Source organism: Kitasatospora sp. NPDC004289 (genome assembly GCF_053602875.1).
In genome coordinates, this window is sequence record NZ_JBSGEL010000025.1 from 1 (window position 1) to 56215 (window position 56215).

A 56215-nucleotide genomic window follows, 5' to 3' on the forward strand; every position below is an offset into this window, starting at 1 on the left:
TCCCAAGCCGTCATCATCACCACCGACAAGGACGGCCGCTCCCACGCCTGGAACGCCGTCAACCACAACGGCACCATCACCTACATCGACGCCCAAACCGGCCGCCGAAGCCCCCAACCCCTCCACAACGGCGACAACGGCGTCTTCGCCATCCCCCTCGACCCCAACCGCACCCCCACCACCCCCGACCACCACACCACCGACCCCACCCACAACCCCGACCACGACCGCACCGCCCCCGAAGAAGCCGCCGGCACAGCTGCCAACAGTGCGGTGGACGAGGACAAACGCAAGCGGGACGCGTTGGTCAAGCGTGCGAACGAGGAACCCGGCTTCTTCAAGGAGCACTATCGGAAGAACGGCTATCGCCGGGATTCCGAGGAGGAGGTCGACGGTGTACGGCTGCCCCAGCTCAAGCCCGATCCGGACAACCCCGGTAAGTGGACGGCTGACACCGTCGAGGCGCTGAAGTCGACTTACATGTACCGGGGAATGGAAGTCTTCGGCGACCCTTCCACGCTCCTGGACGGCAACGAGACGAAGCTGGACGAGGCGGTCGAGAAGCGGCGCAAGGCACTTGACGATGCCAAGGTCGCTCGAGAGAACCTCAAGGCAGCCGACGCTGCTGCGAAGGCCGACCCGAGCCCGGAGAACCTGCAGGCTCTGGAGGACGCTGAGAACGCCCGGTCCGCGACCATCGCGGAGACTACGGACAAGGGCGAGGAGCTCGGGGAGTCGGCCGCGATGCTCCACGCCATTCCCGACAACTTCCCGGGCGCCGAGCCGGCAGGCGTCTGGGGGAAGGGGAACAATCGTTTCGACCAGGTCTGGAAGTTGCCGGACGGCAGCTACGTGGTGGTGGAGGCAAAGGCACCTACGGGGAAGATCGGCGACAGGGCCTCGCTCGAGGATTCGCCCTCGAAGGGGCGGCAGGTGGAGCAAGGGCACCCGGACTACTTCGACGCAATTCTTGCCCAGATGGACAAGCGTGCAACAGCTGAGCCGGAGAACGCCGAGTTGGCCGAGGACCTACGTGATGCCTGGGCGCAGAAGAAGGTGATCTACGTGGCGGTCTGGGCTCAGGTCGACAAGGAGAAGTCCGAGGACGACGACGGCAACACCTTGGAAAGTCACAACTACGGTGGCTATAGGATGAAGCGCTTCAATATCGACACCCGGGACGCTGACGGCAACCCCCTTTAGGAGCTGAGCAGATGGCTACGAATGTTGCCCGCCACGAGGTGCCTACCGGCAATGTCGAGCGCGGTCTCGAGGTGCTGGGGCGGTCGTTGGCCCGGGCACTGGCCGTGGTCGATGCGGGGCCCCGGGAGTTGGCGCGGGTCGGGCAGGTTGCACTGACGGTTGCGGAGTCGCGTGGGCTGCTGGACCCGACGGCGCGGCGCCTGGAGACATGGGACGCCTATGTCCTGGCGATGCAGGCGAGGACGGCGCTGTTCGCGGTAGCCGTGTCGGAGGTGTCTCCGGTGGAGTGTCGCTTCGGTGAGGAGACGCGGCTGATCGCCGTGACCGGGCCGCAGAGTGCGGCCGATGCGGGTACGTGGGTGGAGGCGTTCTGGCTGGCTGTCATCTGCCGTGAGCCGGCGCGGCTGGACATGCTGTGTGCGGTGCCGGTCGACGTACTGCGCGCGTCGGGGGCGGTGTACGACGAGTACGTGTACTCCTGGGTCGAGACCTTGCAGGCGTATTGGCGCAAGGAGCCGGTGGTGGTGGAGAAGCTGACCGCGGCCATTGAGGGTACGGACCCCGAGGTGCTGCGGGTCGGCAGGCCGGAGTCGGTGCTGAGCCTGATCTATCCGCCGATGGCTGCGCTGTACCAACTCCTGCGTGGTGACGGGGTGAAGTTCAACGCCGCGCTGACGGAGGCGGTTGAGCTGCACCGTGACTTCTGGTCCCAGGAGGAGGACGACCGGGCGATCACCTCGACGGGATTCGTCGCTCTGGGGCCGTTGGCCGTGGCCTGCATGGCGTATGACGGGGGGATCCCGGTCGAGGTCTCTTCGGAGTACCTGCCGAAGAACCTGCTGGATCGTTCATGGGTCGGCGAGTACCCGACTGCCTGACGGCGCTCGTCTCAGCTGCCGGCAGTTGCCTGTCCGAATCAGGGCTGGGGCATCCCGGTGGAGCCGGAGTACCTGCGGAGTGCACAGGCGCCGCCGTTGACCTGCTGGTGCTCGCGGACCGGCAGGGCGCGTACGCGGTACGGCTGGACACCGCTCTGTTGCGGCGGACGCTGCGCGACACCGCCTGGTCCCGATCGTCGGCGGCACGGACCGGTGCGGCGGCGGCGTTCACCGAACTGCGCGGCCTGCTGGTGGCCGTGGACCGGTCGGCCGTCACGTAAACCACGTCGGAGGGCGTACGTCCAGGTTCGGTCGGAGGTCTGAGAGGGGGCTGGGAACAGGAGGGGTTCGGTGCGGTGTTGGATCAGTAGCTGCGGGGGCACCGACGGTAGTCGGGGTGGTCCGGATGGGCGGGGACCGCAGCGGACATGAGACCAACTGACCCGGGAGTGACCTGAGTTGAACGCCATTGTGAAGCGGCACGGCATTTCCACGGAGCACGTCGAGAGTGGTCTGGCGCTGCTGGGCGAGGACCTGGCGGTGGATCTGGGGAGGCTGCGGCCAGGAGCTTCGCTGGGGCTGGTGAGCGTGCTGGAGACGGCGTTGGTGATGGCCGAGGCCGGGCTGCTGCTGGACCCGGGGGGCGAGCGGGTGGAGAGCCGGGAGGCGTTCCTGACGGCGGCTCAGGCGGCTGCGGCGCTGTTCGCGGTGGCGGGAGTGGAGGAGGGCGCCGTGGAGGCCCGGATCGGCGGGGCCGTGCGGACGGTGGGGGCGGGGGACTCGCGGCGGGAGGCGCACGCGGGGAACTGGCTGAACGCGTTCTGGCTGGCGGCGGTCTGCCGGGAGGGCGGGCTGCTGGACGGGCTGGCGGCGGTGCCGGTGGAGGTGCTGCGCGGGTCCGGTGCGCCGGAGGACGAGTACACCTGGGCGTGGGTGGCGGCCCTGCAGGCGTACCGGCGTCAGGACCAGGGGCTGGCCCAGGAGTTGGCCGCCGCGTTGGAGGCGGCGGAGCCGGCCGCGGTCGTGGACCGGGAGTACCTGATGAAGGTGGTGCGGCCGGCCATGGACCTGTTCGGCCGGTTCGTGGCGCGGGACCAGGCGGGCTTCGACGCGGCGCTGGTGCGGGCCCTGGAGCTGCACCGGGAGTACTGGACGGCGGACGGGGAGCGGGCGGTGACGTCCACCGGGTTCGTGGCGCTGGCTCCGCTGGCGGTGGCCTGTCTGGCGCAGGACGCCGGGATGGCGGTGGACGTGGTGTCGGAGTACCTGCCGGTGGGTCTGGTGACGGGGCGTTAGGGAGCGGGACGGCCGGAGCCGGCGGGCGCGTCCGAGGGCGCCCGCCGGCTCCGGCCGGTGAAGGGGGAAGGGGACTGCGGCGGTTACTGGAGGAACTTGGCGCCCGCCCAGTCGGCGTGGTCGCTGTTGATGCCGTCGCCGCCGTCGGTGACCTTCAGGGTCAGGGTGTTGACGCCGGCGACGTTGACGTCGACCGGCTGGGCCGGGGTGGTCGGGGTGTTGACGGAGGGGCTCTCGTAGAGCTTGACGCCGTCGCCCCAGACCTCGAACTTCAGGGTCGCGTAGGAGCTGACCTCGTCGTCCACGCCGGTGTCGGCCTGGAAGCGGGTGTAGCCGCGGTTGAGGTTGTAGGTGATGGTGCTGTTGGCGTGGGTGCCGATGCCCTTGGGGTAGGTGGTGCCGTTGATCTTCAGCGGGTTGCCGTCGATGCTGCGGTCCTTCTGGACGGTGCCGAAGTCGGCCTGTGCCGAGGCCCAGGCCAGGTCGCTGGCGTTGACCGGGGCCGAGGCCTTGACGGTGAGCTTGGCGCCGGCCCAGTCGGCGTGGTCGCTGTTGATGCCGTCGCCGCCGTCCAGGGCCTTCAGGACCAGGGTGTTGACGCCGGTGACGTCGACGTTCACGCTCTGGGTCTGGTTGTTGGGGCCGAGGGTGTAGGGGCTCTCGTAGAGCTTGACGCCGTCGCCCCAGACCTCGAAGCGGACCGAGCCGGTGGCGGTGATCTCGTCGTCCACGCCGGTGTCGGCCTGGAAGCGGGTGTAGCCGCCGCCCAGGTTGTAGGTGATGGTGCTGTTGGCGTGGGTGCCGATGCCCTTGGGGTAGACGGTGCCCTGGAGCTTGATCGGGGTGCCGTCGATGCTGGTGTCCTTGCGGGGGGTCCCGAAGGAGTTCTGGTAGCTCGCCCAGGCCAGGTCGCTGAGGTTGACCGTCTTGGGGGTCGGGAGCGTGGTGACCGCGGCGGCGTTGCTCGCGGCGGAGACGTTGCCCGTGGTGTCCACGGCCTTGACCGTGAAGGTGTAACCGGTCGAGCCGGCCAGGCCGTTGGCGGTGAAGGTGGTGCCGGTGGTGGTGCCGATCACGCTGCCGTTGCGCAGGACCTGGTAGTTCGTCAGGCCGACGTTGTCGGTGGAGGCGTTCCAGCTCAGGTCGACGCTCGCGTCGGTGAGGTTGGCGGTCGCCAGGCCGGACGGGGTGCTCGGGGCGGTGGTGTCGACGACCGTGCTGCCCGCGGCGGCGGTGACGGTGGCGCCGGCGTTCACCGGGACGCTGACGTAGGAGACGGTCTGGCCGTAGAGCGACTTGGTCTGCGCCGGGTAGGCGGTGCCGTTCACCGAGATGGTGGAGTAGGAGCCGTAGAACTGGGCCTCCCAGTTCACCGTGGAGCCCGCGTTGTTGGTCAGCACCGAGCCGGTGGTGCCGATGTGCTTGAGCTTGAGGTCGCTGTCGCCGACCTTGAGGTGGTCGATCTCCACCCACGGGGTCTCCGAGGTCAGGCGGGAGACGGTGGCGACCTTGTGGTTGGGGGCGTCGGGCTGGACGCCCATCATGCCGTCGACGGTGTTGCTGACGGCGAGGAAGGAGATCTCGGGGTAGGTGTCCTTGTCCTTCATCAGCTTCTTCAGCCAGGACCAGCCCTCGCCGGAGCGGTTGTACTGGTAGTACATCTCCGGCAGGTAGGAGGTCGCCTCGACGTTCAGGCTGTCGTCGTTGGCGGCGATGAAGTCCAGGTAGGCGGAGGTCCGCGGGCCGTAGTCGCCCAGGCCGTTGAGCATCATCAGGAAGCTGGCCTCGTGGCCCCAGCTGCTGTAGCCGGTGCCGTTGGCGTCCTTGCCGCGGACGTAGCGGTTGTTGGCCGAGTCGAACCACTGGCTCTCGAAGTGGTTGCGGACCCGCTGCGCGCGGTTGGCCCAGGTGGTGCTGCCGGCGGTGTCGCCCTTGGCCTTGAGGATCTGCGCGTAGGCGAGCATCGACTGGTACTGGAAGCCCAGCGCGTCGGCGGCCGAGGTCAGGTTCTCGTTGGGGAACTCGAAGAAGGTCGCGGTGTACTCACCGTTCTGCTTCTTCGCCACGGGCTGCTCGGCGGCGGGGTTGGCGTCGTTCCAGGTGACCTGGTGGGAGGCCAGGAACTGGTTCATGGTGGAGTCGTAGTACGCCGACAGGGTCGGGTCGTTGATCCAGGCGGCGTTGCCGGTCCACTGGTACTGCTTGAAGGCCTTGGCCATCAGGTTGAACGGCGAGGGCAGCTCGCGGAAGCCGGTCTGGTCGATGTAGTACATCGCGCCGGTGGGGCTGTGCGCCCACAGCGGCCAGCCGTTCTGGCCCGGGTCGTCGGCGTCGCCCGCGAAGGTCTTGAACATGTTGAGGGTCTCGTTGTCGAGACCGATGACGTGCGCGCCGTCCGACTGGTGCGAGATGTCGCGGTTGTAGTACGACTCGCGGCTGGTGTAGGCACCCCAGTAACCCGGCTGCACGGTCTGGTGGGTGGCGTCGGTCAGCCGCCACCACTCGGGCTCGTGGCCCATCATCGGGTTGCCCTGGTAGAACGCCATGCCGAGCGCGCGGTCGCGGCCCCAGGCGAAGCCGTCGTTCAGCGCGGCGTTGGGGGAGTTGATGGTCAGCGGGCTGGTGGGCGCGCCGACGTAGTTCTGGATGGTGATGCGGTCCACCCGCGGCACGTCGGTGGAGCCGACGGCGGTCAGCTCGATGACGTCGCCGGGCTTGAGGGCGACCTTGCTGCTGGTGCGGGTGTCGATGTTCTTCGGGTCGGTGTAGTCGGTGCCCCAGCGGCCGTTGGCGTTCCAGCTGTCCACCTGGGCCGAGTTGACGGTCAGCCGGTAGCTGACGCCGCCGGCGGTCTTGCCGTTGTAACGGGTGATCAGGTCGTACGTGCCCGCCGCGCCGGCGAAGGTGGACCGGGCCGAGCTGGTCTGGCCGGCCGCGCCGCGGGCGTAGGTGACGGTCTCGACCGGGTTGTTGTACGCGCTGTGGTTCACGGTCTCGGTCGCGAAGTTGGTCAGCGACATGTTCTCGACCTGGAGCACGTACGGACCGGCGGCCGTGTCCGCCGAGGCAGTGGCGGCGGGCAGGGCGGGGAGCGCGATGGTGCCGGCGATCAGGGCGATGGCGGCGGACAGCGCGCGAGGGTGGCGGCGCATGGGCGGTCGGTCCTTTCGGGTGGGGGCGTGCGTGGGGGAGCGGCTGAGGGGCAGCCGTGGGAGCGGCGCGACCGCGCCGTGAGGTCTTGAGGTGTGGGGGTGGGGCGTTGAAAGCCGTTGAACTGTGTCGCCTATTGAGGACTTCGGCGAAGGCCCTGTCAATAGTTGAATCCCGTTCAATCGCAAGGCTTCCATCGACTTCCGGGCCGTCGGCGCTGGTTCGAATGCGTCCGGATCGGCTCGGTACGACTGCCGTTTTCGCAGTTCAGAAGGCTGACCTCGGCCGGCCGTCGGAGCGGGCGGCGGTGCGGCGGGGGCCCGGCGGGGGTGTGGGGGCCTCGGGATCTTGCAGTAGATCAATGACAGAACATCAGAAAGCTTTCACTGCTGTGTTGCATGCCATGGTGAGGCTGAGTAGTGTCCTGCCAAGGCGAACGGCGGCCCGAGGGCTCCGAAGAGCCCGCCGGACCGCCGTCGTCGTCGGCCTCCTGACGGTCGATCAGACGGCCGTCGGGGTGAGGAGTGAGGTGCAACGGCCCGGCGGAGTGCTGGCCGGGTCGGTGGCGCGGAGGAGGTCCGCGATCAGCGGGCGGCGGGGCCGCTCCAGCCCGTCGGCACGTGGCCGAGACGCACCCGCTGCGGGTGGTCGCCGACCGGGACGGAGACGGTGGGGCGTCCGGTGGCGAAGTCGATCGCGGTGACGCGGTCGCTGCCGCTCTCCGAGACCACGCAGGAGCGGCCGTCGCCGCTGACGGTGGCCCAGTACGGCTTGGCGGCCGGGATCAGCGGGCCCTCCTGGAGGGTGGCGCGGTCGAGCACGGTGACGTAGTCGTCCATCGTCCCCGCCACGCACAGGTGGGCGCCGTCGGGGCTGGCCGAGAGGCCGTGGTGACGGGAGTCGTTCACCCAGGTGGTGCGGTCCTCGTTGGTGGCCGGCGACTTGGGCAGCTCCTTGAACCGGGTGATCCGGTCGGCGGCCACGTCGTACTCCACCAGGCCGTTGTAGAAGGAGAGCTGGAAGTAGAGGGTGGAGCCGTCCGGGCTGAAGGCGGCCGGGCGGACGGCGTCGGAGAGGTCGCTGCGTCCGGCCGCGTCCAGCCGCTCGCGCATGTCGATCACCTTGACCGGTGCGTAGGTGTCGGCGTCCACCACGGTGATCCGCCGGTCGCCCTTGGTCCAGTCGAGCCAGGGGGCGTCCAGCGCGGTGGTGACCTCGCCGATCGACATGTTCCACAGTCGGTGGCCGCCGTCGGTGAAGAGGTTCTCGTGCGGCTTGTCGCCGGTGCGGAAGGAGCCGAGCTGGGCGCCGGTGCGGACGTCGAGCACGTGCACCGTGTTCGCGGTGGAGGCGGAGACCGCGACCTTGGTCCCGTCGGGGGAGAGGGCCATGTGGTCGGAGCGGTAACCGGCCACCGGAAAGCGCCAGTTGAGGCGGCCGGTGGCCAGGTCCAGGGAGACCACGTCGGCGAAGCTCGGGCGGGAGACCACCACGGAGGAGCCGTCCGGGGTGGTGTACATGTCGTCGACGAACTGGTCGTGGCCCTCGCCCGGGCCGAGGCGGACGCCGAGGAAGTAGGCCAGCCTGATCGGGTCGCGGTGGATCTCGGCCAGCCGCTGCTCCCTGTCGGGGACGACGTCGATCCGGCCCACCTTGGCGAGGTCTCCGGAGGAGGCCAGCACGTCAGCGGTGCCGTCCCAGTTGTTGCCGACCAGCAGGACTTCGCGCAGGGGCGGCGAACCGGCGGCCGGAGCAGGGGAGTTGAGGGAGGCGGCCAGGGCCAGGGCGGCGGCCAGGGCCAGGGCGGTGCGGGGGATCCGGGGCACGGTCACTCCTGGGGGTGGGGAGGAGGCGCGGGACGTTACCCGACGGTAGGGATGACATGCCCGGGTCGGCAAGACCTCGGATGCGCCGAGTCGGTACGCGAATTGAGTCGAACGGCGCACCAAGACTTGGTCAAGTCCCTATGGTCTGGACCATGTTGATGATTCGTCAGAAGGTCGTGGGTGGACTCACCGCGCTGACCCTGGCCGTCGGCCTCGGCGCCGTGGCCGTCCCCGTGGCCCAAGCCGCGCCGACGGCAGCGAAGTTGGTCTGGAAGGACTGCCCGCCGGAGGCCGGCTGGCCGCCGCACGACCCCCGGATGCTCTGCACCACCGTCACGGTGCCGCTCGACCACCGCAGGCCGAACGGGCGCACCATCGAGATCGCCGTCTCCCGGATCGCCACCGCCAAGCCCGGCCTGCGGCGCGGCGTGCTGCTGCACAACGGCGGCGGCCCCGGCACCCGCAGCCTCCACCTGCCCAGCGCCTACGCGCAGGTCTACCCGCAGGAGGTGCTGGACCGCTACGACCTGATCGGCTTCGACCCGCGCGGCATCGGCCACAGCGCCCCGCTCACCTGCGGCCGCACCGAGGCCGGGCTGCCGACCGAGAAGGTGCTCCCCTTCCCGGCGCCGGACGGCTCGATCGCGCCGAACGTCGCCTTCGGCAAGGCGCTCGCCCGGGACTGCCTGGCCAACGGTGGGGACGTGCTGCCGTACGTCACCACCGCCAACACCGCCCGCGACATGGACCGGATCCGGATCGCGCTCGGCGAGCGGAGGATCTCCTACTTCAGCGGCTCGTACGGCAGTTACCTCGGCACCGTGTACGCGCAGCTCTTCCCGGAGCGCACCGACCGCTTCGTGCTGGACAGCCTGGTCGACCCGGCCCGGATCTGGCACGGCATGTGGTCGCTCTGGGACAGCGGGGCCGAGCTGCGCTTCGGCGACTTCGCCGCCTGGGCGGCGGAGCGCGACGGCGAGCTCGGCCTGGGCGCCACCCCGGCCGAGGTGCGGGCCGGATTCCTGGCGCTGGCCGCGCGGTTGGACCGCACCCCCGGCCATCACCCCGACGCGGGCGAGGTGAACGGCAACCGCTTCCGGATGCTGTACCGGGGCCTGTCCATCCACACCGCGCTCTTCCCGGAGATCGCCGCCTGGTGGCGCTACCTGGACGGGACGGACGCGCAGGCGCCGGCCTGGTACCCGAGGGTGGTGGAGGAGGGGATCCCGGCCGACAACGAGGTGGCCGCGATGCTCGCCGTGGTCTGCGGGGACGTGCGGTGGAACCGCGATCCGGCGTCCTACCAGCGGGAGGTGACGGACCACCGGCAGCGCTACCCGCTGCTCGCCGGGATGGGCGCCAACGTCTTCCCCTGCCTGTGGTGGAACGACCCGGTCGAGCCGCCGGTGCGGATCGCCGACCGGGGGCCGGCGAACATCCTGCTGCTGCAGAACCTGCGCGACCCCTCCACCCCCTACGCCGGTGCGCTCGGGCTGCGCGAGGCGCTGGGCGGGCGGGCCCGGATGGTGACGGTGGACGCGGGCAACCACGGGACGTACGACCCGGAGGCGCCGTCCTGTGCGATCGCCGAGACGCACCGCTTCCTGGTCACCGGGCAGCTCCCCGCCCGCGACCGGTTCTGCCGCCCCGACCCGGTGCCGGCCGGGGCGGGCGGGGCGCCCGGTGCCGCGAAGGCGGGCGGCACGGCGGCGTTGTTCGCGCGCGGAATGATCTGAACGGACGTCAGGTTGTCGGCTCCGTAACCGAGATCACCGGGTGAGGAGCCGACGATGTCCGAGGGAACCCCCGTCCGCCAGCTGCGGCTGGTGGTCACCGCCGCCGACTACGAGGCGGCGCTGCGCTTCTACCGCGACGAGCTGGGGCTGGCCGAGCAGGCGGCGTTCGCCTCGCCGGACGGCCGGGTCACCATCCTGGACGCCGGCCGGGCCACCCTGGAGATCACCGATCCGGGGCACGCGGAGTTCATTGACGAGGTGGAGGTCGGCCGCCGGGTGGCCGGGCACCTGCGGGTGGCCTTCGAGGTGGACGACTCCCCGGCGGTGACGGCGCGGCTGGCGGCGGCGGGTGCCCGGGTGCTGGCCGAGCCGGTCCGCACGCCGTGGAACTCGCTCAACTCGCGCCTGGAGGGCCCGGCCGGGCTGCAGCTGACCCTCTTCACCGAACTCGGGGAGGACGGGACGGTCGCCTGAGGCGGTGTCAGGCCAGCAGCTCGCGCAGGACGGCCGCGTGGCTGCTGTCCAGGTCGCCCTTGGAGGCGGTGAGCAGCACGATCGGCCCGTCGGTGGCCAGGGCGCGCAGCCCGGTCAGCGCCTCCTGGGCCTCCGGTGCTTCCAGCTCGGCGAGGTAGCGCTCGCGGAAGGCGGGGAAGCCGCCGCCCTCGTGGTACCAGCGGCGCAGCTCGGTGGAGGGCGTGAGCGCCTTGGGCCAGGAGTCCAGGGCGGCGTCCTCCTTCCTGATGCCGCGCGGCCAGAGCCGGTCCACCAGGACGCGGGCGCCGTCCTCGGGGCGGTGCGGGTCGTAGACCCGGGCGAGGTGGACGGGGTGACGGGGCATCGGGCTCGCCTTCGCGCTGCGGGACGGGTGTCCGCAGCGTATCCGCGGGCGGCGGCCGAGTCTGGTAGGCGGGGCGCCCGGAGCGGCACGGGCGCCCCGCCGGCCTCGGGAGGGGGAGGCGGGAGAGGTCGGGTGGGCGGGTCAGGCGGTCGCGGCGCGCTCGGCGGCGCTGCGCTCGACGCAGAACTCGTTGCCCTCGATGTCGGCCATGGTGACCCAGCCGGTGCCGTCCGGGCGGCGGTGGTCGGCGACGACGGTGGCACCGATGGTCAGCAGGCGCTCCACCTCCTCGTCGCGGGTGCGGTCCGAGGGCTGGATGTCGAAGTGCAGGCGGTTCTTGACGGTCTTCCCGTCCGGGACGGCGATGAAGAGGATCTCGATGCCGTTCGGGGTGACGAGCAGCGCCTCCGGATCGCCGGGGAGGTCGTCGTCGGCGAGCTTGGAGTCGAGGACCTCGGCCCAGAAGTTGCCGAGGACGTAGGTGTCGGCGCAGTCGACCGTGATGTGGTGCACAAGGGAAGCCATGGCGGTCACTATGGCGGCTGGTCAGGTACGCGTCCACCCGATTTGCGGGCGGTCCCGGGCACCTGACCAGCGCCGACGGCCCGTCAGTTGTCCTTCTCCGCCTTGAGGGCGGCGAGCTCGGCCTCCAGCGAGGCGATCTTCTGCTGGTAGTGGTTCACGGTGGCCCGGACGTTCTCGATCGGGAAGAGCTGTGGGATGTGCTGCGGGCAGTTCCAGTCGTAGGCCTCGACGGAGATCAGCATCGCCCGCTCCGGGTGGGCCCGGTAGCCCTCGGGCTTGAGCCGGGCCACCAGCTCCTGGTCCTCGGAGGCCTCCACCGCACGGGCCCGGCCGTAGATCTTGAGCCGGGTGCTGTTGGCGTAGTCCATCAGGAAGAGGGCGACCTTGTCGTCGTGGTCCATGTTGCCCCGGCTGATGTACTGGCGGTTGCCGCGGAAGTCGGCGAAGGCCAGCGTCCGGTTGTCCAGTACCTGGAGGAAGCCGCGCGGGCCGCCCCGGTGCTGGATGTAGGGCCAGCCGGACTCGCCGACGCTGGACAGGTAGAAGCTGTCCCGGGCGCCGATGAACACCCGCTCGTCCGGGCCGAGCAGGACGGGCCCGGCGGCGGGGCCCGAGGTGCGCGGTCCGTAGGCGCGCAGGCTGCCGTTGCGGCGCTGGTGCTCCTGCACCTTCGGGGAGAAGGCGATCTCGGCGTAGCGGTCGGCCATGGCCGTGTCCTCTCGGGGAGTTCGGGGGAGCCGGGTGGTCAGAGGTGGGGGTCGAGCTCGGCCATCACGGCCGCGGCGGGCATGGCCCCGAGCAGCTCGTGGACCACCTCGCCGCCCTTGAAGAGCTTCATCGCCGGGATCGCCCGGATGTCGAACTCCTCGGCCAGGCCCGGGTTCTCGTCCACGTTGACCTTGACCACCGTCAGCCGGTCGGCGTGCTCGGCGGCGATCCGGTCGAGCACCGGGCCGACCTGGCGGCAGGGGCCGCACCACTCGGCCCAGAAGTCGACCAGCACGGGCTTGTCGCTGCTCAGTACCTGCTCGGCGAAGGTCGCGCCGTTCACGTCGGTGGCCATCGGGCACCCTTCCATCGGTCCGTTCTAACTGCTGTCAGGCTCTACAACGGTTAGTCCGGCCGATCCATTCCCGGACTGAACGGAGTCCGGGGGCGGGTGGGCGCTTACAAGCTTCCTACCTGCCGGGCGGCTAGGGTCGATGACCATGGGACTCGGTGGGGCGTGGCGTCGCCTCGGGCAACGGAAGTGGTGGGCCGCCGGGGCGGCGCTCGTGGTGCTCGCGGGCGGCGGGGCGGCGGTGGCCGCCGTCGGCGGCGACGAGGTGGCGGTCCGTCAGGAGGCGCAGCGGCTGGACATGCCGGAGGCGCCGGGCAGTGCGGAGCGGGTCTCCATCGACACCTCCTTCTTCACCGCGGGCGGCGGCGGGCGGCGCCCCGCGGTGCTGCTGGCGCACGGTTTCGGCGGCTCCAAGGACGGCGTCCGCGAGCAGGCCGAGCGCCTCGCCCGGCAGGGCTACGCCGTGCTCACCTGGTCGGCCCGGGGCTTCGGCGAGTCCACCGGGCGGATCGGCCTGGACGCGCCGGACCGCGAGATCGCCGACGTCGGACGGCTGGTGGACTGGCTGGCCCAGCGCCCCGAGGTCCAGCTCGACGCCCCCGGCGACCCCCGGGTGGGCATCAGCGGCGCCTCCTACGGCGGCGGGGCCGCGCTGCTCGGTGCCGCGTACGACCAGCGGATCGACGCCGTGGCCAGCCAGGTGACCTGGTGGAACCTCAATGAGGCGCTGTTCCCCCAGGCCACAGGTCAGGGTGACGGCGTCTTCAAGAAGCTGTGGGCCGGGATCTTCTTCACCACCGGCTCGGCCGGCGGACTGATGCCGGGTCAGGGCGAGCCGCGGCAGGACGGCCCGGTCGGCTGCGGGAAGTTCTCCGACGAGCTCTGCGCGATGTACGACCGGGTGGCCACCAGCGGGCGGACCGACCCCGAGGCCGTGAAGCTGCTCGACCGCTCCAGTCCGTCCAGCGTGGCCGACAGGCTGAAGGTGCCCACCCTGGTGGTCCAGGGCCAGCAGGACTCGCTCTTCCCGCTCGACCAGGGGGACAAGATCGCCAAGGCGGTGGCCGCCAACGGCGCGCCCGTCGCGGTGGACTGGTTCGCCGGCGGGCACGACGGCGGCACCGAGGGCAGCGAGCGGGTCGAGCAGCGGGTCACCTCCTGGTTCGACCGGTACCTGAAGAAGGACGAGGCCGTCGACACCGGCCCGGCGTTCCGGGTGACCAGGACCGGCGGGCTGGACTCCACCGGCTTCGAGGCGGTGCTGCGCGGCGCGAGCGCCGACGCCTACCCGGGCCTCGGCGGTACCGCCACCCGCACGGTGGAGCTGACGGGCCGTGAGCAGGCCGTGGCCAACCCGCCCGGCGGGGCCCCGCCGAACATCTCCGCACTGCCCGGCATCGGCGGCGCCCTGGGCAGCCTGTCGGCGGCGGCCGGCGGCACCGGCGGCCTCAGCCTGGCGATCGACTTCCCCGGCCAGTACGCCTCCTTCGACTCCGCGCCGCTGGACTCCGCGCTGCGGCTGACCGGCGCGCCCACCGTCCCGGTGCGGGTGCAGGCCGACCGGCCGGACGCGGTGCTGTTCGCCAAGCTCTACGACGTCGGCCCGGACGGCGGCCAGGTGCTGCCGCAGCAGCTGGCCGCGCCGCTGCGGGTCACCGACGCCGCGCAGGGCCGCACCGTGACGGTCCAACTCCCGGCGGTGGAGCACGAGTTCGCGGCCGGCCACCGGCTGCGCCTGGTGCTGGCCAGCAGCGACCTCGGCTACGCCACGCCGATCGAGCCGGCCACCTACCGGATCTCGGCCGCCGGGCCGCTCACCCTGCCGACCGTGGCCGGCCTGCGTACCGAGGCCGCCCCGCTGCCGAACCGGGTCTGGGCGCTGCCACTGATCGCGGTGCTCGCGGCGGTGCTGCTGCTGGTGCCGTACCGGCGGCTGCGCCGCTCCGGCGGGCCCGCGTACGACCCCGCGCTGGCCGGGGTGCCGCTGGTGATCGAAGGCCTGAGCAAGCGCTACCACGGCGCCGCCGACCGGTACGCGGTGCGCGACCTCGGCTTCCGGGTCGAGCGTGGCCAGGTGCTCGGCCTGCTCGGGCCGAACGGCGCGGGCAAGACCACCACGCTGCGGATGCTGATGGGCCTGATCCGCCCCGACGCGGGCGGGATCCGGCTGTTCGGCCACGCCGTCCGGCCGGGCGCCCCGGTGCTCTCCCGGGTCGGTGCCTTCGTCGAGGGCGCGGGCTTCCTGCCGCACCTCACCGGGCGGGCCAACCTGCGGCTGTACTGGCAGGCCACCGGCCGCCCCGAGCAGGACGCCCACCTGGAGGAGGCGCTGGCCATCGCCGACCTGGGCGAGGCGCTGGACCGCGCGGTGCGCACCTACTCCCAGGGCATGCGCCAGCGCCTGGCCATCGCCCAGGCCATGCTCGGCCTGCCGGAGCTGCTGATCCTGGACGAGCCCACCAACGGTCTCGACCCGCCGCAGATCCGCGAGATGCGCGAGGTGATGATCCGGTACGCGGCCGGCGGGCGGACGGTGATCGTCTCCAGCCACCTGCTCTCCGAGGTGGAGCAGAGCTGCACCCACCTGGTGGTGATGGACCGCGGCAAGCTGGTCACCGCCGGGCCGGTGGCGGAGATCGTCGGCGCCGGCGAGCTGCTGTTGGTCTCCACCCCGATGCCCTCCGCCGCGGCCAAGGTGGCCGAACTGCCGGGAGTGGCCTCGGCGGAGGAGGTCGAGCAGGGCGTGCTGGTCCGGCTGGACGGGCTGACGGTGGGTGAACTGGTGGTGGAACTGGTGCGGTTGGGCGTTCCCGTGGAGGGCGTGGGGCCGCACCGGAGGCTGGAGGACGCCTTCCTGGCGCTGATCGGAGGAGGAGCGGCATGACGACCGCGGTGGAGCAGGAGCGCCCGGGCGGCGACGGCGGCGACGGCGGGGCGGGCCGCGAGCAGGCGGCGGGCTACCGGCCCGGCCGCACGCTGCCGCTGCGGGTGGAGGCGGTGCGCCAACTCCGGCGCCGCCGCACCCTGGTGATCGGCGGCGTGCTGGCGGCACTGCCCTTCATCGTGCTGGCCGCCTTCCGGCTGGGCGGCAACGAGCCCGGCCGGGAGGGGCGGACCAGCTTCATCGAGCTGGCCACCGCCTCCGGCCTCAACTTCTCGGTGACGCTGCTCTTCATGGGCACCGGATTCCTGCTGGTGATCCCGGTCGCGGTCTTCTGCGGCGACACGGTGGCCTCCGAGGCCGGCTGGTCCTCGCTGCGCTACCTGCTGGCCGCCCCCGTGCCCCGGATGCGGCTGCTGGCACGGAAGCTGACGGTGGCGCTGGCCTTCTCGGCCGGTGCGGTGCTGCTGCTGCCCCTGGTCGCCCTGCTGGTGGGCACCGCCGCCTACGGCTGGGGCGACCTGCGGCTGCCGACCGGCGCGGTGGTCCCGGCGGGCGAGGCGCTGCCCCGGCTGGCGATCGCCATCGCCTACGTCTTCCTGGCCGAACTGGTCGTCGCCGCGCTGGCGTTCTGGCTCTCCACGGTGACGGACGCCCCGCTCGGCGCGGTCGGCGGGGCGGTCTTCCTCTCCATCATCACCGGCGTGCTGGACGCCGTCACCGCCCTCGGCGGCCTGCGCGCCTGGCTGCCCGCACACTGGCAGTACGCCTGGGCCGACGCGCTCCAGCCGAAGCTGGAGTGGGGCGGCATGCTCCAGGGCGTCTCGCTCTCGCTCTCCTACGCGGTGGTCCTCGTGGCCCTGGCCTTCCGCGGCTTCGCCCGCAAGGACGTGGTGTCCTGACGGCGCGCCCTCACGAGGGCTTCCACAGGCCACGGGCGGCCAGCAGCGGGAGCACGTTCTCACCGACCCAGTAGGCCTCCTCCAGGTGCGGGGCTCCGGAGAGCACGAACTCGTCGACGCCCAGCCGGTGGTACTCCTCGATCAGGTCGGCCACCTCGGCGTGGCTGCCCACCAGGGCGGTGCCCGCCCCGCCGCGCACCAGGCCGATCCCGGCCCAGAGGCCGGGCGAGACCTCCAGCCGCTCGGCCGAGCCGCCGTGCAGCAGCCGCATCCGCCGCTGGCCCTCGGATTCGCTGCGGGCCAGCGCCTCCTGGGTGGCGGCGATCCGGGCCGGGTCCATCCCGGCCAGCAGCCGCCGGGTCTCGGCCCAGGCGGCCTCGGAGTCGTCCCGGCTGATCACGTGCAGCCGGATGCCGAAGCGCGGGCTGCGCCCGTGCCGGGCGGCCGCCGCCCGGACCAGGGCGATCTTCTCGGCCACCATCGCGGGCGGCTCGCCCCAGGTGAGGTAGACGTCCGCGTGCCGGGCGGCCACCTCGACCGCCTCGGGGGAGGAGCCGCCGAAGTAGACCTCCGGCACCGGCTCGGGCAGGCGGGTCAGCTCCGCCCCCTCCACCCGCAGATGGGCGCCGTGGTGGTCCACCCGCTCGCCCCGCCAGAGCCGGCCGGTGATGTCGAGGAACTCACCCGTGCGGGCGTAGCGGCCCGCCTTGTCGAGGAAGTCCCCGTAGGCCCGCTGCTCGGCGGACTCGCCGCCGGTGACCACGTTGAGCAGCAGCCTGCCGCCGGACTGGTTCTGGTAGCTGGTGGCCATCTGGGCGGCCAGGGTCGGGCTGAGCTGGCCCGGGCGGAAGGCCACCAGGTACTTCAGCCGCTCGGTCACCTGGGTCAGCATCGCCGTGGTGAGCCAGGCGTCCTCGCACCAGGCCCCGGTCGGGGTGAGCGCCCCCGTGAAGCCCAACTGCTCGGCGGTGCGGGCGATCTGGCCGAGGTAGGCGATGCTCGGCGGCCGGTCCGTCCCCGCCGTGCCGGGGGTGGAGCCGTGGCCGCCGCCGACCACCTGGCGGCTGTCGCCGGTGGTCGGCAGGAACCAGTGCGCGGTCAGCGTCCCGGGGCTCGGGGGCCCGGAGGTCGGCGCCACCGGGGTCAGCCCCTCGGGTCGGCGGCGAACCCGCCGTAGCCGCCGTCGTGGTGGACCAGCGGCGCGCCGCCGTCGGTGTCGGCCGTCACCACCTCGCCGACCACCAGCAGGTGGTCGCCGACCGGGGTGATCTGCACCGTCCGGGCGGTTAGCCGGGCGGCGGCTCCGGGGAGCAGCGGGGTGCCGTGCGGGCCGGTGTGCCAGCCCGTCCCGGCGAAGCGGTCGATGCCGCTGCGGGCGAAGCGGGTCGCCAACTCCCGCTGCCCGTGCCGCAGGACGTGCACGGTGAAGGCCTCGGCGGCCCGGACGGCCGGTGCCGAGGAGGCGGTGGCGGAGACGTAGAAGGAGACCAGGGCCGGGTCCAGGCTGACCGAGGTGAAGGAGGTGGCGGTGAAGCCGGCCGGTCCGGCGGGGCCGGTGGCGGTGATCACGGTGACCCCGGAGGCGTACTGGCGGAGGGTGGAGCGCAGCAGGTCGGCCGGGGTCGCGGTGGCCGGGCGTTCGTCGGTGGTGGTCATGCCGGGGCTCCTTCGGTGCGCGCGGGCGTCACGGTGGTCAGCTGGGCGGGGAGGTGCGGGCCGCCGCGCAGGCGCTCCAGCCACTGCACCACGGCGGCCGCGACGCTGCGGTGCGGGGCGTCGTTCAGCGCGTCGTGGCGGCCGTCGGTGACCAGCACCAACTCGGCGCCGAGGCGCGCCGCGTGGCGGTGCGCGGTGGCGGGCGGCGAGACCGGGTCGGCCGCGCCGTGCAGCAGCAGGACGGGGACGGCGGGGGCGGCCCGGCCGGCGGCCTGGGTCAGGGCGGCCGGGACGGGCTCGGCGAGTGCGCCGGGGCGGTAGTCGGGGTCGGTGTCGAGCAGGCCGCGGTGGGCGGGGCAGGCCGTTCGGGCGGTCAACTCGTCATTCTGGGGGATGAGTTCCGTGGACGGAAGGCCGACGAGCAGCAGGCCGTCGGGTGCGGCGGCCTCGGCGGAGGCCAGGGCGTGCAGGGCACCGGTGTCCGAGCCGGCCAGCACGACCGGTGCGCCGTCCGGGAGTCGGGAGCGGGCCTCGGTGACCCACGCGGCCAGCTGCCCGGGGGCTTGCGGCAGCGCGGCGACTCGGTAGCCGTCGAAGGCCAGCCGTCGGCCGAACCGGCCGTACACGCCGGGGTGTTCGCCCCGGCCGGGGAGCAGCAGCACGGCGCCCCGGAGCGCCGCCCCGGCGGCCGGCTCCCAGACCACGGCCCCGGTGGGGACGGTGGCGGTGGTCGCGGTCGCGGTGGTGGCGGCAGTGGTGGTCGCGGTGCTCATCGGGCGGCCACCGCGTGCTCCGCGCGGGCCTCGGCCTCGGCCTGCGCCGCCGCCTCACGGGCCTTCAGGGCGTCCCGGCGGGCGACCTCCTGACGGACCAGCGGCAGCAGCTCGCGGCCGTAGTCGACCGCGTCGTCCAGCGGGTCGTAGCCGCGGATCAGCAGGGTGGTGGCGCCGATGTCCACGTAGTCCAGCAGGGCTTGGGCGACGGTCTCCGGGGTGCCGACCAGGGCGGTCGAGTTCCCGGCCGCGCCGGTGGCCGCGGCGGGTGCGGTCCACAGCGCCCGGTCGTGCCGGTCGCCCTTGGCGGCGGCGGCCAGCAGGCGCTGCGAGCCGACGTTCTGCGGGGTGGCGCCGGGGCCGACCGGGAGCACCTGGCGGCGGCCGCCGAAGACGTCGGCGCGCTCCTTGACGGTGGCCAGGATCCCCTCCGCCCGCTCCCAGGCCTCCTCCTCGGTGCGGCCCAGGATCGGCCGGAACGAGACGCTGATGCCCGGGACGTCGGTGCGCCCGGCCGCGACGGCGGCCGCGCGGACCGAGGCGATCTGCTGGGCGGTCTCGGCCAGCGGCTCGCCCCAGAGCGCGAAGGTGTCCGCGTGCTTGCCGCCGACCCGGTAGGCGGCCTCGGAGGAGCCGCCGAAGAACAGCGGGATACCTGACTGCCGGGCGGGCCGGACCTCGGACTTGAAGTCGGCGAAGCGGTAGTACGGGCCCTCGTGGTCGAAGGGCTCCTCCTCGGTCCAGGCGCGGGTGAGCACGGTCAGGTAGTCGTCGGTGCGGGCGTAGCGCTCGTCCTTGGAGAGGTAGTCACCGTCCCGGCGCTGCTCGGCGTCGTGGCCGCCGGTGATGATGTGCACGGCCACCCGGCCGCCGGAGAACTGGTCCAGGGTGGCGAAGGTGCGGGCGGCCACCGTCGGGGCGATGAAGCCGGGGCGGTGGGCGATCAGCAGGCCGAGCCGCTCGGTGTTCGCGGCGGCGTACGCGGCGACCTGGTTGGGGTCCGGGCTGGCGGAGGAGTGGGCGACCAGGATGCGGTCGAAGCCGGCCTCCTCGTGGGCCCGGGCGAACCGACGGGTGTAGTCCGGGTCGACCACCGGGCCGTGGGCCGGGCGGGTCTCCGAGACGTCGTGGGTGGAGATCATGCCGATGAACTCGACGGACATGGCGGACTGCCTTTCGGGGCGGTGGGGCGCTGGGGTGGTCGGAGGGGGCGTCAGAGGGAGGCAGGGAAGGGGCGGAGCAGGGCGGCCCGGCCCCGGGCGAGCAGGACGGTGTCGTCCTGCGGGGTGTGCACCCGGCTGCAGAGCACGTCGCGCAGGTGGCGCTGGAGCGGGTGACGGCGGGTCAGGCCGGGGTTGCCGGTGAGGGCGACGGCGCGCTGCACGGAGTCGACGGCGGCCCGGGTGGCGAGCAGCTTGGCGCCCGGGCCCTCCTCGGCGGCCTGCGGGTCGCCCAGGTCCACCGACTCGGCCAGGGCGGTCACCAGCCGCTCCGCTCCGGTGAGTTCGACCTCGATGGTGCCGAGTTCGGTCTGGAACCGGGGGAGGGTGGCGAGCGGGGCGCCGAGGGCGGTCGGGGTGCGCTCGTGCAGGAAGCCGGTGAGCCAGGACTGCGCGGCCCGGGCCACGCCCAGGTAGAGGGCGGCCAGGCCGAGCGAGTTCCAGGCGCCGCCGAGGGCGTCCCGGCCGCCCGCCGGGTCGGGGACGGTCAGCCGGGCGGTGTGGTCGAGCGGGACGCGCACCGCGTCGAACAGCAGGTCGTCGCTGCGGCTGGCCCGCAGCCCGAGGTGGTCCCAGGTCGGCTCGACGGTGATGCCGGGGCGGTCGGCCCGGACCAGGAAGGAGCCGACCCGGGGCTCGGCCTCCTCGGTGCGGGCCCAGACCAGCAGCCAGCGCAGTGCGGGGGCGCCGGTCGAGTAGATCTTGCGGCCGGTCAACTCCCAGGCGTCGCCCACCTGCCGGGCCACCGTGGCCGGCAGACCGCCGCGGACCGGGGTGCCGAGCTCGGGCTCCACCCGGACGTGGTTGACCAAGGTCGGGCGGACCGCGGACTCGGCCAGCAGTTCGGCCAACGGTTCGGTGGGCCAGTGCGGTTCGTGGGCCTCGGCGGCGTGCGTGAACAGGGTCATCGCGGTGACCAGGGCCACCGCCGGATCACCGGCCCCGAGTGCGTGCAGGATGCGGACGGTGTCGGCCAGGCCGCCGCCGGGCCCACCGTGGCGGGTGGCCACGGTGGCGGTCAACAGGCCTGCCTCGTGCGCGAGTTGGATCCCCTCGTACGGGAAGGAGGCGTCCTGGTCGTGCTCGGCGGCCCGGGTCGCCAGGGCGGCGGTGAGCTCGGGCAGCCGGTCGAGTTCGGGCGGGCGGAGTGCGGGCATGGGGGGCTCCGGGAGCGGGAGGGGTCAACGGGGAAGCCGGGTGCGCCAGTCGGGGGAGTGGTGGCAGGCGACGGAGTGGTCCTCGGCCACCGGCTGCGGTGCGGGGAGCTCGGCGCAGGCCCGGTCGGCGAACGGGCAGCGGTGGGCGAAGGTGCAGGCTCCGGGGCCGGTGATCCCCGGTCCGGGGCCGCGCAGCAGGGCCAGCGCGGCCCGCCGCGACGGGTCCAGGCTCGGCGAGGCGGCGCCCAGCAGGGCGGCGTACGGGTGCGCGGGCCGCTCCAACACCGCCTGGGCGGGGCCCTGTTCGACGATCCGGCCGCGGTAGAGCACGGCGATCCGGTCGGCGATCCCGGAGAGCGAGTCCAGGTCGTGCGAGATCACCACCACGGCCAGGTCCAGCTCGCGGCGGAGCCGGTCCAGCAGGCGCAGCACGTGGTTGCGGTTGGAGGCGTCCAGGGCGCTGACCGGCTCGTCCGCGAGAAGCAGCCGCGGCCGGCCGACGATCGCCCGGGCCACCGAGACCCGCTGCCGCTGTCCGCCGGACAGCCGGCCCGGCGTGCGGTCGGCCAACGCGGCGTCCAGGCCGACCAGTTCGAGCGCCTCACGGACCCGGCCGTCCCGTTCGGTCCGCGGCACGCCGGCCACCGCGAGCGGTTCGCCCACCAGCCGGGCCACCGTCAGGTCCGGGTCCAGCGAGCGCAGCGGGTCCTGGAACAGGTACTGCACCGCGCCGGAGCGGCGGACCGCCCGCAGCTCGCGGCCGCGCAGCGCGCCGAGCTCGCGGCCGTCCACGGTGATCCGCCCGGCGGTGACCGGGGCCAGGCCCACCACCGCCTTGGCGAGGGTGGTCTTGCCGGAGCCGGTTTCGCCGATCAGCCCGAGCACCTCGCCCGCGTGCGCCTCCAGGTCCACCCCGGCGAGAACCTGGGTGCGGCCGTAGCCGACCGAGAGGCCGCTGATCCGCAGGGCGGGAGCGGTCCGGGCGGCGGTGCTCATACGGTGGCCTCCGTTCGAAGTCCCTTTTCCTGCTGGGTGGTTGACGTCCCGCCGAGGGCGAGGTCGGCGGCCCGGACGCAGCGCACCCGCCGGTCGGCGCCGGCCGGGGCGAGGGCGACGTCCGCCGCTGTGCAGGCCGCGGTGGCGTACGCGCAGCGGGCGGCGAAGCGGCAGCCGGGGCCGCCGGCGCCGGGCTCGGGCGGGCGGCCCGGGATGACCGCCAGTTTGCGCCGGTCGCGGCGGCCGAGCGAGGCGACCCGCAGCAGCGCCTCGGTGTACGGGTGGGCGGGTGCGGCGACCACCTCGGCGGTGGGGCCCTCCTCGACGATCTCCCCGGCGTAGAACACCAGGATCCGGTCGCAGACCTCGGCCACCACCGCCAGGTCGTGGCTGACCAGCAGCAGGGCCAGCCCGCGCTCCCGGCGCAGCCGGTCGAGCAGGTCCAGCACCTCGGCCTGGACCACCGTGTCCAGTGCGGTGGTCGCCTCGTCGGCCACCAGCAGGCCCGGGTCCTCGGCGACCGCGACGGCGATCAGGACGCGCTGCAGCATGCCGCCGGAGAGCTCGTGCGGGTAGCTGTCGTGGACGGTCTGCGGATCGCGCAGGCCGACCGCCGCGAACAGCTCCACCGCCCGGCGGCGGGCCTCCGCCCGGCTCAGGCCGAGCCGGGTGCGCAGCGGCTCGCCGAGCTGGCGGCCCACGGTGAGCGCGGGGTTGAGGTAGGAGCCCGGGTCCTGGAAGACCGCGCCCAGGCGGTCGCCGCGCAGCCGCTGCCACTGACGGTCGGTCAGGCCGGTCAGTTCGACCGCCGGGGAGCCGCCGTCGGGGGAGGGGCCGAGGGCGATCCGTCCGGCCGCGACCTCCACCCCGGGGGCGAGCAGGCCGAGCACCGAGCGGCAGGTCAGGGTTTTCCCGCTGCCGGACTCGCCGACCAGGCCGACGGCCTCGCCGGGGCGGACGGTGAAGGAGACGTCCCGGACGGCCTCGGTGCGGCCGTGCCCCACCGTGACGTGCAGGCCCTCGACGCGCAGCGCTTCGCCTACCGGCGGAGCGTCAACCGTACTGCGCACCACGGGAGTCGGCCGCCGACGGGAGGGCTTCGGCCCGGTGTGGTCGGTGTCGGCCAGCACGTCGGCGAGCAGGTTGAGCGCCCCGATGGTGAGCACGATCAGGGTGGCCGGCACGGCCGGGGCCCAGGGCTGCTGGGCCAGGTAGCCGAGGTCACCGGCCAGCATGCCGCCCCAGGTCGGGGCGGGTGGCTGGACACCGATGCCGAGGAAGGTCAGCGAGGAGACCGCCAGCAGGCTGGTGGCCAGCGCGTGCGCGGTGGTCACGGCCACCGTCGGCAGGACCTTGCGCCAGGTGTGCACCCGCAGGATCCAGGCCCGGGAGGCGCCCATCAGTTCGGCCGCGGCCACGTACTGGGCGCGGTCCAGGCCGAGCGCGGCGGCGCGCACCACCCGGAAGAACAGCGGGGAGAGCAGCACGCCGAGCGCGACCATCGCCTGGTGCAGGCCGTTGCCGAGCAGGCCGACGGCGGCGATCGCGAACAGCGTGAACGGCAGGGTCATCAGCGAGTCCACCGCCCGCAGCGCCAGCCACGTCCCGGCGGTGCCGAAGCGAACCGAGAGCAGCCCGGGCACCACCCCGAGCAGGGCGGCCACCGCGACCGCCTCGACGGCGGCCAGCACCGAGAGCCCGGTGCCGGCCAGCAGCCGGCTGAGCACGTCCCGGCCGAGGTAGTCGGTGCCCAGCAGGTGGCCGGCTCCGGGGCCGCGCAGGGCGGCGGCGGTGTCCTGGGCCAGCGGGTCGTGCGGGGCGAGCGTCCCGCCGAACAGTGCCAGCAGCAGGACGGCGGCCAGTACCGCCAGTGCCGCGCGGGCGACCGGCACCCGCAGCGTGCTCACCGGGCACCCCCGCCGGCGGGGCGGCGGGCCGCCGGGTTGAGCACGTACAGCAGGGCGTCCACCGTGAGGTTGGCGACCAGCACCACCGCGACGGTGACCAGCAGGGTGCCCTGGATCACCGGCACGTCGTGCTGTTCGGCCGCCCGGAGCGAGAGTTGGGCGATCCCGGGCAGGTTGAAGATCCGCTCGGTGACCACCGCGCCGCCGATCAGCACCGGCACGCTCATGCCCAGCACGGTGACGGCGGGCCCGGCCGCGTTGCGCAGCGCGTGTCCGAGCAGCACCCGGCGGCCGGACAGGCCGCGCATCACCGCGCCGGTGGCGTAGTTGCGGCGCAGCTCGGCCACCAGCGAGGTGCGCAGCTGGCGGGCGATCCCGGCGGCCGCGTCCAGGCTGAGGGCCAGCGCGGGCAGGACGGCGAACCGCAGCCACTCGCCCGGGTCCTGACCGAACGGCACGTAGCCGCCCGAGGGGAGCAGCCGCAGCTGGACGGCGACCAGGGTGATGAGCCCGATCGCGACCACGAAGGCGGGCAGGGTGCCCAGCAGGGTGCAGACGGCGGTGACCGCCCGGTCCACCCGGCCGCCGTGGTCCAGTGCCGCCGCGATCCCGGCCGCGCCGCCCAGCAGCACGGCCAGCAGCAGGGCCAGCCCGGCGATCGAGAGGTCCACCGGCAGCGCGGTGGCGATCGAGTCGGCCACCGGCACGGTGGTGAACCAGGAGACCCCGAGGTCCCCGCCGAGCGCGTGCAGCAGCCAACTGCCGTACTGCACCGGCAGCGGACGGTCCAGGCCGAAGGCGTGGTCCAGCCGGGCGATGTCGGCCGGGGTGGCGGTCTCGCCGAGCACGGCGGCGGCCGGGTTGGCGTCGGAGACCGCGCCGAGGCCGAAGGTGAGCAGCGAGGAGATCAGGAAGACGGTGGCGGTGCCCGCCAGCACCCGCCCGAGCGGACGCGGTGCCCGGGCCGCCCGGCGGAGCAGGGGCGGTGCCCAACCCGCCTTCCGTGGAAGGACGGTGGTGCTCATGACGCGGTCACCCCCTCGAAGCGTTGGACCACGGTGAAGGACGGGATCGGCGAGACCGACTTCCGCCGGGCCAGCAGGCGCGGGACGCTGTAGAGGAAGGTGTTGGGCATGGTCCGGACGGCCAGCGCGGTGGCGGCCTGCAGCACCTTCGGGTACTCGGGGGAGTCCAGCGGGGTGCGCGAGACCAGCTCGACCGCCGCCGTCAGCTCAGGCGGGGTGCGCCGCCCCGGGTTCATCAACCCCTGCTCGCCGAACAGCACCTGGAAGGCCTGGGCGGCCGAGTCGCGGCCCGCGAACTGGTCGCTGGCCAGTGCCTTGGAGTGCTGGATGTACATGATCTGGGTGGCCTGGGCGGCCGGGATCACGTCGATCGAGGCCCGGATGCCGACCTCCTTGAGCTGGGCCTGGAGCTGCTCGGGCAGGCCCTGCGCGACGGTGGTGGTCAGCGCCAGGTCGACCCCGTTCGGGAAGCCGGCCTCGGCCAGCAGGGTGCGGGCCCTGGCCGGGTCGTACCTGAAGGCGTCCGCGAGCGCGGGGTCGTGGCCGACGTAACCCTTCGGGAAGGGCTGGTAGTTGACCTCGCCGTGACCGAACAGCTGGGTCTTCACCAGGGCCTCGCGGTCGATCGCGTACTTGAGCGCCTCGACCACCTTGGGGTTGTCGAACGGTGCCTTCTCGACGTTGACGTCCAGCACCGCGACCACCAGCGACGGGATCTCCTGCACCTCCAGTCCGGCCGCCTTGGCGGCGGCCACCTGGCTGCCCGGGATCTGCGCCACGTCGAACTGCCCGGACTGCAGCCCGGCGACCACGGTGGTCGCGTCGGGCAGCGGGTGCAGCTCGAAGTTCTCCAGCCGGATCGCGGCGGCGTCCCAGTAGGACGGGTTGCGCCTGAGCACCGCCTTGGCGTTCTGGGTGTACGAGACCAGGGCGAACGGGCCGGAGCCGGCCGGCTTGGTGGCCAGCGCGGCGGCGTCCGCCTCGAAGGCGGCCGGGTTGACCACCATGCCGGTCTTGCCGGCCAGCAGGTTGGGGATCTGGTAGTCGGGCTTGGCGAGTTGGAGCACCACGGTCTGCGGATCGGGGGCGGTGATCTCCTTGACGCTCGCCAACTGCGGGGCCACCAGCGACTTCGGGGCGGTCCGGCCGCGGTCCAGGCTCTTCTTCACGGCGGTGGCGTCCAGCGGGGCGCCGTCCGAGAAGGTCAGGCCGGGGCGGAGCTTGAAGGTCACCGCGCCGCCGTCCGGGCTGTACGACCAGGAGGCGGCGAGCGCGGGTACGGCGTCGCCCTTCTCGTCCAGCTTGGTCAGACCCGCGTACACCAGCGACAGCCCGTGCACGTCCCAGCCGGCCGAGGAGAACACCGGGTCCCACGAAGTCGGCAGCGCCCAGCCCCACTTGAGGGTGCCGCCCGCCGCGCCACCGCCGCTGCCGGCCCCGGCCCGCCCGGCGTCGCCGCAGGCGGCGAGGGCCAGCGAGGCGCCGAGGCCGAGGCCCAGGCCGAGCAGGGAGCGTCTGCCGAGCAGCGGGCGGGGGGCGGAGGGGCTGGTCATGACGGATCGTCACCTTTCGTGGTGGGCACGGGGGGAGGGGCGCGTCGGGACACGGCGCGGCGGGGCGCGGTGGACGCGGTGAAGGGGGTGAAGGAGGCGTACCGAAGGGGGTGCGGCGGAGGTGTGACGGGGCGGAGCGCGAGGGCGCTACGGGCGGGGCCCGGTCAACAACAGGGCCCGGCGGGCGGCTGGGGAAGCCGCGGCTGCATCGGGTTCATGGCCTCATCCTGGCCAGCCGCGCGACGCGCTGTCAATGGACACCAAAAGGTGTCTGATTACTCCCAGGCTGCTGCAACGCCCCCTCAACACGCCGTTCACAGAGGGACGTTGAGTCGACCACGGAGGGTCGGGGCCCCGCCGCCGCCGGACGGCGGAGCGCTGCGCCGGACCACGGGAACGTGACGTCTCAGTGTCGCGCGGCGACCTCGGCCAGGGCCGTGCGGTACTCCTCGGCCGGGCGCCAGCCCGGCACCACCCGGCGCCCGGCGGGGCCGCTGAACACCAGGGTGGGCAGCGCGTAGCGGTGGCCGTCCTCGGTCTCCTTGGCCCCGCCCGGGTGCGGGCCCGTGCCGCGCAGCCCGATCACCTCGGGGGCGGGCCGCCGCGCCTCGGCGCGGTCCCGGGCCACCCGGGCCCGTACCCGCGGCCCGGCGGCCTCGGCCAGCAGTCGGGCCAGGTCCAGCCCCGGTGCCCCGGCCAGTGCGGCGGCCACCCGCCGCTCGCTGTCGGCCGGTTCGCCCCGGAGGAAGGCGCTCTCCCGCAGCCGCCGCAGCACCTCCTCGGCCACCGCCGGCCCCTGGGCCTCCGCCGCGGCCGCCGCCAGTGCGGACGGCCAGCTGCTCGCCGCCACCCACCGCAGTTCGGCGGCGTGCGGGGCGCCGGTGTGCCCGGCGACCTCGGCCACGTAGCGGCTGAACCAGGCCGCCTCGGCCGCCGGATCGGGCGCCGGCTCCTCGTCCTCGTCGAAGAGGATCGCGAACACCCGCCGGTGCTCCACCGCCCCGCCCCACTCCCGCCGCAGCTCCCGCAGCCGGGGCTCGGCGCCCCAGGACCACGGGCACATCGGATCGGTGAACTCGGCGACCTCCACCGAGCCCGGCGGAGGCGGCGGCGGGGGCGGCGTCATACCGGCGTCACCTGTCGGGCCCGGTCGACCAGGTGGGCCACCGTGGTGCCGGTCAGGATCTCCACGGCGCGGTCCTCCACACTGCGCCAGACGGCGGGCAGCCCGTGGGCCGGGCCCGGGTAGTCCAGGCCCGCCAGCGGCTCCCCGCGCAGGGTGATCACCTCGCCGTCCACCGCGCGCACCACGTCGAGCAGGCTGATCCGGTCGGCGGCCCGGGCCAGCCAGTAGCCGCCCTCGCAGCCGCGCTGGCTGCGCACCAGACCGGCCCGGCGCAGCTCGCCCACCACGGACTTGAGGAAGCGGAACGGGATGCCCTGGGCGTCGGCTATGGCCTCGCAGGTGAGCGGGCGGGACGTGTCGCAGGCGAGCTCGACCAGAGCGCGCGCGGCGTAGTCCGCCTTGGCGGAGATATGCATGGGGCGAGTATCCCCCGGCCGGGTGGATGCTCAAGTCCCTTGTCAGGTGCGGGGTGTGGCGGCGGGCCGGAAAGGACACCTCTTGACATCCTTTCGCCGGCGGGCCTAGCGTCCGAACCCGGCCGGGCTTCTCCGCCGGGCGCCGCACACCGCGCGCCCCGGGCCCGTCGCCGCTGCCTGCCGCGTGCCCGCGTGCCCTGGTCCACCGCCCCGTCCCGAGGAGCTGCCATGTCCACCGCCCACCTGCCGGACCGTCAGAGCCAGGCCGCCGGGCCGACGACCGTGGCCGGCACCGGCTTCCACCCGCACCTGCACGAGGGTGAGCCGGCCCCGGCCGGCGGGCTGCGCGCCCGGCTGCACCACGTGAAGGCCGGGGAGCTGGACGGCGACACCGCGCAGACCGGCGGCATGCGGCGGTTCGCGGCGGTCAGCGGGAGGACGGTCGGCTCGGAGAAGCTCTGGATGGGGCAGACCCACGTCGCCCCGTCCACCTCCTCCTCCGACCACCACCACGGCGACTCGGAGACCGCGATCCACGTGGTCAGCGGCCACCCCGAGTTCGTCTTCGTCGACGACTCCTCCGGCACCCCGGAGGAGATCCGGCTGCGCACCGGCCCGGGCGACTACATCTTCGTCCCGCCGTTCGTCCCGCACCGCGAGGAGAACCCGGACCCGACCGAGGAGGCCGTGGTGGTGATCGCCCGCAGCACCCAGGAGGCCATCGTGGTCAACCTGCCGGGCCTGTACGCCCTCGGCGCCGAGCCACAGGACTAGGGGCTGTCTCCCCCGCGCGGGGGAAGGCCGGGCCGTCCTCGGGGGCGACGTGCCGAGGGGGCCGGGCGCGGGATCGTCGTGGTGGCGCACAGGGGGTGCGCCGCCGCGAGGAGATGAGGGACCGTCATGCGCAAGGTACTTCCGGTGATCGCCCTGGCCGCCTGCGTGCTGGCCACCGTCGCGCCGGTGGCGACGGCCGCACCGGTGGCGACGGCCGTACCGCACGGCGCCGGGTGGGCCTCGGCCTTCGAGCCGGTGGCCGGGGCGCACGCCGCCGGTCCGCTGCGGCTGCTGGGCCGTGCCCGGCTGGACGTGCACGGGCCGGTGGCCACCCAGCCGGATCGGGTGGACCTGGCGATCGACGCCCGCGCGGTACGGCGGCCCGGCGGTGGCGGGGGGCCGGTCCGGGCCGAGGGCCGGGTCGTCATGAAGCACACCTTCCTGAACGCGGACGGCGGCTTCGAGGGGTCCGTCGAGTTCACCGCCGCGGTCGACTGCCTGACCCTGGCGGGCCCGGCCGACGCGGCTTTCCCGGTGCTCACCGGGCGGGTGGAGAAGACCGTCTTCACCTTCCCGCCCGGGCAGCCCGCGCAGCCGGCCCGCCCGGACTGGCACCCGGAGACCTCCTTCGCCTTCCGCACCGACGCCGACGGCCACCCGAGGGTGGCCTGGGCCCTCCCGCCCTACGACGACCCGGCGGCGCCGCCGAAGGCGTTCCGCTGCGAGGCGCCCGGGCCGGCTGCCGGACCGGAGTTCTACAGGCTCGGCGGTGACTTCGCGTTGCGGCGCTGACCGTCGGTCAGGTCAGGGCGCCGGGTGGAGGACCTTCGGCAGGTGGGGGAGGGTGAAGCCGAAGCGCTCCTCGTACGCGGCCAGGGTCTCCGCCTCGGTCAGCTCCTCGACGGTGCGGGTGCCGTCCGCCGTGGTGCGGATCAGCCGGGTGCCGCTGAGGCTCAGCCGGCCGTCCGCGAGCTGGCGGGAGCAGACCGTCGAGCGGGTGAAGTGCGAGCCCGGCGAGGTGGTGTGCCACCAGCAGGTGGGGACGAAGTCGGCCAGCTCGCGGGGGCGGAGCTCCAGCCGGTACTGGGCCTCGCCGTCCTGGGAGACCACCAGGTCCTCGCCGTCCGGGCGGACGGTGAAGCTCCCCGAGGGGTCCTGCTGAGCACCCGTCAGGTCCAGCCGCAGCGGCTCGCGGGCGAAGCTGCCGAAGCCGACGTCGGCCAGCCAGGGCCCGTCCAGGTCCACCCGCAGGGCGAGGTGGTCGAACGGGATGCCGAGCCGGTCGGGTGCGGCGTACACCCGGGCGGCCAGCAGGGTCACCCGGAAGCCCAGGGCGCGGAGCAACTCGGCGAACAGGCCGTTGAGTTCGTAGCAGAAGCCGCCGCGCCGCCGCTCCACCACCTTGGCCAGCAGGGCGGCGGGCTCCAGCACCACGGGCTCGCCGAGGTGGATGGAGAGGTTCTCGAAGGGGACCGCGAGCAGGTGGGCGCGGTGCAGCGCGGCCAGCGCCGCGTGGTCCGGCCGGTCCGGGCGGGTGGCGCCGATCCGGGCCAGGTAGGCGTCCACCTGGGCGGGCGTGAGGGCGGTAGGGGTCTGTTCCACCCGGCCCATTCCACTCCGCCGCCCGGCCCGGCGCAAGATCGCCGAGGGGCGGCGGCTGACGACGGGTCAGCCGCCGCCCCTCGGGTGCGCGGTCAGCGCGGGGACTTGGCCCGCTCGACCTGCTGGGTGCCGGAGCGGGTCCGGTAGCCGCGGGCCCAGCGGCTGGTGGCGTCCTTCTTGGTGCGGTCGGAGAGCACGTAGTAGTCCATCTGGACCGCCTCCGGCGTGACGTCCAGGACGCCGTAGCCGTGCGAGTCGAGGTCCACCCACTTGACGTGCGGGTTGGCCGCCTGGATCGCGGCGGCGGCGACCAGCGAGACGGTCTGCGGGGCGACCTTGAGGAAGTCGTCGATGTTGTCCGAGGTGACCGAGGTGACGGTGAACTCGGTGGCCGCGCTGCCCGAGAACGGGTAGGTGGCCGCCTCGTGCGGCACGTCGGAGGCCCAGGCCGAGTGGATGTCGCCGGTCAGGAAGACCGTGTTGCGGATGCCCCGGTCCTTCAGGTGGCCGAGCAGCTCGCGCCGGTCGTGGGTGTAGCCGTCCCACTGGTCCGGGTTGACGGCCAGGCCCTCGGCGGGCAGGCCGAGCAGCTGGGCCAGCGGGCGCAGCAGGTAGCCGGGCAGCGAGAGGAAGGCGACCGGCGAGATCATCACCGAGTTGCCGACCAGCCGCCAGGTGGTGTCCGAGGCGGAGAGGCCGGCCTTCAGCCAGTCCAGCTGGGCCCGGCCGGTGATGGTGCGGTCCGGGCTGTCCACCCCGGAGGTGGCCGCCTTGGCCTGCTCGGAGCGGAAGGACCGCAGGTCCAGCAGCGAGAGGTCGGCCAGCTTGCCGTAGCGCAGCCGGCGGTAGGTGGTGCCGGCGATCGAGGGGCGGACGGGCATCCACTCGAAGTAGGCCTGCTTGGCCGCCGCGACCCGGTCGGCCCAGCTGCCCTCGGTGCCCGGGGTGTGGTTCTCGGCACCGCCGGACCAGGCGTCGTTGGCCACCTCGTGGTCGTCCCAGATGGCGATGGTGGGGACGGTGGCGTGCAGCGCCTGGAGGTCCGGGTCGGTCTTGTAACGGCCGTGCCGGGTGCGGTAGTCGGAGAGGTTCAGGATCTCGTGGGCGGGCGCGTGCGGGCGCACCACGCTGCCCCGGGCGGCGAACTGGCCGGTGCCGTACTCGTAGATGTAGTCGCCGAGGAAGAGGAAGGCGTCCAGGTCGCCGCGGGCCGCCAGGTGGCGGTAGGCGGAGAAGTAGCCGGCCTCCCAGTTGGCGCAGCTGGCCACGCCGAAGCGCAGGTGCGCGGTGGCGGCGTCGGTGGCCGGGGTGGTGGCGGTGCGGCCGACCGGGGAGGTGACGCCTTCGGCGGTGAAGCGGAACCAGTAGCGGGTCGCCGGGCGCAGGCCGCGCACGTCCACCTTGATCGTGTGGTCGGTGGCGGCGGTGGTGGTGACGGTGCCGGAGGCGGCCACGGCGGTGAAGCCCTGGTCCTCCGCGAGCTGCCAACTCACCTGGGTGTCAGGCCCCTTGAGCGAGCCGGGCAGGGCCTCGGGGATCGGGGTGACGCGGGTCCAGAGCAGCACGCCGTCCGGCAGCGGGTCGCCGGAGGCGACGCCGTGCAGGAACTGCGGCGCGGAGGCGGCGGTGGCCGTGGTGGCCGCGGCCAGCGGGAGGGCGGCGGCGCCGGCGGTCAGCGCGGCGGCCTGGAGGACCCGGCGGCGACGCGGCCGGGCGGAGGACAGGGCATCTGTGGGCTCAGTCACGTCCGACAAGGCTACTGAGCGGTAAGTACTTGTCCAGGGGTCGCGCTGACTGTTCGTCGGCCCTTCACCGGAGCGTGGGGCGGACCGGTCCGTCGGTGGCGTGGGCGATGATGGAGCGTTAGTCCCGAACATCCGAGGTGAGGACCCCGTCGTGGCCCAGATCGTCCTGTTCCACTCCGTCTACGGCCTGCGGCCGGCCGTGCACCGGGCCGCCGAGCGGCTCCGGGCCGCCGGGCACGAGGTGCACACCCCCGACTTCTTCGAGGGCCGCACCTTCGAGGACGTCGAGGAGGCCATGGCGTACAAGGAGGAGCTGGGCAGCGAGGAGCTGCTGCGCCGCGCCGTGACGGCCGTCGCCCCGCTGCTCGTCCCGGACGCGCGCCTGGTCTACGCCGGGTACTCGCTCGGCGCCGCGCTCGCGCAGAACCTCGCGCTGGCCGACGAGAAGGCCCTCGGCCTGCTCCTGCTGCACGGCACCTCCGACATCCGCGAGGACGCCGCCACCTCCCTCCCGGTGCAGCTGCACGTCGCCGAGCCGGACGCCTTCGAGCCCGAGGACTGGCTGAACGCCTGGTACCTCAACATGACCAAGGCCGGGGCCGACGTCGAGATCCACCGCTACCGTGGCGCGGGCCACCTCTACACCGACGCCGAGCTGCCCGACTACGACGCCGAGGCCGCCGAGCGGACCTGGGCCGTGGCGCTGGACTTCCTGGCCGAGCTGGACGCCGAGGCCGCGGCCTGACGGACCGTCAGGGCACCCGCTTCCAGACGCTGAAGCCCTCGGCGGAGTAGAGCCGCTCGTACCCGGCGGCCGCGCCCAGCGCGGCCGCCGTCGGGCCCGGCCAGACCGAGGCGTCGTCGGCGACCAGCCACTCGGGGACGGGCCGGCCCGCCGCGAAGGCGCCCGGGGTGAGCAGGTAGACGGTGGTCCGGTCGGTCAGGTGCGGGGCCATGCTGTTGGAGGCGGCGACCACCGCGCCGTCCGGCACCAGGGCCAGCGCCGCGCCGCCGGCCGCCGTCCGCGGCGAGGCGGTCCAGAACGAGGGCGTGCCGGCCCGGGCCAGCAGCAGCGGGCCGAACGGGGCCGTGGTGACGGTGGCCAGGGCCGCGACCGCGAGCAGCGCGGCGGGCAGCACGGTGGCGGTCCGCCGGTGCGCCCGGAGCCGGGACAGGGTGTCCACCAGGGCCAGGAAGACCACCGGCATCAGCACCGCCGAGTAGTGGTGCGAGGTGCCCCAGTAGACCGTGTTCCCCGAGGCGAACCGCCAGGCCAGGGTGGGCAGGGCGACCAGCAGCAGCGGGCTGCGCACCGCCAGCAGGCCGGTCGGCAGCAGCAGCATCAGCACGGTGTTCGCCTTGGTGTCCAGCCCCTGGAACAGCCCGAAGGTGCCGGAGGCGGAGTCCAGGTAGCCGTACCCGCCGCTCGGGCTGAAGGCCGGCAGCACCACCAGCAGCACCAGCGCCATGGCCAGCGGCCCGCCCACGCAGAGCAGCAGCCCGGCCCGCAGGTGACGGCGGATCAGCAGCACGCCGATCGCCGCCACGGTGAGCCCCATGTCCTCCTTCACCAGCAGCAGTGCCGCCCCCCACCAGGCGCAGGCGGTCCACCGCCCGTCCAGCCAGGCGGCCAGCGAGAGCGCCAACAGCGGCACGGCGAAGGCGACTTCGTGGAAGTCGAAGCCGATCAGCGACTGCAGCCCCCAGGCACCGGCGTAGGCCACCCCGAGGGCCGGGGCGCCCCGGAGGCCCCTCCGGGCCGCGCAGCCGGTCACCACACCGGCGGAGAGCGCCACCAGCGCGGCCTGCGCCACCAGCAGCAGCTCCACCCGCGGCACCAGCGCGTACAGCGGGCCGAGCAGCGCCAGCACCGGGTGGAAGTGGTCGCCGAGCAGCGGAAACGCCGTCAGGCCCGGTGCGCCCTCGCTGCGCAGCTCCGAGGCCGGCCACTGCCCGGCCGCGTAGTGGCGCACCGCCTGGCCGAAGATGCCCAGGTCGTACCCGGTGGTCTCGAAGCGGGCGTGCAGCCGCAGCGCCACCGCCGCGTACACCGCGAAGACCCCGGCCCCGACCGCCCACGGGCCGGCGTTCCGCCGTCGGCGCGGTGGGGCCGGCCTCGTCGGCGCGGTGGTGGGGGCGGGGGCGGTGGCCGTCGTCATCGGGGCGCTCTCCGGTGGTTCGGGTGCGGTCGGGAGGCCCCGAGGCTCACACCGCGCCGCTGAAGCCCCGCTGAAGGACCCTGAAGAGCGCTTCAGGGAGCCCCGCCGACGGTGTGGATACTGAGCGGATGCGCTTGCTGGTGATCGAGGACGAGGTACGGCTGGCCGAGGCCCTGCGCCGGGGCCTGACCGCGGCCGGGTACGCCGTGGACGTGGAGCACGACGGGCGGGACGGCCTCTGGGCCGCGTCCGAGCGCCCGTACGCGGCGATCGTGCTCGACGTGATGCTGCCCGGCCTGAACGGCTACCGGGTCTGCGACCGCCTGCGCCGGGCCGGAGTGGAGACCCCGATCCTGATGCTCACCGCCAAGAACGGCGAGTACGACGAGGCCGAGGCGCTGGACACCGGCGCCGACGACTACCTGGCCAAGCCCTTCTCCTACGTGGTGCTGGAGGCCCGGCTGCGCGCCCTGCTGCGCCGGGGCGGCGCGGCCAAGGGCCGGACGGTGCTGCGGGTCGACGACCTCTGGCTCGACCCGGCGGCGCGGACCTGCGGCCGGGGCGAGGAGCGGATCGAGCTGACGGCCAAGGAGTTCGCGGTGCTGGAGTGCCTGGCGCAGCGGGTGGACGAGGTGGTCCCGAAGATCGAGGTGGTCGACCAGGTCTGGGACGCCAACTACGAGGGGGACCTCAACATCGTGGAGGTGTACGTGAGTTCGCTGCGCAGGAAGATCGACGCACCGTTCGACCGGGAGACCATCACCACCGTGCGCGGGGTCGGCTACCGGCTGGTCGGCCGTGCGGCGTAGCGCGGCGGCCTGGGCCCGGGGGCACCGGGAGGTGGTCGCCGCACTGGCCACCGGGGCGGCGGCGGCCGGGTTCGTGCTGCTGGCGGTGGCCCCGACGGCCCTCAAGGGCGACCTGCGGCCGCCGGAGGGCATGGCGGAACTGCGCGCCGTGAACCACTTCGACCCGCTGCTCGGACCGCTCGGCCTGCCCGGGCCGCTGCTGATGGGCGCCCTGGTCGCGGGGGTGGCCTGGGTCGCCGCCCGCTGGGCGGCCCCGGCGCGCGGCCCGCAGGCCGCCCTGCTGTCCGGGGCCGCGGCCGCCCTGCTGCTCTGGGGTGACCTCCGCTGGCTGACCGCCTACGACTCGCTCTACCCGTTCGTGGTCGAGGCGGTGGCCGAGTGGGGACCGCGGGCCGCCGCTCCGCAGTTCGGCGTGGTGGTCGCCCTGGTGACGCGCTTCGCCCTGGCACCGCTCGGCCGGGACGCGCCGATGCGGGCCCGCTCGGCGATGCTCGCCGCGGCCGCCGCCATGGTGCCGATGGCCGTCGTCTCGCCGGTGCTGTGGAACCTGGACCTCCAGTTCACGGGCGTCGGGTACGAGACCTTCAGGATCTACTGGATGGCGGAGGTCGGGATGCCCACCATCGCCCTGGTGGTGGGTACCACGGCCTGGCTGACCGCGGGCCGGGCGCTGCGCCCGGTGGAGGCGATCCGGCGCGGGCTCGCCGAGCTGAGCGTCCGTTCGCTGGACCGGCGGGTGCCGGTGCCGCGCAGCGGGGACGAGCTGACCAAGCTGGCGGTCACCACCAACGAGATCCTGGACCGGCTGGAGCACTCGGCGGAGCTGCAGCGCCGGTTCGTCGGCGACGCCTCGCACGAGCTGCGCAGCCCGATCGCCAACCTCCGCGCCTCGCTGGAGGGTTCGCTCGCCCACCCGGCCGGGGTGCACTGGCCGCAGGTGGTGCGGGAGGCGGTCGGCGACATCGAGCGGCTGCAGCGGCTCACCGACGACCTGCTGCTGCTCAACCGCCTGGACAGCGGCCCCGGCGCGCCGGCGGGTCGGTCGGCGGGCGGGCCGGTGGACCTGACCGGGCTCGTGCTGGACCTGGTCGAGGAGTACCGGCACCTGCCCCGCGCCGCCCGCCTGCGGATCAGCTCGGAGATCGACGGGCGGGCCGAAGTGGTCGGCAGCGCCGTGCAGTTGGAGCGGCTGATGCGCAACCTGGTGGACAACGCCTGCCGCCACGCGGACCGCGCCGTCGCCGTCCGGCTGGCGGTCGAGGACGGCGCGGTCCGGCTGGAGGTGCGGGACGACGGACCCGGCATCCCGGAGGCGGACCGGGAGCGGGTCTTCGAGCGCTTCACCCGGCTCGACGACGCCCGCACCCGGGCGGTGGGTGGCTCGGGCCTCGGGCTGCCGATCGCCCGTGAGATCGCCACCGGCCACGGCGGCACCCTCGTGGTGGCCCCGGGTGAGGGCGGCGCGGTGCTCACCGTCCTTCTCCCGTCCGGGAGTTGATCCGCGAGGGGGCCGCTGCTCAGCCCAGGCCGGGGATCCGGCCGTTGCGGAACAGGTCGACGAAGATCTGGTGGTCCAGCCGGGCCCGGTCCCCGTAGGCGTGGGCGAACTCCACCAGCATGTCGGCGAAGGCCTCGCCCCGGCCGCCGATCGCGGCGTCGATGGCGTGCTCGGTGGAGAACGGCACCAGCCCGTGGCCGCTGGAGGAGACGTCGGCCGCCGCGTGCATCCCGGCGGTGGCCCGGCCCAGGTGGGTCACCACGTCGAGCAGGTCGGCAGCCTCGGTGAGGTCGCTCCAGTCCAGGTCCGAGGAGTACGGGGAGACCTCGGCGACCAGCATCCCCTGGCCCCGGAAGGTGGTCCAGCCCAGCCACGGGTCGCTGTGCGCCTGGAGCGCCCGCTGCGAGATGACGGTGCGGTGGCCCTCGTGGGTGAAGAACTCCCGGATCGCCGGGTCCGTCACGTGGCGCGAGACGGCCGGGGTCTGACCCTGCTTCAGGTAGATGATCACGTCGTTCTCGAGGGCGTCGGTGTGGCCCTCCAGCAGCACGTTGTACGAGGGCAGCCCGGCGCTGCCGATGCCGATGCCCCGGCGCCCCACCACGTCCTTCACCCGCAGCGCCTCCGGCCTGGTCCGGGTGGCCGGCGGCAGGGTGGCCAGGTACTGCTCGAAGGCGGCCAGCACCTCGCCCTCGGTCTCCTCGTTCAGCGGGATGGTGCCGCCGCCGGAGCGGAACCGGCGCTCGTAGCCGTCGATCACGGTGTCCTGCTCCAGCAGCGCCACCCGGGTCTGCAGCCGGGCCCGGCGCAGCGTCTCCAGCAGCGGGCCCTCGGCCGTGTCCAGGGTGTACGCCTCGGCCTGGTCGCCGGCGGCCAGCGCGCCGATCCGCGCCCGGTAGGCGTCGGCGAAGGCGCGCACCAGCTCGGAGATGGTCCGGTCGGAGAGCGCCTTGGCGTAGCCGAGCAGCGCCAGGCTGGCGGCGAGCCGCTGCACGTCCCAGGTGAAGGCGCCGACGTAGGCCTCGTCGAAGTCGTTGACGTTGAAGACCAGCCGGCCCTCGGAGTTGAGGTAGGTGCCGAAGTTCTCCGCGTGCAGGTCGCCGTGGATCCAGACCCGGCTGGTCCGGGCGTCCAGGAACGGCGTGCCGTAGGCCTCGAACGGAGCCGTCGTCAGGTCGGCGTAGTAAAGCCCGGCGGTGCCCCGGTAGAAGGCGAAGGCGGAGGCGGCCATCTTGCGGAACTTCACCCGGAACGCCGCCGGGTCCTCGGCCAGCAGCCGGCCGAAGGCGGTGTCGAACACCCGCAGGATGGTCTCGGCCCGCTCGGGTTCGCGCTGGGCGGCGTTCTGCTGCTGCGGCATGGCTCTCGGTGTCCTCTGCGGTGCGTCGCCTGGTCCTGATCGGGATGACGCCACAGTATGCGGACGGGTTCCCACGCGTCGGCCCCCGGCGGGTGACCGGGGGCCGACGTGGGGGTGAACGGGGGCGCGCCGTGGCGCCCGCACAGTGCCTGCACAGCGCCTGCGCAGCGCCTACGCGGCGGCGAGCACCGGTGTGTCGGCGGCCAGCGCCTGCCGCAGCAGCGCCGTGCGGCCCTGCGGTCCGTCCGCGCCGAGCACGGCCGACAGGACGGCGATCCGGGCCTGACCGGCCCGCAGGGTGCCGGTCGGCACCGCGCCGGCGGCGACCAGGTCCACCGCGCCGCCGTGGGTGTAGATCTCGGCCACCGGGCCGGACTCCACCCGGGTGGTCAGCGCCACCAGCACGCCCGCCGCGGTGGCCTCGGCGACCGCCTCGACGAACTCGGGGGTGGCGTTGCCCGCACCGGTGGCGACCAGCACCACGCCCTGCGCGCCGGCCGCCAGCGCGGCCCGGAACAGCACCGGGTCGGCGTCCGAGTGGTGCATCACCAGGTCGATCCGGGGGGAGCTCGCCGGCAGCTCCGGCACCGCCAGCGGGGCGGGACGCCCGGGCTGACGGAGGATCACCGCGCTGCCGAAGCCGACGTCGCCCACCCGGTGGCCGGAGGGGTCGGCGAACGCGTCCGGCGCCAGGGTCCGCACCTTCACGGTGCCCCGGGCCGCGTGCACCTTGCCGTCGAAGGCCACCAGCACGCCCAGGCCGCGCACCGTGGCGGCGGTCAGCAGCGCGTCGTACAGGTTCCCCGGGCCGTCGCCGTCGGCCGTGCCCATCGGCAGCTGCGCGCCGGTGAACACCACCGGGCGCGGGTCGTCGTGGTGCAGGTCGAGCAGGAAGGCCGACTCCTCCAGGGTGTCGGTGCCGTGGGTGACCACGATGCCGTCCACGCCCGGGTCGGCCAGCACCTCGTGCACGGTGCGCAGCAGGGTCAGCTGGTGACGGGTGGTCAGCCGGGGGCTGTTCACGCTGAACAGGTCGACGACCTCGACCTCCACGCCCTCGGGCACGGCGGCGGTCTCCATGACCTCCGCGCCGTCCGCGTCGGCCGCGTACCCCGCTCCCTGCCAGCGGCTGGCGATGGTGCCACCGGTGCTGATCACGACGATCCGTGCCATGGCTGCCTCCTGGGCTTGGGTGCGCGGCGGGAAATGGGGAGCAGCCCGGACCCTGGCTGTTCGCCTGGGCCGGGCTGCCGTGTCGGTCTCCGCTGTGGCGGAACGCTCATCGCAAGAATAGGCGAATCGCCGCGCAATCGGATCGCCAATTCTTGCCCGACCTGACGCACCACGGGGCATAGGATTGCGCCATGGACCGCATCGATCGTGACATCTTGCGCGAGCTCCAGCGCGACGGCCGGCTCAGCAACCAGGAGCTGGCCCAGCGGGTCGGCCTCACCCCCTCGCCCTGCCTGCGCCGGGTCCGCCAGCTGGAGGAGGACGGGGTGATCGAGGGCTACCGCGCCGTGGTCAACCCGGAGGCGGTGGGCCGGGGCTTCGAGGTGCTGGTCTCGGTCGAGGTCCGCCGCGAGCGGGAGGCGGTCGAGGCCTTCGAGGCCGCCCTCCAGGACATCCCCGACGTGATCGAGGCCTACCGCCTGTTCGGCAGCCCCGGCTGCCTGCTCCGGATCGCGGTCGCCGACCTCAAGTCCTACGAGCGCCTGTGGATCGAGAAGCTCACCACCCTGGTCGGCGTCACCGAGGTCAACTCCCAGATCATCATGAAGCGCGTCAAGGCCCCGACCGGCCTGCCGGTGTCCGGCTGACCGATCGGGGCCTAGGGGGCTGCCGCTACAGCGCGTTGCTCCAGGCGGAGGGGCCGAGGAGGGTCTTGACCTCGGAGGCGAAGGCGCCGTTGTCGGGGTTGACCAGGAAGCCGAGCTCGAAGAGCGTGTTCTTCTCGCGCGAGGTGGTGAGCAGGCGGACCGGGACGTCGCCGGGGTGGGCGCGCAGGGCGCTCTTGAACTCGGAGACCATCTCGGGGTTGACCCGGTTGGACGGGACGGTGATCAGGATCGGCGGCTTGCCGCCGTGCTCGGCGGAGGAGACGTCCAGGGTGGCGATCTCCTGGCCGAAGACGCTGAGCGCGCCGTCGCGTTCGTTGAGCCGGCCGCGGATCGAGATCACGTTGTCCTCGACCATCTGCTCCGACATCAGGTTGTAGGCGGCCGGGAAGAACAGCACCTCGACCGAGCCGTCACGGTCGGCCAGGGTGATGATCGCCCAGGCGTTGCCCGCCTTGTTGATCCGGCGGTCGACGGCGGTGATCAGGCCGGCGAGGCGGACCTCGCCCTCGGAGCGGCCGGAGCCGAGCAGTTCGGCGATCGAGACGTCGCGGTTGCGGGCCAGGATGTGCTCGGCGCCGTCCAGCGGGTGGCTGGAGACGTAGAGGCCGAGCATCTCCCGCTCCAGCGAGAGGAGTTGCTTGCGCGGCCACTCCTTCTCGGTGAGCTCGAAGTCCAGCCCGATGGTCGGGATGTCCTCGCCGGTGTCCATCGCGCCGAACAGGTCGTCCTGGCCGATCGCCTGCTGCTTCTTGACGCCGGTGACGGCGTCGATCGCGTTCTCGTGCACCGAGTTGAGCGAGAGCCGGGTGTGCCCGAGCGAGTCGAAGCCGCCGGCCTTGATCAGGGAGTCGACGGTGCGCTTGTTGCAGACCACCAGCTCGACCTTGTCGAGGAAGTCCGCGAAGGAGGCGTACTTCCCCTTCTCCTTGCGGGTGTTGACGAGCGATTCGATGACCGGGACGCCGACGTTGCGGACGGCCTTGAGGCCGAAGCGGACGTCGGTGCCGACGGCGGTGAAGTCGACCACCGACTCGTTGACGTCGGGAGAGAGGATCTTGATGCCCATCGCCCGGCACTCGGCCAGGTAGACGGCCATCTTGTCCTTGTCGTCCGCGACCGAGGTCAGCAGGGCGGCCATGTACTCGGCGGGGTAGTTCGCCTTGAGGTAGGCCGTCTGGTACGAGACCAGGCCGTACGCGGCGGAGTGCGATTTGTTGAACGCGTAGCCGGCGAACGGGACCAGCACGTCCCAGACCGCCTGGATCGCCTCATCCGAGTAGCCGCGCTCCTTGCAGCCCGCGTGGAAGGGGACGAACTCCTTCTCCAGGACCTCCTTCTTCTTCTTGCCCATCGCGCGGCGGAGCAGGTCGGCCTGTCCGAGGCTGTAGCCGGCCAGCACCTGGGCGGCTCGCTGCACCTGCTCCTGGTAGACGATCAGGCCGTAGGTGGGGCCGAGGACCTCCTTGAGCGGCTCCTCCAGCTCCGGGTGGATCGGCAGGATCTCCTGCTGCGCGTTCTTGCGGAGCGCGTAGTTGGTGTGCGAGTTCATGCCCATCGGGCCCGGGCGGTACAGCGCCGAGACGGCGGAGATGTCGGCGAACTCGGTGGGCTTCATCAGCCGCAGCAGGGCGCGCATGGGGCCGCCGTCGAGCTGGAACACGCCGAGCGTGTCGCCGCGGGCCAGCATCTGGTAGGTCGTCGGGTCGTCGATCGGGATCTTCTCGATGTCGACGTCCGCGCCCCGGTTGGACTTGATGATCTTGAGGCAGTGGTCGATGATGCCCAGGTTCCGCAGACCCAGGAAGTCCATCTTGATCAGGCCCATGGCTTCGCACGACGGGTAGTCGAAGCCGGTGATGATCACGCCGTCCTTGTCCCGCTTGTGCAGCGGGATCAGTTCCAGCAGTGGCGTGGAGGAGAGGATGACCGCCGCGGCGTGCACGCCGGTGCCGCGGATCAGGCCCTCGATGCCCAGGCCGGTGTCGATGATCTTCTTCACGTCCGGCTCGTTGCCGTACATGTTCCGGATCTCGGTGCCCTCGTTGTAGCGAGGGTGCTTCTCGTTGAACAGGTCGGCGAGCGGGACGCCCTTGCCCATCACGTCCGGCGGCATCGCCTTGGTGATCCGGTCGCCCATCGCGAACGGGTAGCCCAGGATGCGGTTGGCGTCCTTCACGGCCGCCTTGGCCTTGATGGTGCCGAAGGTGTTCACCTGGGCGGTGTACGCCTCGCCGTACTTGTCGGTGACGTAGCGCACCATCTGGTCGCGCTGGCGGTCGTCGAAGTCGATGTCGACGTCCGGGGGGTTGATGCGCTCGGGGTTCAGGAAGCGCTCGAACAGCAGGTCGTGCTCCAGCGGGTCCAGCTGGGTGATGCCGGTGAGGTACGCCACCATCGAGCCGGCCGCCGAACCACGGCCGGGGCCGACCGAGATCCCGTTGTCCCGGCCGTACTGGCAGATGTCGGCGACCACGAGGAAGTACGCGTCGAAGCCCATCGGGGAGATGACGCCCATCTCCAGCTCGATCCGGTCCAGCACCTCCTGGCTCGGGCTGTCCCCGTACCGGTGCTGCACGCCCTCGGCGATCTTCTTGCGCAGGTACGAGGCCTGGGTCTCGCCCTCCGGCACGTCGAACTGCGGCATCCGGTCGACGTAGTTGAAGACCTCGTCGTACGCCTCGATCCGGGAGGCGATCTCCAGGGTGTTGCGGCACGCCTCGGGGAGCTCGCGGAAGAGCTCCTGCATCTCGTCGGCGGTCTTGATGTAGTAGCCGGTGCCCTGGAACTTGAAGCGGTTCGGGTCGTCCTTGTTCTTGCCCACGCCGACGCAGAGCAGCGAGTCGTGGGCGTCGGCCTGATCGGCCGTCACGTAGTGCGAGTCGTTGGTGGCCAGCAGCGGGATGTCCAGCTGCTTGGCGAGGCGTAGCAGGCCGTCCCGGACGTCGCGCTCGATGGACAGGTCGTGGTCCATCAGCTCCAGGAAGTAGTTCTCCCGGCCGAAGATCTGCTGGTAGGCGTCGGCGGCCTTGACGGCCTCCTCGTACTGGCCGAGCCGCAGACGGGTCTGCACCTCGCCGGAGGGGCAGCCGGTGGTGGCGATGATCCCGGCGGCGTTCGCGGCGATCAGCTCGCGGTCCATCCGGGGCTTCATGTAGTAGCCCTCCATCGACGCGAGGGAGGAGAGCTTGAAGAGGTTCCGCAGACCGGTGGCGTTCTGCGCCCACATGGTCATGTGGGTGTAGCGGCCGCCGCCGGAGACGTCCTTGCCGCCCTCGCCGTCCGCGCTCACCTCGCGCTTGCCGCCCGGGGCCCAGAAGACCGGCTTCTTCTCGAAGCGGGAGCCGGGGGCGACGTACGCCTCGATGCCGATGATCGGGGTGACGCCGTCGAACTTCTTCGAGGTCTGGAAGAACTCGTACGCGCCGAACATGTTGCCGTGGTCGCTCATCGCGATCGCGGGCATGCCCTGCTTGGCCACCTCGCCGAACAGCTTCCCGTTCTTCGCAGCTCCGTCGAGCATCGAGTACTCGGTGTGGACATGCAGGTGAACAAAGCTGTCGGCCACGGTGGGACGGCTCCTCAGGCTAGACGGAAGACCCCACCCTAGCGCGGTCCGCAGACGGTCGCGGTCACCGTCACGGAGCGTCTTCGGACGGTCCGCGAAGGTCCTCCGGGAGGGCCTCGCGGACCGCCGAGACGAAGGCCGCGACGGCCGGATGGCGGCCCGCGCCGGCCCGGAAGGCGGTCCTGGTGCGGCGGGCCATCGGCAGCCTGGTGAGCTGGACGCCGGGGGGTGCGGGGGAGGCCCCGAGGTGCGGGACGAGGGCCACGCCCTGGCCCACCGCGACCAGTGCGAGCACCGTCGCGAAGTCGTCGATCTGGTGCGCGATCAGCGGGGTGAAGCCGGAGGCCTGGCAGGCCCGGACCACCATGGTGTGGCAGAGCGTGCCGTGCGGGGAGACGATCCAGCGGCTCTCCCGGTGGTCCGCGACCGCCCCCGGTGCGGGGGCGGCCAGGTACATCGGCTCGGTGAACAGCGGCTCGGCCGCCAGCCCCGGCTCCGGATCGGCCGGCACGAAGTCGTACTCGTGCACCAGGGCCACGTCCAGCTCCCCGGCCCGCAGCATCGCCGCGACCAGCGCCGGGTCGACCTCCGTCACCATCGGGACCAGCCCCGGGTGCTCGCGGGCCAGCGCGGCGAGCGCGCCCGGGATGATCGCCCGGGCCGCCGACGGGTAGGTCCCGATCCGCAGCGGGCCCGCCAACCCCCGCCGGGCGTCGGCCAGTTCGGCCGAGGCCTGCTCCAGCCGCTCCAGCACCGCCTCGGCGTGCCGGACCAGGTTGAGCCCGGCCGGGGTGAGGGCCACCCGGCGGCCGGTGCGCTCCAGCAGCGGCACGCCCGCCTCCCGCTCCAGCACCGAGAGCTGCTGGGAGACCGCCGAGGCGCTGAAGGCCAGCGATTCGGCGACGGCGGCGATGGTGCCGCGGTGGGCCAGTTCACGGAGCAGCCGGAGGCGGCGGACGTCGAGCACAGGCTGAGCTTACGCAAAGCCTCGGAAATCAGAACTGGACCTGACGAGCCGTCGGGGGAGAGGCTCGGAGCATGGAACTCCACGGCATCCACGTCCCGCTGATCACCCCGTTCGAGGCCGACGGCACCCTCGCCCTGGACGCCCTCGACGGGCTGGCCCGCGAGGCGCTCGCCGAGGGCGCGGCCGGACTGGTCGCGCTCGGCACCACCGCCGAGGTGGCCACCCTCGACGAGGACGAGAAGCGGGCCGTGGTCGAGGTCTGCGCCAAGGCGGCCCGCGACCACGGCGCGGTGCTCACCGTGGGCACCGGCGGCAACGACACCCGCCGCACGGTGGCCGCGCTCGGCGAGCTGGCCGGGGTGGCCGACGCCGCGCTGGTCACCGTCCCGGCCTTCACCCGGCCCGGCGCGGCGGGCGCGCTGGCGCACTTCGAGGCGCTGGCGGCCGGCAGCCCGGTGCCGCTGATCGTCTATCACATCCCCTACCGCACCGGGCAGGCGCTGGACGCGGAGGCGCTGCGCCGGATCGGCGCGCTGGAGGGCGTGGCCGGGGTCAAGTACGCCGCGGGCGGCATCGACGGCGAGACCGTCGCGCTCCTCGCCGACCTGCCGCCCGGCTTCGCGGTGCTGGCCGGGGACGACCCCTTCCTGCTGCCGCTGCTCGCGATGGGCGCCACCGGCGGCATCCTGGCCTCGGCCCACCTGGCCACCGGCTCCTTCGTGGAGCTCACCGCCACCGGCGACCGCGCCCTCGGCCTGCGGCTGGCCCGCCTCTCAGCAGCCTGCTTCGCCGAGCCCAACCCGACCGTCATCAAGGGCGTGCTGCACGCCCGGGGCCGCATCCCCACCCCGGACGTGCGGCTCCCGCTGCTCCCGGCCGGGCCGGAGTCGGTGGCCGCCGCCCTGGCCGCCCTGGAGGCCGTCGGAGACCGCTGAGGCCTCGCGGAGTGCGTCCGTCGGGGCGCGAGGCCCTGTCGGCCGCCCGCGCCCGCCGCCTGACGGTCCGTGAGCCGACCCGGTATCGGATTTTCGCCCGGACGGATTCTTCCAGCACCGCAGCCCGCCCACCGGCGAATCCGGGGTGCCCGGTCACCGTGGCCGCCGGTTTTCCGCCGCCGCGCCCCGGGGCCCCGCCCACCCAGTGGAATGCGGTCCCACCCCACCCGTCCGACCAGGCATGATGGGCGGAGTGTGCGGACTTCTGATCGAGCACAACACAGGAGGAGTAACCCGATGAGGATCGGCATCGTTGGTGCCACCGGCCAGGTCGGTGGAGTCGTTCGCGGCATTCTGGCGGAGCGCAAGTTCCCGGTGACGGAGCTGCGCCTGTTCGCCTCGTCCCGTTCGGCCGGCAAGACGCTGCCGTGGCAGGACGGCGAGGTCACCGTCGAGGACGCCGAGACCGCCGACTACTCCGGTCTGGACATCGTGATCTTCTCGGCCGGCGGGTCCACCTCCAAGGCGCTGGCCCCCAAGGTCGCCGCCGCCGGCGCCGTGGTGATCGACAACTCCTCGGCCTGGCGCCGCGACCCCGAGGTCCCGCTGGTGGTCTCCGAGGTCAACCCGGACGCGATCGCGAACCGCCCCAAGGGCATCATCGCCAACCCGAACTGCACCACCATGGCCGCCATGCCGGTGCTGCGCCCGCTGCACGACGAGGCCGGCCTCGCCGCGCTGGTAGCCACCACCTACCAGGCCGTCTCCGGCTCCGGCCTGGCCGGCGTCGCCGAGCTGCACCGCCAGGCCTGCGAGATCGCCGAGCAGGCCGACCAGCTGGCCTTCGACGGCGAGGCCGTGAAGGCCAGCAACCCGGGCGTCTACCAGCGCCCGATCGCCTTCAACGTGGTGCCGCTCGCGGGCAACCTGGTGGACGACGGCTCCTTCGAGACCGACGAGGAGCAGAAGCTCCGCCACGAGTCCCGCAAGATCCTCGGCATCCCGGAGCTCAAGGTCTCCGGCACCTGCGTCCGGGTCCCGGTCTTCTCGGGCCACTCGCTCCAGGTGAACGCCCGCTTCGACTCCCCGATCAGTGTCGAGCGCGCCTACGAGCTGCTCGCCGAGGCCCCGGGCGTGGAGCTCTCCGAGATCCCCACCCCGCTCCAGGCCGCCGGCAAGGACCCGTCCTACGTCGGCCGGATCCGGGTGGACGAGACGGTGGAGAACGGCCTCGCGCTGTTCCTCTCCAACGACAACCTGCGCAAGGGCGCGGCGCTGAACGCGGTCCAGATCGCCGAGCTGGTGGCCGCCGAGCTCCAGGCCTGACGCTCCCTCAGCCCCCCGTGGTGCCGGTCAGCCGACGCTGACCGGCACCACGCGCGAGAGCGCCTCGCCGACCCACGCGTCGCCGGGGTAGTACCACTGGAAGGCCCCGGACTCCGCCGCCGGGACGGTCGCCCCCACCGTCCCGTCCGCCTGCGCGTAGGCCTCCGCGACGGTGGTCCAGACGTCGCTCCAGGCCGCCCGGAACTGGAGGCGGACGAGCCCGCCCGGGTAGGCGTGGTACCGCTGGTCCTGCCAGGAGGCCCGCTCCAGCCGGCCGGTGACCCTCAGCTCCTCGCCGGGCGCGGCCCGCCCGGTGACCCCGCCGAGGTCCAGCCGGGTCGCCTGCTTGATCGAGAAGCCGCCGGCGGTCTGGTTCACGTACCGGTCCCCGTCCCGGGCCCGCACCTTGAGGTCGACGAACCAGGTGCCGGCCTCGTCGTCGAAGATCTCCCGCCGCGTCGGACGGACCGTCACCGTCCCCCGGCAGGTCGTGGCCGTGCCCTCCGCCGCGCACTCCAGCGGGCTGACCCCGAGCACCCCGTAGCGCGGCCCCCAGACCCCGATCGGGCCGACCGAGGCGATCCCCGAGCCGTCACGGGCCGTCAGCACCAGCGGCACCGTGGCCCCTTCGGCGGTGCCGAGCACGATCGGCCGTCCGTCGTTGACCGAGACCGAGGTGACCGCCGTGTCGCCGCGCGAGGCGTCCACGCCGACCTTCGGGGCCAGCAGGACGGCCCCCGCCGCCAGGGCCGTCACCAGGTACAGCACGACTCTGGTCTTCCGCATGATCGTTCCAGTATGACCGGCGCCGCCCTGGCCGCCGGTGAAGCGGCGGGTGGCGCGCCACGCGGCCCGACCGGGGCGTCATCGGTGCGTGTGCGCGCGGGTGCGCTCGCGCGGGCGCCCGGCGAGGCGGAACGGTTCGCCGGGCGATCGGGGGGTAAAGAGTGCCCACCGGCGGTGCGAGCCCGACCGCCGGCCCGCTGCCGGAGCGGGCCCCCACAGCCTCCACCACGCCCGGCGGCCTTCCGGAGGGAAGTGGTGCGGAGTGGACCGCTGCGTCGTCCTGGTGGACGCCGGGTACCTGCTGGGTGCGACGGCCAACCTGCTCACCGGCCAGCCGAGCCGGGCCCGGCTGACGGTCGATCACGCCGCGCTGGCCGCCGCGCTGGCGGAGCGGGCCGAGGCCGAGACCGGGCTGCCGCTGCTGCGGATCTACTGGTTCGACGCCGCGCCGGACCGCCGCTCGCTGCCCGAGCACCGCCGGCTGCGCAGCCTGCCCCGGGTCACCGTCCGGCTCGGCGCACTGACCCGGGCCGAGGGGCGCTGGGTGCAGAAGGGCGTGGACGCCGCGATGCACGCCGAGCTCACCGAGCTCGCCCACAACCGGGCCTGCGCCGACCTGGTGCTGCTCAGCGGCGACGGCGACCTGCTGCCCGGGATGGTCTGCGCCAAGGAGCACGGCGTGGTGGTGCACCTGTGGGCGGTGCAGCCGGTGGAGCACGACTTCAACCAGTCCGAGGACCTGGTCGCCGAGGCCGACGAACGGCAGGTGCTGGACCGGGCCTTCGTCGAGCGCTGGGCCCAGCCGCGCGAACTCCAGACCTCGCTCCCGCTGGCGGCGGCGGGACCGGCCCGGGTGGGCCCGGCCCCGGCCGTTCCCGACGGGGCGTCACCTCCTGCCGGCCCGGAGCCGGAGCCTGAGACGCCCGCCGCCGTGGCGCTGCCCCGGCCGACGGGGCTGCGGGTGGTCCCGACCCCGCGTGACCTGGCCGTGCGGCCGGGCCCCGGCACGCCGCCCGCCCTGGTGCTCCGCTGGTCCTCGGACCGGCTCGGCGCGGCCCCCGTGCCCGTCCCCGCCCCCGTCCCGGCCGGCCCGCCCACCCTGGCCGAGCTCACCCGCCCCGAGCAGCGCTGGGCCGACCGCGAGGAGGACTCCACCGAGGCCCCGGCCGACGCCCAGGCGGTCGGCCGCCGCTTCGCCCTCCGCTGGCTCTCCCGGCTGGGCACGGAGACCGTGCTCACCCGCCTCTGGGCCGACCACCCGCGCATCCCGCACCGGCTGGACGCCGAACTGCTCCGCTACGCCGCCCGCTTCGGCCTGCTCGCCGCCCATGACGACCAGATCGACGAGGAGCACCGCTACGCCATCCGGGCCGGGTTCTGGGACGCCTTCGCCGAGGCGGTGCCCCGCCCCGGCCTGGCGGTCGCCCAGGAGTGACGGTGGGTCCGGCCTCCACGATCGGCGGCACCCGGCCGGCGTCCACGATCGGCGGCACCCGGCCGGCGTCCACGGTCGGCGGCACCCGGCCGGACGTGCGCGGACCGTTCGTCCTCGGGCCGGTACGGCGGCCCGGCGGCGGTTCGGGTGCGGTGCCCCGGCGGACCTGACGGAGTCGTATGGGGCCCCTTGTCCGGTTGGTCCGGGGCAGCGCGTAGAGTCTTCGTCCGTGAGCGACACCGACCGGCGGGCACCACGGCCCACGCCGCAAGGCGCACTCGGCGGTTCCGGCCTGGCGGCCGGGCAGTGCTGCACCGTCCGGGACCTTGCCAAGAGCTACCGCAGCAGGGCGGGCGAGATCCGGGCCAACGACGGGATCTCGCTCGACGTGCGACGCGGCGAGGTGTTCGGGCTGCTCGGCCCGAACGGCGCCGGCAAGTCCACCCTGGTGCGCCAGCTCACCGGGCTGCTCCGCCCCGACCGCGGCTCGATCGAGATCCTCGGCCACGACGTCGTGCGCCACCCCGAACGGGCCGCCCGGCTGCTCGGCTACCTGGGCCAGGAGTCCACCGCCCTGGACGAGCTGACGGTGGCCCTGGCCGCCGAGACCACCGGACGCCTGCGCGGCCTGAGCCGGGCCGAGGCCCGGAGCGAGACCGCCGCGGTGCTGGCCGAGCTCGGGCTGGAGGGCATCGCCGCCCGCCCGCTGGCCAAGCTGTCGGGCGGTCAGCGTCGGCTGGCCTGCTTCGCCGCCGTGCTGGTGGGGGAGCGGCCGCTGCTGGTGCTGGACGAGCCCACCAGCGGGATGGACCCGGTGGCCCGCCGCGCGGTCTGGTCGGCCGTCGACCGCCGCCGCGCCGAGCGCGGCACCACGGTGCTGCTGGTGACCCACAACGTGATCGAGGCCGAGACCGTGCTCGACCGGGTCGCGGTGGTGGACGAGGGCCGGATCATCGCCTGCGACACGCCCGGCGGCCTCAAGGCCCTGGTGGACGGCGACGTCCGGCTGGACCTGGTCTGGCGGACCGAGGCCCCGATGGACGTGCCCGCCGTCGCCGAGCTGGCCGCCCGGGCCGCCCGCACCGGCCGCCGCTGGACCGTCCGCACCACCCCCGACGAGGCCCGCGAACTGGTCGCCGCCGTCACCACCGGCCCCGCCTTCGCCGCCCTGGACGACTTCACCCTGGCCACCCCGAGCCTGGAGGACGCCTACCTCAAGCTCGGCGGCCGGCACGAGGGGCTGGCCCGGTGAGCCGGCTCCGCGCGGACCTGACGGCCTGTGACCACCTGACGACCCGTGACCACCGCCCCGGAGGGCAGCCCCGGTGACCGTGCTCGACGTACCCCTGACGGTGGCGGCCGGGCCCGTCGCGGCCGAGGCCCCGCTGGCCCCGGCCGCCCGACTGCTGCCCTCGATGGCCGCGGTCTACCGGGCGCAGCTCGCCCGGGCCAAGGTGGCGCGGATCCCGCTGCTGTTCGTGGCCACCTTCCAGTCGCTCGGCATCCTGCTGATGATGCGCGGCGTGGTCGGGCCGGAGGAGGTCGAGGCCGCCCGTTCGGTGGTGGCCGGGTCCAGCGTGCTGGTGGTCGCCTTCGTGGCGCTCAACCTGCTGGCCCAGTACTTCGGCAAGCTCCGGGCCACCGGCGGCCTGGACCACTACGCCACCCTCCCGGTCCGGCCGGCCGCGGTGGTGCTGGGTGCGGCGGCCGCGTACGCCTCGTTCACCGTGCCGGGCGCGCTGGTCACGGCCGGGGTCGGGGCCTGGATGTTCTCGCTGCCGATGGGGCACCTGTGGGTGCTGCTCGCGGTCGTCCCGCTGGCGGGCGCGGCGCTGGCCGGGATCGGCGCGGCCTGCGGGCTGCTGGCGCCCCGTCAGGAGCTGGCCACCCTGCTGGGCCAGCTCGGCATGTCGGCGGCGCTGCTGCTCGGCGTCCTCCCGGTGGACCAACTGCCCGGGCCGGTCCTGCTGCTGCGCGACCTGCTGCCGTCCACGTACGGGGTCGAGGCCTTCGCCCGCAGTTTCGCGGCCGCACCGGACTGGGCCGCCGTGCTCCGTGACCTGACGGTGTGCGGGGCGGTCGGCCTCGTCTCGCTGGCCGTCGCGACGTGGGCCTACCGCCGGGCCGCCACCCGCTGACACTCCGTCGGGGGCGTCCTGCGGACCCGCCGGGCGTTCACCGGGGGTTGGGCCCGGCTTCGGGTTGGGCGTCCGTCCGTCGGCACGACGTGAAACGATGGGCCGGTGACCGTACCGAACACCCCTGCGGATTCCGCTCCCGAGCCGCCGCCCCAGCCCCAGCAGCAGTACCAGCCGTACCCCGTCCAGCCCGACCCGTACCTGCCGCCGCCGCCCCCCGCCCGGGAACGGCGCCCGCTCGGGCCGGAGCTGAAGGTCGGTGCGGTCATCACGGCGGCCGGTGTGGTGCTCGGCGCGGTCATGGGCGCCCTCTGGCTCTGGCTGGCCCCCCGGGTGATGCTGGTCGCCGGCAGCGACGCGATCCGCTACGTCGACCCCGAGGGCGAGCAGCGGGCCGGTGCCGACGGCACCTTCGCCCTGCTGGGCCTCGGCGCGGGCGTGCTCTGCGCCCTGGTCGCCTTCGTCCTGACGCGGGCCCGGGGAGGCGGCATCGCCGTCGCGGCCGGGCTGGCGGCGGGCGGCCTGGGCGGCTCGGTCATCGCCTGGCAGCTCGGCACCCGGCTGGGCCCCTCCACCGACGTGGTCGCCAACGCCAAGAAGGCCGGGCTGGGCGTGCGGTTCAGCGCCGCCCTGGAGCTCGGCGCGCACGGCGCCCTGCTGGTCTGGCCGATGGCCGCGATGATCCTGCTGCTCGCCCTCTCGGCCGCCTTCGGCAAACGCGAGCCCGACCCGTCCCCGTACTGGGCGGGCCCCGACTGGCCCGGCCCGAACTGGCCGCAGCCCGACTCCCGGCCCCAGCCGCAGTGGGGCGCCGCCCCGCAGCCGGGCGGTCAGCCCGCCACCGACCCCTGGGCCGCCCCGCAGCCCCCGGCCCCGCAGCCCCCGGCCCCGCCCGCCGACGGCCCGGTACCGCCGCCCGCCCCGGGCGGCCCCGACCCCGCTCGCTGACGGGGGCTCAGCCCCGTCCGGTCACAACGGCCCCGGTCCCGCGATCAGCGGGCCCGGGGCCGACGGGTTCCGTCCACCGTCACCGCCCGGCGAACCGTCAGCGGCCGATCCGGGCCACTCCCGCCCGGGTCAGCGCGACCAGGTCCGCCGGGGCCAGCTCGACCTCCAGGCCCCGCCGCCCGGCCGAGACGTACACCGTCGGGTGCTCCAGCGCACTCGCGTCCACCACCGTCGGCAGCGCCTTCCGCTGCCCCAGCGGCGAGATTCCGCCGAGCACGTACCCGCTGCTCCGCTCGGCCGCCGCCGGGTCGGCCATCGCCGCCCGCTTGCCGCCGACCGCCCCGGCCAGCGCCTTGAGGTCGAGCTGCCCGGAGACCGGCACCACTCCGACGGTCAGCTTCCCGTCCACCTCGGCCACCAGCGTCTTGAACACCCGCCCGGCCTCGATCCCGAGCAGCTCCGCCGCCTCCCCGCCGTACGAGGCGGCCGCCGGGTCGTGCTGGTACGCGTGGACGGTGAACTCCACGCCCGCCGCCTCCAGGGCCACCGTCGCCGGAGTGCCGCCCCCGCCGCTCTGCTTCTTCTTCGCCACGACCTGCCGCTCCCTCAGTTCGGGCTGAAGCTCTGCCGGGTCAGGTCCACCCCCGGCACCGACGGCAGCCAGGAGATCACCGCCGTCTCCCGCCGCAGCAGCTCCAGCTCCTTGGTCAGCCGCTCCTCGGTGTCCGGGCAGGCCAGCAACTCCTGCTTCACCGGGGTCGGCAGCACGGCCGCCGCCGCGACCAGGTACGACAGCACCTGCGGATCGTTCGGCAGCTCGGACTGCCCGGTCAGGCTGACCTCCTTGGCGCCCGCCAGCTTCTGCTGGTACGCGCGGAACGCCCGCTCCACCCCGGAGGCCAGCGCCCCGGCGCCGTCGCCCGTCCTCTCCTCGATCGGCTCGATCTCACCGACCAGGTAAGGGCCCGTCACGTCCACCGAGCGCAGCCAGAACCGGGTCGTCCCGGTCACCAGCAGCTCGTACTGCCCGTCCGGCTGCTCCTGCACCGAGGCCACGTCCGCCACGCACCCGATGTGGTGCAGCGCCTCCAGCGGATCCCCGGTCACCGTCCCCAGCCCGTCCAACGGCCCGGCCGGCCCTTCGTTCTCCCGTACCGGCGCCACCTCGCGCCCGTCCTTGATCGCCAGCACCCCGAACCGCCGCGGCTCCTCCTCCGGCCGCGCCACCAGATCGGCCACCAGCCGCCGGTACCGCTCCTCGAAGACGTGCAGCGGCAGCACCAACCCGGGGTACAGCACCGTGTTGAGCGGAAAGATCGGCAGGCGTTCGGTCACGGCGCACAGCGTAGTTCAGCCGCGCCCGCCCCCGTCTCCGATTACCCGTCAGCACGGCACGGCCCGCACGGTCACCCCCGCTGGAGCATCCGCGTCGCGCCCGCGACCACGGTGGTGGCGAGGACCCAGCCGGAGAGGACCAGGGCGGCGGCGACGAACTGGCCGGTGCGGTCGGGGTTCCAGGTGTCGGGGGCGAGGTTGATGAGGGGGATGACCTTGGAGAGGGAGTAGAGGTAGGGGTTCCAGGTGGCCTTCTCGTCGGCCTTGAGGGGGGCCGGTTCGTGGGTGGCGAACCAGGCGGCGCCGAGGGCCCAGGCGAGGGCGAGCCAGAGGGCGGCCCGGCCGGGGCGGTAGCCGTAGCCGACGGTGGCGTCCTGGAGGCGGCCCCAGAGGCGGCTGAGGATGGGAAGGGTGCTGCGGCGGCGGCGGTGCTTGGCGTAGAGGACCTCGCGGGCGTCCTCGTCCCGGCCGTCCCGGCGCAGCGCGGCGGCGAGCTGCTCGTAGGGCTCGGGCTGGTACTCGCCGAGCGCGCCCTCCAGCCAGGCGATCCGCTGCTCGACGCTGAACGGACGGTCGGGGCGCAGGGATTCGTAGGTGAAGCCGTTGAGGCCGACGTGGCCGTCCTGCGGCCAGCTGGCGGGGTTGTCGACCAGGTTGCCGATCCGGGCGCGGGAGAGCGAGACCTTGCCGGTGGGCGGGGTGTGGCAGGTGAAGCGCAGTTCCGGGGTCTGGATGCGGCGCAGCGAGAGCTCCTGACCCTCCGTCAGGTGGAACTCGGCGTGGGTGATCAGCAGCGCGTTCTCGAACCGGCCGTCGACCAGCCGGACCCCGCCGAAGCAGCGCAGCGGGGTGGAGGGGGAGTCGACCGGGACGGGGGCGCCGTAGCCGTCGCCGTAGATGGAGTGGGAGTCGGCCCAGCCGCCGTCCAGCGAGCCGCCGAGGTACATGGTGTTGCCGACCGCGATGTGGGCCAGGTTGAGGCAGTAGCGGCCGGGCACGGCGTGCAGCTGGGCGCCGCGGAAGGAGAGCCGGCCGCCGATGTGGGCGGTGCGCAGGGAGACCTCGCCGTGCACGAAGGCCCGCTCGATCTCGCAGTCCTGCTGGACCTTGAGGCCGTCGGCGGCCAGCGCGCGGCCGAACTTGTCGCCGCCGATGGTGGCCTGGTTGAGCAGCAGGTCGGTGCCGATCTTGGCGTCGGTCAGCCGGATGCCCTGCGGGAAGACGCAGCGGGCCAGGTGCAGGTCGCCCTCGGTGGCCAGCCGGGAGGCCTCCAGCCGGGGTATCAGACAGCGGATCAGACGGAGTGTGCTCGCCTGTGCCTCGGAGATCAGCACCTTCTTCTCGAAGCGGCAGTCGTGCAGTTCGACGTAGTGGTCGATCCGGGCCCCGGCGAGGCGCAGCGCGCCGGTGACGTAGGCGCCGCTGAGCTTGATCGAGGCGACCCGGCCGGAGGCGGCCGGCGGTCCGTCGAGCAGCAGGGTGGCCAGTACCTCGGCCCGTACATGGCGGCTCTCGGGCCACTCGGCGGTGCTGAGGACACTGTCCTCGCCGTCCTCGCGCCAGCTGCGCAGGTCGTACAGCTCCCCGTGCCGGAAGGCCTCCCAGAGCCCCCGCTCGACGGCCGTCCAGTCCTCCGGCGGTCGCTCCACCGCTGCCTCCCCCGTGATCTTCGTCTGTCTCGCCCTTCGTATCACGGACTGAAATGAGAGACCTCGGGTTCCGGCCACTCCTTACACTGGGGCACGTGATCTCTCGAATCGATCTGCGCGGCTCCTCCGTCGACCCGCGCTCCGTGCTGCCCCGTGCCGAGTTCGACGTGGAAGCCGCCCTGGAGAAGGTGCGGCCGATCGCGGAGGACGTACGCCATCGTGGGGTCACGGCGCTGATCGAGCTGACCGAGCGCTTCGACGGCGTCCGGCTGGAGTCCACCCGGGTGCCCGCCGAGCAGCTGGCCGAGGCCCTGGAGACGCTGGACCCGAAGGTGCGCGCCGCGCTGGAGGAGTCGATCCGCCGCGCCCGGATCGTGCACGCCGACCAGCGCCGCGAGGGGCACACCACCCAGGTGGTGCCCGGCGGCACCGTGACGCACCGGTGGATCCCGGTCGACCGGGTCGGCATGTACGTCCCCGGCGGCCTGGCCGTGTACCCGTCCTCCGTGGTGATGAGCGTGGTCCCCGCGCAGGAGGCCGGCGTCCAGGGGATCGCCGTCACCTCCCCGCCGCAGAAGGCCGTCGGCGGGCGCGTCCACCCGACCATCCTGGCGGCGTGTCAGCTGCTCGGCGTCACCGAGGTGTACGCGGTCGGCGGTGCGCAGGCGGTGGCGATGTTCGCGCTGGGCACCGAGGAGTGCGAGCCGGTCAACGTGGTGACCGGGCCGGGCAACATCTACGTGGCCGCCGCCAAGCGCTACTTCGCGGGCAAGATCGGCATCGACTCCGAGGCCGGCCCGACCGAGATCATGGTGCTCGCGGACGACACGGCGGACGCCGCGGAGGTGGCCGCCGACCTGATCAGCCAGGCCGAGCACGGCCCGACCTCGGGCTCGGTGCTGGTCACCGACTCCTCCGAGCTTGCCGAGGCGGTCGAGGCCGAGCTCAAGACCCAGGTCGCGAAGACCAAGCACTCGGAGCGGGTGGCCGAGGCGCTGGGCGGCCCGCAGTCCGGCATCATCCTGGTCGACTCGCTCGACCAGGGCCTGGACGTGGTGAACGCCTACGCCTCCGAGCACCTGGAGATCCAGACCCGGGACCCGCACGCCGTCGCGGCGAAGGTCCGCAACGCGGGCGCGATCTTCCTCGGCCGGTACACCCCGGTCTCGCTCGGCGACTACGCGGCCGGCTCCAACCACGTGCTGCCGACCGGGGGTTG

General features: G+C 73.6%; 49 protein-coding genes (1 of these 49 cut by a window edge). 21 read left to right on the forward strand and 28 right to left on the reverse strand.

From position 1 onward, the window contains the following. The 4 genes from ACWEPF_RS18540 to ACWEPF_RS18555 form a co-directional block, all read left to right on the forward strand. A partial coding sequence (locus tag ACWEPF_RS18540; RefSeq protein WP_452173430.1) for a toxin glutamine deamidase domain-containing protein occupies nucleotides 1-1203 on the forward strand: 1203 nt, incomplete at its 5' end. 11 nt (nucleotides 1204-1214) lie between these two features. Continuing rightward, nucleotides 1215-2081 carry an immunity 49 family protein gene (locus ACWEPF_RS18545; protein ID WP_452173431.1) on the forward strand — a complete coding sequence of 289 codons (867 nt, stop codon included), beginning with the start codon at nucleotides 1215-1217 and terminating at the stop codon, nucleotides 2079-2081. 107 nt (nucleotides 2082-2188) lie between these two features. Further along, entirely contained in the window at nucleotides 2189-2362 is a 174-nt protein-coding gene (locus tag ACWEPF_RS18550) for a hypothetical protein (protein WP_452173432.1), read from the forward strand. 178 nt (nucleotides 2363-2540) lie between these two features. Further along, complete coding sequence (locus tag ACWEPF_RS18555) at nucleotides 2541-3377, forward strand: immunity 49 family protein (protein ID WP_452173433.1); 837 nt, start codon at nucleotides 2541-2543, stop codon at nucleotides 3375-3377. An 83-nt stretch (nucleotides 3378-3460) separates the two neighbouring features. Here the strand turns inward: ACWEPF_RS18555 and ACWEPF_RS18560 are convergent, their stop codons facing one another. Further along, nucleotides 3461-6529, reverse strand: coding sequence for an NPCBM/NEW2 domain-containing protein (locus ACWEPF_RS18560; protein WP_452173434.1), 3069 nt, complete (start codon nucleotides 6527-6529; stop codon nucleotides 3461-3463). A 582-nt stretch (nucleotides 6530-7111) separates the two neighbouring features. Next, nucleotides 7112-8353, reverse strand: coding sequence for a YncE family protein (locus ACWEPF_RS18565; RefSeq protein WP_452173435.1), 1242 nt, complete (start codon nucleotides 8351-8353; stop codon nucleotides 7112-7114). A gap of 152 nt (nucleotides 8354-8505) precedes the next feature. Here ACWEPF_RS18565 and ACWEPF_RS18570 point away from each other — a divergent pair, with 152 nt between their 5' ends. Beyond that, nucleotides 8506-10089, forward strand: coding sequence for an alpha/beta hydrolase (locus ACWEPF_RS18570; protein WP_452173436.1), 1584 nt, complete (start codon nucleotides 8506-8508; stop codon nucleotides 10087-10089). 54 nt (nucleotides 10090-10143) lie between these two features. Continuing rightward, the gene (locus ACWEPF_RS18575; RefSeq protein WP_452173437.1) at nucleotides 10144-10563 is read left to right on the forward strand and encodes a VOC family protein; all 420 of its coding nucleotides are present in this window, start codon (nucleotides 10144-10146) and stop codon (nucleotides 10561-10563) included. Nucleotides 10564-10570: 7 nt separating this feature from the next. Here the strand turns inward: ACWEPF_RS18575 and ACWEPF_RS18580 are convergent, their stop codons facing one another. The 4 genes from ACWEPF_RS18580 to trxA form a co-directional block, all read right to left on the reverse strand. Further along, entirely contained in the window at nucleotides 10571-10927 is a 357-nt protein-coding gene (locus ACWEPF_RS18580) for a DUF488 domain-containing protein (RefSeq protein WP_452173438.1), read from the reverse strand. 141 nt (nucleotides 10928-11068) lie between these two features. After that, entirely contained in the window at nucleotides 11069-11452 is a 384-nt protein-coding gene (locus tag ACWEPF_RS18585; protein WP_345289126.1) for a VOC family protein, read from the reverse strand. Nucleotides 11453-11535: 83 nt separating this feature from the next. Continuing rightward, a complete protein-coding gene (locus ACWEPF_RS18590; protein ID WP_345289127.1) occupies nucleotides 11536-12159 on the reverse strand; it encodes a pyridoxamine 5'-phosphate oxidase family protein in 624 nt (207 codons plus the stop codon). Between the two features lie 38 nt (nucleotides 12160-12197). Next, a complete protein-coding gene (gene trxA, locus ACWEPF_RS18595) occupies nucleotides 12198-12515 on the reverse strand; it encodes a thioredoxin (protein ID WP_452173439.1) in 318 nt (105 codons plus the stop codon). A 145-nt stretch (nucleotides 12516-12660) separates the two neighbouring features. Here trxA and ACWEPF_RS18600 point away from each other — a divergent pair, with 145 nt between their 5' ends. Together ACWEPF_RS18600 and ACWEPF_RS18605 are read left to right on the forward strand one after the other, a co-directional pair. Then, a complete protein-coding gene (locus ACWEPF_RS18600) occupies nucleotides 12661-15396 on the forward strand; it encodes an alpha/beta fold hydrolase (protein ID WP_452173440.1) in 2736 nt (911 codons plus the stop codon). Then, on the forward strand, nucleotides 15393-16295 hold the full coding sequence (locus ACWEPF_RS18605; protein ID WP_452173441.1) for an ABC transporter permease: 903 nt from the start codon (nucleotides 15393-15395) through the stop codon (nucleotides 16293-16295). The genes ACWEPF_RS18600 and ACWEPF_RS18605 overlap by 4 nt, the downstream gene beginning before the upstream one ends. A 10-nt stretch (nucleotides 16296-16305) precedes the next feature. Here ACWEPF_RS18605 and ACWEPF_RS18610 read toward each other — a convergent pair whose 3' ends face one another. The 11 genes from ACWEPF_RS18610 to ACWEPF_RS18660 form a co-directional block, all read right to left on the reverse strand. Beyond that, nucleotides 16306-17433 carry an LLM class flavin-dependent oxidoreductase gene (locus tag ACWEPF_RS18610; RefSeq protein WP_452173442.1) on the reverse strand — a complete coding sequence of 376 codons (1128 nt, stop codon included), beginning with the start codon at nucleotides 17431-17433 and terminating at the stop codon, nucleotides 16306-16308. A gap of 5 nt (nucleotides 17434-17438) precedes the next feature. Next, complete coding sequence (locus ACWEPF_RS18615) at nucleotides 17439-17951, reverse strand: flavin reductase family protein (RefSeq protein WP_449797400.1); 513 nt, start codon at nucleotides 17949-17951, stop codon at nucleotides 17439-17441. After that, entirely contained in the window at nucleotides 17948-18724 is a 777-nt protein-coding gene (locus ACWEPF_RS18620) for an alpha/beta hydrolase (protein WP_452173443.1), read from the reverse strand. Before ACWEPF_RS18620 ends, ACWEPF_RS18615 begins: the two co-directional genes overlap by 4 nt. Then, a complete protein-coding gene (locus tag ACWEPF_RS18625) occupies nucleotides 18721-19887 on the reverse strand; it encodes an LLM class flavin-dependent oxidoreductase (protein WP_452173444.1) in 1167 nt (388 codons plus the stop codon). The genes ACWEPF_RS18620 and ACWEPF_RS18625 overlap by 4 nt, the downstream gene beginning before the upstream one ends. 50 nt (nucleotides 19888-19937) lie before the next feature. Further along, complete coding sequence (locus tag ACWEPF_RS18630; protein WP_452173445.1) at nucleotides 19938-21101, reverse strand: acyl-CoA dehydrogenase family protein; 1164 nt, start codon at nucleotides 21099-21101, stop codon at nucleotides 19938-19940. Nucleotides 21102-21125: 24 nt separating this feature from the next. Beyond that, nucleotides 21126-22097, reverse strand: a complete 972-nt coding sequence (locus ACWEPF_RS18635; protein ID WP_452173446.1) for an ABC transporter ATP-binding protein — start codon at nucleotides 22095-22097, stop codon at nucleotides 21126-21128. Then, nucleotides 22094-24004 carry a dipeptide/oligopeptide/nickel ABC transporter permease/ATP-binding protein gene (locus ACWEPF_RS18640; RefSeq protein WP_452173447.1) on the reverse strand — a complete coding sequence of 637 codons (1911 nt, stop codon included), beginning with the start codon at nucleotides 24002-24004 and terminating at the stop codon, nucleotides 22094-22096. Before ACWEPF_RS18640 ends, ACWEPF_RS18635 begins: the two co-directional genes overlap by 4 nt. Then, on the reverse strand, nucleotides 24001-25029 hold the full coding sequence (locus tag ACWEPF_RS18645) for an ABC transporter permease (RefSeq protein ID WP_345289140.1): 1029 nt from the start codon (nucleotides 25027-25029) through the stop codon (nucleotides 24001-24003). Before ACWEPF_RS18645 ends, ACWEPF_RS18640 begins: the two co-directional genes overlap by 4 nt. Further along, the gene (locus ACWEPF_RS18650) at nucleotides 25026-26582 is read right to left on the reverse strand and encodes an ABC transporter substrate-binding protein (protein ID WP_452173448.1); all 1557 of its coding nucleotides are present in this window, start codon (nucleotides 26580-26582) and stop codon (nucleotides 25026-25028) included. Before ACWEPF_RS18650 ends, ACWEPF_RS18645 begins: the two co-directional genes overlap by 4 nt. 406 nt (nucleotides 26583-26988) lie before the next feature. Continuing rightward, complete coding sequence (locus ACWEPF_RS18655; RefSeq protein WP_452173449.1) at nucleotides 26989-27708, reverse strand: DsbA family protein; 720 nt, start codon at nucleotides 27706-27708, stop codon at nucleotides 26989-26991. Then, complete coding sequence (locus tag ACWEPF_RS18660) at nucleotides 27705-28124, reverse strand: RrF2 family transcriptional regulator (RefSeq protein ID WP_345289144.1); 420 nt, start codon at nucleotides 28122-28124, stop codon at nucleotides 27705-27707. Before ACWEPF_RS18660 ends, ACWEPF_RS18655 begins: the two co-directional genes overlap by 4 nt. Before the next feature lie 228 nt (nucleotides 28125-28352). Between ACWEPF_RS18660 and ACWEPF_RS18665 the strand changes: the two genes are divergently transcribed. Both ACWEPF_RS18665 and ACWEPF_RS18670 read left to right on the forward strand, forming a co-directional pair. Beyond that, the gene (locus tag ACWEPF_RS18665) at nucleotides 28353-28898 is read left to right on the forward strand and encodes a cupin domain-containing protein (RefSeq protein WP_452173450.1); all 546 of its coding nucleotides are present in this window, start codon (nucleotides 28353-28355) and stop codon (nucleotides 28896-28898) included. A 126-nt stretch (nucleotides 28899-29024) separates the two neighbouring features. Next, nucleotides 29025-29690: a hypothetical protein gene (locus ACWEPF_RS18670; RefSeq protein ID WP_452173451.1), complete on the forward strand. Its 666-nt coding sequence runs from the start codon at nucleotides 29025-29027 to the stop codon at nucleotides 29688-29690. A gap of 12 nt (nucleotides 29691-29702) precedes the next feature. On the opposite strand, the gene ACWEPF_RS18675 is transcribed toward ACWEPF_RS18670, so the two are convergent. Then, nucleotides 29703-30509: an arylamine N-acetyltransferase family protein gene (locus ACWEPF_RS18675; RefSeq protein WP_452173452.1), complete on the reverse strand. Its 807-nt coding sequence runs from the start codon at nucleotides 30507-30509 to the stop codon at nucleotides 29703-29705. An 83-nt stretch (nucleotides 30510-30592) separates the two neighbouring features. Then, nucleotides 30593-32377 (reverse strand): alkaline phosphatase D family protein, encoded by a 1785-nt coding sequence (locus tag ACWEPF_RS18680; RefSeq protein ID WP_452173453.1) that lies wholly within the window; start codon nucleotides 32375-32377, stop codon nucleotides 30593-30595. 19 nt (nucleotides 32378-32396) lie between these two features. On the opposite strand from ACWEPF_RS18680, the gene ACWEPF_RS18685 reads away from it, so the two are divergent. Next, nucleotides 32397-32990 carry a dienelactone hydrolase family protein gene (locus ACWEPF_RS18685; protein WP_380148917.1) on the forward strand — a complete coding sequence of 198 codons (594 nt, stop codon included), beginning with the start codon at nucleotides 32397-32399 and terminating at the stop codon, nucleotides 32988-32990. A gap of 7 nt (nucleotides 32991-32997) precedes the next feature. Here the strand turns inward: ACWEPF_RS18685 and ACWEPF_RS18690 are convergent, their stop codons facing one another. Continuing rightward, a complete protein-coding gene (locus ACWEPF_RS18690; protein ID WP_452173454.1) occupies nucleotides 32998-34404 on the reverse strand; it encodes a DUF2079 domain-containing protein in 1407 nt (468 codons plus the stop codon). Nucleotides 34405-34532: 128 nt separating this feature from the next. Between ACWEPF_RS18690 and ACWEPF_RS18695 the strand changes: the two genes are divergently transcribed. Both ACWEPF_RS18695 and ACWEPF_RS18700 read left to right on the forward strand, forming a co-directional pair. Further along, entirely contained in the window at nucleotides 34533-35213 is a 681-nt protein-coding gene (locus ACWEPF_RS18695) for a winged helix-turn-helix domain-containing protein (RefSeq protein ID WP_452173455.1), read from the forward strand. Then, complete coding sequence (locus ACWEPF_RS18700; RefSeq protein ID WP_452173456.1) at nucleotides 35203-36711, forward strand: sensor histidine kinase; 1509 nt, start codon at nucleotides 35203-35205, stop codon at nucleotides 36709-36711. Before ACWEPF_RS18695 ends, ACWEPF_RS18700 begins: the two co-directional genes overlap by 11 nt. 19 nt (nucleotides 36712-36730) lie before the next feature. Here ACWEPF_RS18700 and ACWEPF_RS18705 read toward each other — a convergent pair whose 3' ends face one another. Together ACWEPF_RS18705 and ACWEPF_RS18710 are read right to left on the reverse strand one after the other, a co-directional pair. Beyond that, complete coding sequence (locus ACWEPF_RS18705; RefSeq protein WP_452173457.1) at nucleotides 36731-38071, reverse strand: DUF2252 domain-containing protein; 1341 nt, start codon at nucleotides 38069-38071, stop codon at nucleotides 36731-36733. A 171-nt stretch (nucleotides 38072-38242) separates the two neighbouring features. Then, nucleotides 38243-39244, reverse strand: a complete 1002-nt coding sequence (locus ACWEPF_RS18710; RefSeq protein ID WP_449797387.1) for an asparaginase — start codon at nucleotides 39242-39244, stop codon at nucleotides 38243-38245. A 191-nt stretch (nucleotides 39245-39435) separates the two neighbouring features. Between ACWEPF_RS18710 and ACWEPF_RS18715 the strand changes: the two genes are divergently transcribed. Continuing rightward, nucleotides 39436-39891 carry an Lrp/AsnC family transcriptional regulator gene (locus ACWEPF_RS18715; protein ID WP_345286413.1) on the forward strand — a complete coding sequence of 152 codons (456 nt, stop codon included), beginning with the start codon at nucleotides 39436-39438 and terminating at the stop codon, nucleotides 39889-39891. A gap of 25 nt (nucleotides 39892-39916) precedes the next feature. Here the strand turns inward: ACWEPF_RS18715 and dnaE are convergent, their stop codons facing one another. Further along, nucleotides 39917-43477 carry a DNA polymerase III subunit alpha gene (gene dnaE / locus ACWEPF_RS18720; RefSeq protein WP_452173458.1) on the reverse strand — a complete coding sequence of 1187 codons (3561 nt, stop codon included), beginning with the start codon at nucleotides 43475-43477 and terminating at the stop codon, nucleotides 39917-39919. Between the two features lie 70 nt (nucleotides 43478-43547). Further along, nucleotides 43548-44444, reverse strand: a complete 897-nt coding sequence (locus ACWEPF_RS18725; RefSeq protein ID WP_345286410.1) for a LysR family transcriptional regulator — start codon at nucleotides 44442-44444, stop codon at nucleotides 43548-43550. Between the two features lie 71 nt (nucleotides 44445-44515). Here ACWEPF_RS18725 and ACWEPF_RS18730 point away from each other — a divergent pair, with 71 nt between their 5' ends. Both ACWEPF_RS18730 and ACWEPF_RS18735 read left to right on the forward strand, forming a co-directional pair. Continuing rightward, on the forward strand, nucleotides 44516-45379 hold the full coding sequence (locus ACWEPF_RS18730) for a dihydrodipicolinate synthase family protein (protein WP_452173459.1): 864 nt from the start codon (nucleotides 44516-44518) through the stop codon (nucleotides 45377-45379). Between the two features lie 297 nt (nucleotides 45380-45676). Beyond that, complete coding sequence (locus tag ACWEPF_RS18735) at nucleotides 45677-46705, forward strand: aspartate-semialdehyde dehydrogenase (RefSeq protein WP_452173460.1); 1029 nt, start codon at nucleotides 45677-45679, stop codon at nucleotides 46703-46705. A 27-nt stretch (nucleotides 46706-46732) separates the two neighbouring features. On the opposite strand, the gene ACWEPF_RS18740 is transcribed toward ACWEPF_RS18735, so the two are convergent. Next, nucleotides 46733-47491, reverse strand: a complete 759-nt coding sequence (locus tag ACWEPF_RS18740) for a hypothetical protein (protein WP_452173461.1) — start codon at nucleotides 47489-47491, stop codon at nucleotides 46733-46735. A 262-nt stretch (nucleotides 47492-47753) separates the two neighbouring features. On the opposite strand from ACWEPF_RS18740, the gene ACWEPF_RS18745 reads away from it, so the two are divergent. From ACWEPF_RS18745 to ACWEPF_RS18760, 4 genes are all read left to right on the forward strand, one after another. Then, nucleotides 47754-48926, forward strand: coding sequence for an NYN domain-containing protein (locus ACWEPF_RS18745; RefSeq protein WP_452173462.1), 1173 nt, complete (start codon nucleotides 47754-47756; stop codon nucleotides 48924-48926). Nucleotides 48927-49218: 292 nt separating this feature from the next. Beyond that, nucleotides 49219-50178, forward strand: coding sequence for an ABC transporter ATP-binding protein (locus ACWEPF_RS18750; protein ID WP_380148950.1), 960 nt, complete (start codon nucleotides 49219-49221; stop codon nucleotides 50176-50178). A 73-nt stretch (nucleotides 50179-50251) separates the two neighbouring features. Further along, nucleotides 50252-51064: an ABC transporter permease gene (locus ACWEPF_RS18755; protein ID WP_449797384.1), complete on the forward strand. Its 813-nt coding sequence runs from the start codon at nucleotides 50252-50254 to the stop codon at nucleotides 51062-51064. A gap of 105 nt (nucleotides 51065-51169) precedes the next feature. Beyond that, nucleotides 51170-52012 carry a hypothetical protein gene (locus ACWEPF_RS18760; protein WP_452173463.1) on the forward strand — a complete coding sequence of 281 codons (843 nt, stop codon included), beginning with the start codon at nucleotides 51170-51172 and terminating at the stop codon, nucleotides 52010-52012. 97 nt (nucleotides 52013-52109) lie between these two features. Here the strand turns inward: ACWEPF_RS18760 and ybaK are convergent, their stop codons facing one another. From ybaK to ACWEPF_RS18775, 3 genes are all read right to left on the reverse strand, one after another. Next, a complete protein-coding gene (ybaK, locus tag ACWEPF_RS18765) occupies nucleotides 52110-52604 on the reverse strand; it encodes a Cys-tRNA(Pro) deacylase (RefSeq protein WP_345286397.1) in 495 nt (164 codons plus the stop codon). A gap of 14 nt (nucleotides 52605-52618) precedes the next feature. Beyond that, entirely contained in the window at nucleotides 52619-53347 is a 729-nt protein-coding gene (locus ACWEPF_RS18770; RefSeq protein ID WP_449797383.1) for an LON peptidase substrate-binding domain-containing protein, read from the reverse strand. 71 nt (nucleotides 53348-53418) lie between these two features. After that, nucleotides 53419-54996: an oxidoreductase gene (locus tag ACWEPF_RS18775; protein ID WP_345286394.1), complete on the reverse strand. Its 1578-nt coding sequence runs from the start codon at nucleotides 54994-54996 to the stop codon at nucleotides 53419-53421. 95 nt (nucleotides 54997-55091) lie between these two features. On the opposite strand from ACWEPF_RS18775, the gene hisD reads away from it, so the two are divergent. Then, nucleotides 55092-56215: the 5' portion of a histidinol dehydrogenase gene (hisD, locus tag ACWEPF_RS18780; protein WP_452173464.1), read on the forward strand. It continues 184 nt past the right edge of the window; 1124 of the gene's 1308 nt are visible here — the first part of the coding sequence; its start codon is at nucleotides 55092-55094; its stop codon lies beyond the right edge, outside the window.

Coding starts and splice junctions, on each gene's coding strand:
- ACWEPF_RS18545 (WP_452173431.1), top strand. CDS start 1,215: ATGGCTACGAATGTTGCCCGCCACGAGGTGCCTACCGGCAATGTCGAG.
- ACWEPF_RS18560 (WP_452173434.1), bottom strand. CDS start 6,529: ATGCGCCGCCACCCTCGCGCGCTGTCCGCCGCCATCGCCCTGATCGCC.
- ACWEPF_RS18570 (WP_452173436.1), top strand. CDS start 8,506: ATGTTGATGATTCGTCAGAAGGTCGTGGGTGGACTCACCGCGCTGACC.
- ACWEPF_RS18575 (WP_452173437.1), top strand. CDS start 10,144: ATGTCCGAGGGAACCCCCGTCCGCCAGCTGCGGCTGGTGGTCACCGCC.
- ACWEPF_RS18580 (WP_452173438.1), bottom strand. CDS start 10,927: ATGCCCCGTCACCCCGTCCACCTCGCCCGGGTCTACGACCCGCACCGC.
- ACWEPF_RS18585 (WP_345289126.1), bottom strand. CDS start 11,452: ATGGCTTCCCTTGTGCACCACATCACGGTCGACTGCGCCGACACCTAC.
- ACWEPF_RS18590 (WP_345289127.1), bottom strand. CDS start 12,159: ATGGCCGACCGCTACGCCGAGATCGCCTTCTCCCCGAAGGTGCAGGAG.
- trxA (WP_452173439.1), bottom strand. CDS start 12,515: ATGGCCACCGACGTGAACGGCGCGACCTTCGCCGAGCAGGTACTGAGC.
- ACWEPF_RS18600 (WP_452173440.1), top strand. CDS start 12,661: ATGGGACTCGGTGGGGCGTGGCGTCGCCTCGGGCAACGGAAGTGGTGG.
- ACWEPF_RS18605 (WP_452173441.1), top strand. CDS start 15,393: ATGACGACCGCGGTGGAGCAGGAGCGCCCGGGCGGCGACGGCGGCGAC.
- ACWEPF_RS18615 (WP_449797400.1), bottom strand. CDS start 17,951: ATGACCACCACCGACGAACGCCCGGCCACCGCGACCCCGGCCGACCTG.
- ACWEPF_RS18620 (WP_452173443.1), bottom strand. CDS start 18,724: ATGAGCACCGCGACCACCACTGCCGCCACCACCGCGACCGCGACCACC.
- ACWEPF_RS18625 (WP_452173444.1), bottom strand. CDS start 19,887: ATGTCCGTCGAGTTCATCGGCATGATCTCCACCCACGACGTCTCGGAG.
- ACWEPF_RS18630 (WP_452173445.1), bottom strand. CDS start 21,101: ATGCCCGCACTCCGCCCGCCCGAACTCGACCGGCTGCCCGAGCTCACC.
- ACWEPF_RS18635 (WP_452173446.1), bottom strand. CDS start 22,097: ATGAGCACCGCCGCCCGGACCGCTCCCGCCCTGCGGATCAGCGGCCTC.
- ACWEPF_RS18645 (WP_345289140.1), bottom strand. CDS start 25,029: ATGAGCACCACCGTCCTTCCACGGAAGGCGGGTTGGGCACCGCCCCTG.
- ACWEPF_RS18650 (WP_452173448.1), bottom strand. CDS start 26,582: ATGACCAGCCCCTCCGCCCCCCGCCCGCTGCTCGGCAGACGCTCCCTG.
- ACWEPF_RS18655 (WP_452173449.1), bottom strand. CDS start 27,708: ATGACGCCGCCCCCGCCGCCGCCTCCGCCGGGCTCGGTGGAGGTCGCC.
- ACWEPF_RS18660 (WP_345289144.1), bottom strand. CDS start 28,124: ATGCATATCTCCGCCAAGGCGGACTACGCCGCGCGCGCTCTGGTCGAG.
- ACWEPF_RS18665 (WP_452173450.1), top strand. CDS start 28,353: ATGTCCACCGCCCACCTGCCGGACCGTCAGAGCCAGGCCGCCGGGCCG.
- ACWEPF_RS18670 (WP_452173451.1), top strand. CDS start 29,025: ATGCGCAAGGTACTTCCGGTGATCGCCCTGGCCGCCTGCGTGCTGGCC.
- ACWEPF_RS18675 (WP_452173452.1), bottom strand. CDS start 30,509: ATGGGCCGGGTGGAACAGACCCCTACCGCCCTCACGCCCGCCCAGGTG.
- ACWEPF_RS18680 (WP_452173453.1), bottom strand. CDS start 32,377: ATGTTCGGGACTAACGCTCCATCATCGCCCACGCCACCGACGGACCGG.
- ACWEPF_RS18690 (WP_452173454.1), bottom strand. CDS start 34,404: ATGACGACGGCCACCGCCCCCGCCCCCACCACCGCGCCGACGAGGCCG.
- ACWEPF_RS18695 (WP_452173455.1), top strand. CDS start 34,533: ATGCGCTTGCTGGTGATCGAGGACGAGGTACGGCTGGCCGAGGCCCTG.
- ACWEPF_RS18705 (WP_452173457.1), bottom strand. CDS start 38,071: ATGCCGCAGCAGCAGAACGCCGCCCAGCGCGAACCCGAGCGGGCCGAG.
- ACWEPF_RS18710 (WP_449797387.1), bottom strand. CDS start 39,244: ATGGCACGGATCGTCGTGATCAGCACCGGTGGCACCATCGCCAGCCGC.
- ACWEPF_RS18715 (WP_345286413.1), top strand. CDS start 39,436: ATGGACCGCATCGATCGTGACATCTTGCGCGAGCTCCAGCGCGACGGC.
- ACWEPF_RS18730 (WP_452173459.1), top strand. CDS start 44,516: ATGGAACTCCACGGCATCCACGTCCCGCTGATCACCCCGTTCGAGGCC.
- ACWEPF_RS18735 (WP_452173460.1), top strand. CDS start 45,677: ATGAGGATCGGCATCGTTGGTGCCACCGGCCAGGTCGGTGGAGTCGTT.
- ACWEPF_RS18740 (WP_452173461.1), bottom strand. CDS start 47,491: ATGCGGAAGACCAGAGTCGTGCTGTACCTGGTGACGGCCCTGGCGGCG.